The sequence below is a fragment of the Bartonella sp. AD24XZML genome (assembly GCF_042196485.1).
Classification (GTDB): domain Bacteria; phylum Pseudomonadota; class Alphaproteobacteria; order Rhizobiales; family Rhizobiaceae; genus Bartonella.
The window spans coordinates 57,672-115,342 of the sequence record NZ_JBHIQH010000052.1 but is presented as its reverse complement, the minus strand read 5'-3'; the positions used below and the strand labels follow the sequence as shown (position 1 = coordinate 115,342).

The 57,671-nt window shown below is 38.6% G+C and carries 46 protein-coding genes and 4 pseudogenes; 16 read left to right on the top strand and 34 right to left on the bottom strand.

All coding sequences use genetic code 11. The features are described from left to right. Positions 1–26 precede the first annotated feature (26 nt). The 11 genes and pseudogenes from ACFIMX_RS05065 to ACFIMX_RS05015 all read right to left on the bottom strand — a co-directional run bounded on the left by ACFIMX_RS05065 (position 27) and on the right by ACFIMX_RS05015 (position 10,652). Positions 27–1,310, bottom strand: a complete 1,284-nt coding sequence (locus ACFIMX_RS05065) for a cell envelope biogenesis protein TolA (RefSeq protein ID WP_375694114.1) — start codon at positions 1,308–1,310, stop codon at positions 27–29. Between the two features lie 108 nt (positions 1,311–1,418). Beyond that, positions 1,419–1,871, bottom strand: coding sequence for a protein TolR (tolR, locus tag ACFIMX_RS05060; RefSeq protein ID WP_375617874.1), 453 nt, complete (start codon positions 1,869–1,871; stop codon positions 1,419–1,421). Positions 1,872–1,886: 15 nt separating this feature from the next. Next, positions 1,887–2,600 carry a protein TolQ gene (gene tolQ / locus ACFIMX_RS05055; protein WP_375640353.1) on the bottom strand — a complete coding sequence of 238 codons (714 nt, stop codon included), beginning with the start codon at positions 2,598–2,600 and terminating at the stop codon, positions 1,887–1,889. 1,727 nt (positions 2,601–4,327) lie between these two features. After that, the gene (gene ybgC, locus ACFIMX_RS05050) at positions 4,328–4,768 is read right to left on the bottom strand and encodes a tol-pal system-associated acyl-CoA thioesterase (protein WP_375611759.1); all 441 of its coding nucleotides are present in this window, start codon (positions 4,766–4,768) and stop codon (positions 4,328–4,330) included. 211 nt (positions 4,769–4,979) lie between these two features. Then, complete coding sequence (gene ruvB, locus ACFIMX_RS05045) at positions 4,980–6,074, bottom strand: Holliday junction branch migration DNA helicase RuvB (RefSeq protein ID WP_375617872.1); 1,095 nt, start codon at positions 6,072–6,074, stop codon at positions 4,980–4,982. A 13-nt stretch (positions 6,075–6,087) separates the two neighbouring features. Beyond that, positions 6,088–6,702, bottom strand: coding sequence for a Holliday junction branch migration protein RuvA (gene ruvA / locus ACFIMX_RS05040; RefSeq protein WP_375617871.1), 615 nt, complete (start codon positions 6,700–6,702; stop codon positions 6,088–6,090). 13 nt (positions 6,703–6,715) lie between these two features. Further along, the gene (gene ruvC / locus ACFIMX_RS05035; RefSeq protein WP_375640355.1) at positions 6,716–7,231 is read right to left on the bottom strand and encodes a crossover junction endodeoxyribonuclease RuvC; all 516 of its coding nucleotides are present in this window, start codon (positions 7,229–7,231) and stop codon (positions 6,716–6,718) included. Between the two features lie 981 nt (positions 7,232–8,212). Continuing rightward, positions 8,213–8,335, bottom strand: a complete 123-nt coding sequence (locus ACFIMX_RS05030) for a hypothetical protein (RefSeq protein WP_375640356.1) — start codon at positions 8,333–8,335, stop codon at positions 8,213–8,215. Positions 8,336–8,546: 211 nt separating this feature from the next. Beyond that, positions 8,547–8,793 (bottom strand): annotated as a pseudogene (locus ACFIMX_RS05025) (DUF1465 domain-containing protein); the annotation flags it as partial. Between the two features lie 19 nt (positions 8,794–8,812). After that, positions 8,813–9,331 (bottom strand): DUF1465 family protein, encoded by a 519-nt coding sequence (locus tag ACFIMX_RS05020; protein WP_375617868.1) that lies wholly within the window; start codon positions 9,329–9,331, stop codon positions 8,813–8,815. A gap of 178 nt (positions 9,332–9,509) precedes the next feature. Then, positions 9,510–10,652 (bottom strand): OpgC family protein, encoded by a 1,143-nt coding sequence (locus ACFIMX_RS05015; RefSeq protein ID WP_375694113.1) that lies wholly within the window; start codon positions 10,650–10,652, stop codon positions 9,510–9,512. A gap of 365 nt (positions 10,653–11,017) precedes the next feature. On the opposite strand from ACFIMX_RS05015, the gene ACFIMX_RS05010 reads away from it, so the two are divergent. Next, entirely contained in the window at positions 11,018–11,680 is a 663-nt protein-coding gene (locus tag ACFIMX_RS05010; RefSeq protein WP_375694112.1) for a thiamine phosphate synthase, read from the top strand. A gap of 310 nt (positions 11,681–11,990) precedes the next feature. After that, positions 11,991–12,767 (top strand): TIR domain-containing protein, encoded by a 777-nt coding sequence (locus ACFIMX_RS05005; RefSeq protein ID WP_375694111.1) that lies wholly within the window; start codon positions 11,991–11,993, stop codon positions 12,765–12,767. Positions 12,768–13,051: 284 nt separating this feature from the next. Here the strand turns inward: ACFIMX_RS05005 and ACFIMX_RS05000 are convergent, their stop codons facing one another. Genes ACFIMX_RS05000 through ACFIMX_RS04990 form a run of 3 tightly spaced genes read right to left on the bottom strand, consistent with a single transcriptional unit; the run spans position 13,052 to position 13,528 of the window. Continuing rightward, complete coding sequence (locus ACFIMX_RS05000; protein WP_375694110.1) at positions 13,052–13,246, bottom strand: type II toxin-antitoxin system RelE/ParE family toxin; 195 nt, start codon at positions 13,244–13,246, stop codon at positions 13,052–13,054. Further along, positions 13,206–13,340, bottom strand: a complete 135-nt coding sequence (locus tag ACFIMX_RS04995; protein WP_375694109.1) for a hypothetical protein — start codon at positions 13,338–13,340, stop codon at positions 13,206–13,208. The genes ACFIMX_RS05000 and ACFIMX_RS04995 overlap by 41 nt, the downstream gene beginning before the upstream one ends. Continuing rightward, on the bottom strand, positions 13,340–13,528 hold the full coding sequence (locus ACFIMX_RS04990) for an antitoxin (RefSeq protein WP_375619989.1): 189 nt from the start codon (positions 13,526–13,528) through the stop codon (positions 13,340–13,342). Before ACFIMX_RS04990 ends, ACFIMX_RS04995 begins: the two co-directional genes overlap by 1 nt. Positions 13,529–14,023: 495 nt before the next feature. On the opposite strand from ACFIMX_RS04990, the gene ACFIMX_RS04985 reads away from it, so the two are divergent. The 5 genes from ACFIMX_RS04985 to ACFIMX_RS04965 all read left to right on the top strand — a co-directional run bounded on the left by ACFIMX_RS04985 (position 14,024) and on the right by ACFIMX_RS04965 (position 18,150). Next, a complete protein-coding gene (locus tag ACFIMX_RS04985; protein ID WP_375694151.1) occupies positions 14,024–14,389 on the top strand; it encodes a helix-turn-helix domain-containing protein in 366 nt (121 codons plus the stop codon). 342 nt (positions 14,390–14,731) lie between these two features. Then, positions 14,732–15,775, top strand: coding sequence for a tetratricopeptide repeat protein (locus ACFIMX_RS04980; protein ID WP_375694108.1), 1,044 nt, complete (start codon positions 14,732–14,734; stop codon positions 15,773–15,775). A 161-nt stretch (positions 15,776–15,936) separates the two neighbouring features. Further along, positions 15,937–16,350, top strand: a complete 414-nt coding sequence (locus ACFIMX_RS04975; RefSeq protein ID WP_375640366.1) for a helix-turn-helix domain-containing protein — start codon at positions 15,937–15,939, stop codon at positions 16,348–16,350. Between the two features lie 421 nt (positions 16,351–16,771). Further along, complete coding sequence (efp, locus tag ACFIMX_RS04970) at positions 16,772–17,347, top strand: elongation factor P (RefSeq protein WP_015856958.1); 576 nt, start codon at positions 16,772–16,774, stop codon at positions 17,345–17,347. Between the two features lie 11 nt (positions 17,348–17,358). Next, positions 17,359–18,150, top strand: a complete 792-nt coding sequence (locus ACFIMX_RS04965; protein ID WP_375694107.1) for an inositol monophosphatase family protein — start codon at positions 17,359–17,361, stop codon at positions 18,148–18,150. A gap of 764 nt (positions 18,151–18,914) precedes the next feature. Here the strand turns inward: ACFIMX_RS04965 and ACFIMX_RS04960 are convergent. The 5 genes and pseudogenes from ACFIMX_RS04960 to rpmE all read right to left on the bottom strand — a co-directional run bounded on the left by ACFIMX_RS04960 (position 18,915) and on the right by rpmE (position 22,195). Next, positions 18,915–19,355: a hypothetical protein gene (locus ACFIMX_RS04960; protein ID WP_375640368.1), complete on the bottom strand. Its 441-nt coding sequence runs from the start codon at positions 19,353–19,355 to the stop codon at positions 18,915–18,917. A 101-nt stretch (positions 19,356–19,456) separates the two neighbouring features. After that, positions 19,457–20,077, bottom strand: coding sequence for a hypothetical protein (locus tag ACFIMX_RS04955; protein WP_375617858.1), 621 nt, complete (start codon positions 20,075–20,077; stop codon positions 19,457–19,459). Between the two features lie 946 nt (positions 20,078–21,023). Further along, a pseudogene (locus ACFIMX_RS04950) lies at positions 21,024–21,274 on the bottom strand (ABC transporter); the annotation flags it as partial. A gap of 263 nt (positions 21,275–21,537) precedes the next feature. Next, positions 21,538–21,717, bottom strand: a pseudogene (locus ACFIMX_RS04945) (ABC transporter); the annotation flags it as partial. Between the two features lie 256 nt (positions 21,718–21,973). Beyond that, positions 21,974–22,195 (bottom strand): 50S ribosomal protein L31, encoded by a 222-nt coding sequence (rpmE, locus tag ACFIMX_RS04940; protein ID WP_005774581.1) that lies wholly within the window; start codon positions 22,193–22,195, stop codon positions 21,974–21,976. A 186-nt stretch (positions 22,196–22,381) separates the two neighbouring features. Between rpmE and ACFIMX_RS04935 the strand changes: the two genes are divergently transcribed. Next, entirely contained in the window at positions 22,382–24,172 is a 1,791-nt protein-coding gene (locus ACFIMX_RS04935; RefSeq protein ID WP_375694106.1) for an ABC transporter transmembrane domain-containing protein, read from the top strand. A gap of 3,010 nt (positions 24,173–27,182) precedes the next feature. On the opposite strand, the gene ACFIMX_RS04930 is transcribed toward ACFIMX_RS04935, so the two are convergent. The 4 genes from ACFIMX_RS04930 to tkt all read right to left on the bottom strand — a co-directional run bounded on the left by ACFIMX_RS04930 (position 27,183) and on the right by tkt (position 33,221). Next, entirely contained in the window at positions 27,183–28,214 is a 1,032-nt protein-coding gene (locus ACFIMX_RS04930; RefSeq protein WP_375694105.1) for a class I fructose-bisphosphate aldolase, read from the bottom strand. Between the two features lie 108 nt (positions 28,215–28,322). Beyond that, the gene (locus ACFIMX_RS04925; RefSeq protein WP_375694150.1) at positions 28,323–29,516 is read right to left on the bottom strand and encodes a phosphoglycerate kinase; all 1,194 of its coding nucleotides are present in this window, start codon (positions 29,514–29,516) and stop codon (positions 28,323–28,325) included. Positions 29,517–30,027: 511 nt separating this feature from the next. Next, entirely contained in the window at positions 30,028–31,035 is a 1,008-nt protein-coding gene (gap, locus tag ACFIMX_RS04920) for a type I glyceraldehyde-3-phosphate dehydrogenase (protein ID WP_375694104.1), read from the bottom strand. Positions 31,036–31,214: 179 nt separating this feature from the next. Then, positions 31,215–33,221 carry a transketolase gene (tkt, locus tag ACFIMX_RS04915; protein ID WP_375694103.1) on the bottom strand — a complete coding sequence of 669 codons (2,007 nt, stop codon included), beginning with the start codon at positions 33,219–33,221 and terminating at the stop codon, positions 31,215–31,217. A 334-nt stretch (positions 33,222–33,555) separates the two neighbouring features. On the opposite strand from tkt, the gene ACFIMX_RS04910 reads away from it, so the two are divergent. Further along, on the top strand, positions 33,556–33,831 hold the full coding sequence (locus tag ACFIMX_RS04910) for a DUF4164 domain-containing protein (RefSeq protein WP_375617852.1): 276 nt from the start codon (positions 33,556–33,558) through the stop codon (positions 33,829–33,831). Between the two features lie 12 nt (positions 33,832–33,843). Further along, positions 33,844–34,227: a cell division protein ZapA gene (locus ACFIMX_RS04905; protein WP_375606565.1), complete on the top strand. Its 384-nt coding sequence runs from the start codon at positions 33,844–33,846 to the stop codon at positions 34,225–34,227. Positions 34,228–35,716: 1,489 nt separating this feature from the next. On the opposite strand, the gene pyk is transcribed toward ACFIMX_RS04905, so the two are convergent. After that, complete coding sequence (gene pyk / locus ACFIMX_RS04900; protein ID WP_375694102.1) at positions 35,717–37,153, bottom strand: pyruvate kinase; 1,437 nt, start codon at positions 37,151–37,153, stop codon at positions 35,717–35,719. Then, a complete protein-coding gene (locus tag ACFIMX_RS04895) occupies positions 37,150–37,638 on the bottom strand; it encodes a DUF1036 domain-containing protein (RefSeq protein WP_375694101.1) in 489 nt (162 codons plus the stop codon). Before ACFIMX_RS04895 ends, pyk begins: the two co-directional genes overlap by 4 nt. A gap of 263 nt (positions 37,639–37,901) precedes the next feature. On the opposite strand from ACFIMX_RS04895, the gene ACFIMX_RS04890 reads away from it, so the two are divergent. Next, positions 37,902–38,162, top strand: a complete 261-nt coding sequence (locus tag ACFIMX_RS04890; protein WP_005774567.1) for a DUF2312 domain-containing protein — start codon at positions 37,902–37,904, stop codon at positions 38,160–38,162. Between the two features lie 532 nt (positions 38,163–38,694). Here ACFIMX_RS04890 and rimJ read toward each other — a convergent pair. From rimJ to ACFIMX_RS04870, 4 genes are all read right to left on the bottom strand, one after another. Next, positions 38,695–39,258 (bottom strand): ribosomal protein S5-alanine N-acetyltransferase, encoded by a 564-nt coding sequence (gene rimJ / locus ACFIMX_RS04885; RefSeq protein ID WP_375617897.1) that lies wholly within the window; start codon positions 39,256–39,258, stop codon positions 38,695–38,697. A 572-nt stretch (positions 39,259–39,830) separates the two neighbouring features. After that, positions 39,831–41,693 carry an ABC-F family ATP-binding cassette domain-containing protein gene (locus ACFIMX_RS04880; RefSeq protein WP_375694149.1) on the bottom strand — a complete coding sequence of 621 codons (1,863 nt, stop codon included), beginning with the start codon at positions 41,691–41,693 and terminating at the stop codon, positions 39,831–39,833. After that, positions 41,693–42,079, bottom strand: coding sequence for a hypothetical protein (locus ACFIMX_RS04875; protein ID WP_375613186.1), 387 nt, complete (start codon positions 42,077–42,079; stop codon positions 41,693–41,695). Before ACFIMX_RS04875 ends, ACFIMX_RS04880 begins: the two co-directional genes overlap by 1 nt. A 98-nt stretch (positions 42,080–42,177) precedes the next feature. Beyond that, positions 42,178–42,813, bottom strand: a complete 636-nt coding sequence (locus ACFIMX_RS04870) for a thiamine diphosphokinase (RefSeq protein ID WP_375617849.1) — start codon at positions 42,811–42,813, stop codon at positions 42,178–42,180. 147 nt (positions 42,814–42,960) lie between these two features. Here ACFIMX_RS04870 and ACFIMX_RS04865 point away from each other — a divergent pair, with 147 nt between their 5' ends. Further along, entirely contained in the window at positions 42,961–44,538 is a 1,578-nt protein-coding gene (locus ACFIMX_RS04865; RefSeq protein WP_375617848.1) for a M48 family metalloprotease, read from the top strand. A gap of 307 nt (positions 44,539–44,845) precedes the next feature. On the opposite strand, the gene ACFIMX_RS04860 is transcribed toward ACFIMX_RS04865, so the two are convergent. After that, complete coding sequence (locus tag ACFIMX_RS04860) at positions 44,846–45,757, bottom strand: RNA polymerase factor sigma-32 (protein ID WP_375694100.1); 912 nt, start codon at positions 45,755–45,757, stop codon at positions 44,846–44,848. 576 nt (positions 45,758–46,333) lie between these two features. Between ACFIMX_RS04860 and ACFIMX_RS04855 the strand changes: the two genes are divergently transcribed. From ACFIMX_RS04855 to ACFIMX_RS04845, 3 genes are all read left to right on the top strand, one after another. Beyond that, positions 46,334–47,914, top strand: coding sequence for a hypothetical protein (locus ACFIMX_RS04855; RefSeq protein ID WP_375694099.1), 1,581 nt, complete (start codon positions 46,334–46,336; stop codon positions 47,912–47,914). A 21-nt stretch (positions 47,915–47,935) separates the two neighbouring features. After that, positions 47,936–48,277, top strand: coding sequence for a ferredoxin FdxA (gene fdxA, locus ACFIMX_RS04850; protein WP_375617846.1), 342 nt, complete (start codon positions 47,936–47,938; stop codon positions 48,275–48,277). A gap of 302 nt (positions 48,278–48,579) precedes the next feature. After that, complete coding sequence (locus ACFIMX_RS04845; RefSeq protein ID WP_273790499.1) at positions 48,580–49,164, top strand: CarD family transcriptional regulator; 585 nt, start codon at positions 48,580–48,582, stop codon at positions 49,162–49,164. 901 nt (positions 49,165–50,065) lie between these two features. Here ACFIMX_RS04845 and ACFIMX_RS04840 read toward each other — a convergent pair. Together ACFIMX_RS04840 and rpmF are read right to left on the bottom strand one after the other, a co-directional pair. Then, positions 50,066–50,788, bottom strand: a pseudogene (locus ACFIMX_RS04840) (tyrosine-type recombinase/integrase); the annotation flags it as partial. A 1,420-nt stretch (positions 50,789–52,208) separates the two neighbouring features. After that, positions 52,209–52,388 (bottom strand): 50S ribosomal protein L32, encoded by a 180-nt coding sequence (gene rpmF / locus ACFIMX_RS04835; protein WP_005774555.1) that lies wholly within the window; start codon positions 52,386–52,388, stop codon positions 52,209–52,211. A 424-nt stretch (positions 52,389–52,812) separates the two neighbouring features. On the opposite strand from rpmF, the gene ACFIMX_RS04830 reads away from it, so the two are divergent. After that, entirely contained in the window at positions 52,813–53,715 is a 903-nt protein-coding gene (locus tag ACFIMX_RS04830; RefSeq protein WP_375694098.1) for a polyprenyl synthetase family protein, read from the top strand. Positions 53,716–54,950: 1,235 nt separating this feature from the next. Here ACFIMX_RS04830 and ACFIMX_RS04825 read toward each other — a convergent pair. Beyond that, positions 54,951–55,550 carry a hypothetical protein gene (locus ACFIMX_RS04825; protein ID WP_375617843.1) on the bottom strand — a complete coding sequence of 200 codons (600 nt, stop codon included), beginning with the start codon at positions 55,548–55,550 and terminating at the stop codon, positions 54,951–54,953. Positions 55,551–56,349: 799 nt separating this feature from the next. Beyond that, entirely contained in the window at positions 56,350–57,501 is a 1,152-nt protein-coding gene (locus tag ACFIMX_RS04820) for an MFS transporter (protein ID WP_375640378.1), read from the bottom strand. Positions 57,502–57,671: the final 170 nt, after the last annotated feature.

Sequence of the window (57,671 nt, the reverse complement as noted above, 5' to 3'; positions counted from 1 at the left end):
TTCGTTAAGCGCTTTTTTCTCGTTTATCATCTTATTTCTTGGAGGGGATCAACATTAAAGTCAAAACCTTGCCCCCATAGATCATATTGATCACGTGGGAGATCTGCATAAGGTTGGCATGAAAAGACAGCAGCATACACCTGCCTTATCATAATAGCTTGTTGACTCTCAAGTCCGCTTACGGGATCAATGATAGGATCGCCCACAACCATCCCTTCACGGTCTAAATAAAATCGCAACCGCACGACCGGACGATTTTTTAAATCGCCGCCAAGCGCCACAAGTTTAAGCTTCTGTTGAATACATCCCCCTACAATATTGACCAATGTTTGTGCCATTTTTGTGGTATCATTAATATTTTTTCTTGCACCCAAAGCTTCTGGTGTATGAGAACGTTTTGCTCCCCCTCCTTGCGACCGCGCACGATTGAGCAAATTATTTTCCTCCAGAGCTAAAATATCTTCAATGGTCTGTTTCTCTTGGTTTTTCTTATTAAGCTTTGGCGTCTTTTGATTCAATGCAGCCTCATTCTTCTTTGGAAATTCTCCGTCAAACTTTGGTTTAAACTGTGGAAGAAGAGATTTTTCTGGAAGTACAATTTTGGGCGCTTGATGAACAATCTGCTCTGCTGATACTTTTGGGACCGTTGGAGCCAATTCTTTTGGCGATATCATTTCTTCATTTTTGTGCGCAGGCTTGAGCGCAACCTTAGAGGCATCTTCCGGCACTCTCAAAGGCACCTCAGGCGCAACCTTGGGCGCATCCTCCGGCGCCTCCAAAGGCATCTCAGGTGCAACCTTGGGCGCATCCTCCGGCGCCTCCAAAGGCATCTCAGGTGCAACCTTGGGCGCATCCTCCGGTGCCTCCAAAGGCATCTCAGGTGCAACCTTGGGCGCATCCTCTGTTTTTGCTTCTAATAATTCTGGTTTTGTAAGTTCGGGTGCAAATGTTTCTGACGTGTTCTCGCTTGATGGTGGCGATGCTGTTTCAACGGGACGCGGCTTTTCCTTTGGTTGAAACGGTGCCAGACTATCTATTTGTCCCTCTCCAATATGGCGTGCATCTTCTTTCTCTTGTGATTGCATAGTTGGTTTGACGGCAGGGATTGCACGGATAGGAGCCTTCACGGCTCCTTGTTGAGAAGAAAACTCGTCCACTAAAGGAGCAAGAGTAATGGGAATTTCTTCCAATGGTTGTGGTAAAGAGACAGAGCTTGTAAACTGAATAGCTCCCCAACTGAGAAAAATGACATGGACCACAAGGGATAAAGCCAAGCCTCGTTTCATACTATGATAAGAGTCTTTGTTCATTCTTTATGCCTTACTTATGCCTTACATTTTTTCATTTTTAATCACTCTATGCTCTTTTTAAAAACATCTTAAAAACAACCGGTTACGCACAATTTTATTACTTATTATTTATTGTGCTAGACTTGCTAACGCAACTTGAGAAAACCCTGCTTTTTGAATATCCGCCAGCAGTTTTAATACTTGCTGATATTCAACAGTTTTAGCAACCCGCACAAAAACCCGTTGATCTTTTTGTGTAGCATCTGCTTCCAGAAGAGTTTTCAGGTGTGCAATCAGGGCCTGTGACGTTTCATAATAATCTTGATTAATGGCAAAGCGCCCTTGCGCATCAAGTGAAACCGTAAGAGGTGTTTTTTGAGCTCGTACGGGACCCGCTTGACTACGAGGCAAATCTAGAGGAACACCGTTCACTAAAAGGGGGGCAGAGACCATAAAAATAATCAACAAGACCAGCATGACATCCACAAAAGGAGTGACATTGATCTCACTCATCAGTTGGCTTTGTGAATGATGCCGCCTACGTGTATTTTTACGAGAAGAAGAAGCAACAGAAACGCCCATGGGATAAGATCCTTTTTATAAAGAGGAAGGTGCTGTGCGTGTTTCATCAATACGCCGCGATACAATTGTTGAAAATTCATCAGCAAAATTTTCTATTTGTGCAATGATGCGCGCACTTTCATGAGTCAACTTGTTATAAGCAATAACAGCTGGAATTGCTGCAAACAAACCAATAGCGGTTGCCAAAAGCGCTTCTGCAATCCCTGGCGCGACAATGGCAAGTGATGTATTTTGAGAAGCTGAAATAGAAAGAAAAGACTCCATAATACCAATAACTGTTCCAAAAAGTCCGATAAAAGGTCCCGCAGATCCCAGTGTCGCAAGAAAACTTAATTTTGATTCTATTTTTTCACTTTCACGTCCCAGCGTCAAATCCATAGCCTTATCAATTCTGCTCTGCAAACTTTTCGATGTATGGGTCCCTTTTTCAAGAGATTTTTTCCATTCAACCATTGCTGCTATAAAAACTGCGGATATACTATTGGTACGTTGACTTTTGCATGATGCATAAAGATCTTCTAGCGCTTTGCCAGACCAAAATGTGCGTTCAAACTGCTTTATTTCACGCCGTATTCTCCGATACGTAAAAATTTTATCAAAAATAATTGCCCAACTCCAGATAGAAGCGAGCAGCAACCCGATCATAACACCTTTCACGATCCAACTCGCTTGCATAAACAAATGCAACATTCCAATTGTTTCTGGATTCGTTAGTTCTAAATGCGGCATAATTTTTGTCCCTCTAAATGAAAGATGCATTTTTTTTAATTTTATAAAACAGATTATTTTATAGTTTCTAAATTTAAGTAAAGACTCTAGTTTCACATAAATCCATGCGCTAAAACAAGACTTGTTTCTTAAATTTCCTTAAAAAGTGATGACGAGAGACATCCCTCAATGCACGCCCCCCTCATTTCACAACAGCATTTATGAAAAATATAACGATAAGGACTTATCCATAAATACTATAAAAATAAAAGATATAAAAATGCATAATATTAAATCTATTATGCACCACCATCTTTACGTTTATAAAAAGAACGCTAAATCATCATACGCGTTTCCAGCTTAAAATACAGCGATAAGTCTTAGCACTTGAAAAGATTCGTAAGAGGTATTTTATTTCTTTCTTAAGTGTTTTTGTATCCACTCACCAACTCCGCTTGTGACATGTAAGAAAATGTTTTTTATTAATTCGCGGCAATAGAGCTTGAAAAGAAAAAATTTTACAAGTTTCAGAATTATCTGAAAGTGACAACGCAATGAATTATCATTGTAAATAAATATGTTATCATCATAAAAGATGACGCTTTGCCTCAGGCTATTATTTCTCTCATTTTCCATCGAATTGAATACGGGGTACACCATCGGGCACAAAAAACGACAATAAACCACCCTACAACACCTCACAACAATGCGCCTCACCCATGCACCCCTACGACGTCCTATGTAATCTAGTGTAAGTCTCATGTAATCTCACTGTATTGTGAATTAGCCCCTTTCAATGCCTATCATCTCTCTGGCACCATGGTATAACGTACAAGCTTCTGTGACATGAAAAAAGCCTTTTCACATTTTTACTTCATCAAAACCGGCTTCTTCGCTCTCTTTGCTCACTTGCGATATTTGATCGTTATTGCATTGAAAATGATCCATAAGGAACATTTTTACAATTTTTTCAATGATTTATATTGTTCTCTTATGATGTGTAAGCAAATGATTTTAATTGTTTCAACATGAACAGATTTGAAATGAAAGTATTTTATTCTATTCCTATTAGGGTTTGTGCCCATGATAAGTGATAATTTATCTTTCTAAGTCAATACATTATATAGAATAATATGCTGTTGAAACTTTAAATGCAAAAATGCATTTCTGCTTTGTATACATTGATCTCTCACTCATTCACTACGCTTAGAAGCGCACATAAAGTCATGCATGATGGATAGAAATGGATGAAACACGCGCTCTTGTGATGCCAAATGACAATCCAGTAAAAAAACAAATCAAATTGCTTAAAAACACCCTTTAGGTGTTTTGAGACAATTTTCGACCTAATAGCTTATTATCACTTTATTGCAATATTGTGCTGAGTATGTGCATTTTTATAAAAATAAATCTTAATCCATTTTTATTTTTTTATATTTTGTACTTTTTCGCTGCTTTCTGATGCCAACAAACCTTTCTTCAAAAGAAAGAAAATATCTTGAGTTTATAGCAGAAAATAGATGAGGCGACATTGATTTTGAATCATAACATGGATGAGGTATGTTTAATTTTGTGGGATATCATCTTCAATTTATTGTAGTTATTGTAGCAGAGGTGCTTTCTTTTGCTGTATCGTGTAACCTTGTTGGAAAACATTTAGGCTATGATAAATATGTATAATCTTAGATTGTAGATTACTTTATATCTGCTGATCTTTCCTGAAACTGCTAATTCAATGAAGAACACTTTTAACCAAGCATTTTTGCAAAAAGTTCTTTGGGTAAACGTCGCGGTTTTGCCTCCTCATTAATCAGAGCAATTTCAACTTTGGCTGTTACCAACGTGGTCATCTCATGCAAAATAGATTGCTCCATAAAAAAGCGGGCCCCTTGGATATGAGTAACACGTGTTTTAACGACTAAAAGATGATCAATTTTAGCTGGTCTTGAAAAATTAATTTCCATATGACGAACAACAAAAAACAGTTTTTCCCCCTCACCCCCTGCTGCTAACATCTTATTATTAAAACCGGTATCCCGTAAAAACTCTGAACGTCCTCGTTCAAAAAACTCAAGATAACGCGCATGATAAACTACACCGGAAAAATCTGTATCCGCAACATAAACGCGGACCTGAAAATTATGAAAAGCGTTTGTATGATTGCTCTTAAAAGGTGTTATTTCTGTCATCGACTTCATATCCCATAAAATCATCTAATATAGCAAATTATCTATCAATCAAAAGATTGAACACATTTTTGTGTTGAAGTTGTGAAAAGCAAAAAATTTTTAATAGTGCCAAACCTTTTTAGCCAGAATATGCTAAAAGAAGGCACGTCTCTTGTATTTTATGACCTTGCTATAAAATATTCACATAGTTTCTTTTAATAAAGAGAATGTCTTAATCATCTTCCCCATCCCATAAAGATGTCTGAAATGATGAATTCTCTTGAGCATCAGAAAGTTGAGAACGCCTTTGTATAGACGTTGTAGAGGCTGGAGCAGAAAGCCCTAAATGGCTCCAAGCCTTTTCAGTTAGAATGCGTCCACGAGCGGTTCTATGAATAAACCCTTGTTGGAGCAAATACGGTTCAACAATATCTTCAATGGCATCGCGTGGTTCTGATAAAGCAGCAGCAATTGTTTCAATCCCCACCGGTCCCCCTAAAAAAGTTTCCGCAATCAGGAGCAAGTAGCGACGATCAAGCGGATCAAGACCAAGATGATCAACCTCAAGGCGCGAAAGCGCTTCATCGGCGATTTTTTGGTCAATTTGTTTTGCTTGTTTAACCAAAGCAAAATCACAAACACGCCGTAAAAGCCGTCCGGCAATACGAGGGGTCCCCCGTGCTCGGCGTGCAATTTCATGAGCACCATCATCACTGATCTTGACGGCAAAAAGTCGTGCATTACGCTGCACAATATATTCCAATTCTTCTATAGTATAAAAATTGAGACGAATTGGGATGCCAAAACGGTCTCTCAGCGGCGTGGTCAAAAGCCCCAAACGTGTGGTTGCCGCTACCAAAGTAAATTTAGCCAGATCAATTTTCACCGAGCGTGCGGCCGGCCCCTCCCCAATGATCAAATCAAGTTGATAATCTTCCATGGCTGGATAAAGAATTTCCTCAATCGCCGGATTTAAGCGATGAATTTCATCAATAAACAAGACATCACGTTCTTCAAGATTGGTCAAGAGAGCGGCTAAATCCCCTGCTTTAGCAATGACCGGCCCTGAAGTAGAGCGAAAATTAACGCCTAATTCTTTTGCCATAATCTGTGAAAGCGTTGTTTTTCCTAACCCCGGTGGTCCTACAAACAAAACGTGATCCAGCGCTTCTTGCCGTGTTTTTGCTGCTTCAATAAATATTTTTAAATTAGCCCGTGCCGCTTCTTGACCAATAAAGTCATCGAGAACTTGTGGCCTCAAGGAACGATCTGGATCGTTAGGAAGGGGGGCGGAACCCAGAAGGCGTTTATCTTCATCTTTATGCATTGTTACCTTGATTTTAAGTAGGAGAAGAAAGCAATTTGAGACTATGGCGGATCAGCAGGGCAGAAGAAACAGTTTCCCCCTCAAGAGCATTCATCGCAAGAGCAAGAGCACGGGATGCATGTTCCCGTTCAAACCCTAGCTTCATCAACGCGGAAAGCGCATCATGCGCAGGTTGATTGGTCATCTCACGCTGAGGAACAGAAACAGTCTTGACCGCCTGTTCAAAGGGGAGTGTTTTACTTTTCAGTTCACCCACAATTCTTTCACTGACTTTTTTACCAACGCCCGGCGCTCGACTAATCATCGCAACATCATTTAAAGCAATAGCCTGTGCAAGTTCATCTGGCGATAAAGTACCCAAGATTGCCAAAGCAACCTTTGCCCCTACTCCAGGAACATTTTGTAGAAGACAAAACCACTCCTGTTCAGCTCTTGTAGCAAAACCAAAAAGGCGGATTGCATCTTCCCGAACATGCGTTTCAATAAAAAGGCTTAACGCCTCCCCAACCGAGGGTAAAGAAGGACGCAGACGATTTGACACAAAAACAACATACCCCACACCGTGAACATCAAGAAGGATATGATCATCAAAGATATGCTCAAGAGTGCCCTTTAATTTGCCAATCATGCTTTCACCCCAATCATATCGCCATCCTAGCCTGATAAGATCGGTCAATACTCTTACGATGCATACTATGACAAAGAGCAAGAGCAAGAGCATCAGCTGCATCACTGCTATCAAATTCAGCCCGTGGGAGGAGAACTTTGACCATCATATGGATTTGTTCTTTAGCCCCATGTCCAACACCAATAACCGATTTTTTCACTTTGTTGGGCGCATATTCAAAAACAGGAAGAGTTGCTTGCGCAGGAACCAGCAATGCAATTGCACGCGCTTGCCCAAGTTTTAAAGTTGCTGTAGCATCTTTGTTGACAAACACATGTTCTACAGCAGCTTCATGGGGCATAAATTGATGCACAACCTCTGAAAGACCTTTGTGGATCTGACATAGCCTGGAAGCCAGCTCACACTGTACATCAGAAGAAACCGTCCCTGCTGCAATAAACTGAAGACGATTACCCACAACATCGATAATGCCCCACCCTGTACGCCGTAATCCGGGATCAATGCCTATAATACGAATCGTCTCTGCCATAAACTACAGTCTATACACTTTTCCCCCTTGTGAATAAAGACAAGACCACAAAGAAAACAACAACCCAAGACAAAACCAGTAAAAAGATAATCATACCCCCAAATTTATACAATTATAACACACAACGAACAGCATCTTTATGGAACACACTTTATGAAGCATAACTGAAATCAATCAAAACCATTCACACATTACAAGCAAGCACCCTCTAAAGCATAAAAATTCCCTTTCTATATCATATCTAATGCCATAACGGTTAAACATCGCAAGCGAGCAAATAGAGAGTGCTGGATTGTACATTCATAAGTGTAAAGAGGCTATGCAATGGATGGTACACACTTTGCGAAAACTTTTTACATTATAGCATGACGCTACCATTATAAATCAACACATTGATTTATAATGGTAATTAATTATTTTGTATGTTGCATAAGAATCCCGAATATCCTAAGATTTTCTCATTACAAATCTGTTTATCTTGAATCAATCAAAACCATTCGCTTACATATGAAACGTGGGATTGCCGTATAGAGTGAAACTGTACAAGAAAGGACTAAAAATGCCTCTAATGAATTGTCTCAAGCGCCAAAGGCTGTTGCAACATTGGGGACTGGCAAAAGATGATGATAATGCCGGCTTTTTCCCTTGCAAGCGTAAAAATGAGAGAGGCTCAACGGATGTGAATAAGAACTGAGAGGTGTTTTTGAATATACTCATCACACCACAATGACATTATGTAAAGAGGAACATTGCATAGAGAGGGACATTGCATGGGGGCACAAGGAACCCATGGGATGTTCATTATATGGCACTTTATTTTGGATATTTTATTTTACGCGAGGGAAATAACTTCCATTCAAAACAAAAGAAGCCCCAAAACTGCAACAATGTGTATTATCCTCATTAACACACACTTTACAGCAACTTTATAGGCATAAATTATAGAGCATAAATAAATTAATGTACAAGCCCCTGCTCTATCTAGCGTCTAATCATTATCAGAGCCAAAACAAAATCACACGATAGATCAACAGAAAGTGTTCCAGCTGCAATCAACCAAAGTCGATTTCCCACAAAGACCAACCATACCCTATTCCATGCCATAATTCGAAATCAATACCTATCCCTCTCTCAGCTATAAACTCAAGATATTTCCTACGCTCAAATAGAAATTAGGCAGAAAAAAGCACTCTAGATTGGTTTTAGTTGTGAAATTTTGGTTGTAAAAAATGGATATACTGCTCTAAATATCGCAAGAAAGAAGCAAGAAGCTATTTTTCTCAGAACGCCCAAAAGCTGTTTTCAGTAATTCGATTTATTTTCCCACTGGATTATCATCGTTCAAGATACAGCCGCCGCTTATTGACCAAAGTGCTTAAACTACAGCCGCATCTCTAAATGAAACAAAATGCACGCTTCTAAACGTAATGAATGAGAACAAATTGACGGGAAGTTTCTGGCAATTCATGCCAATGAGGGGGTTCAAGTTCCAATGTCGGTGTATGAAGTGACACTTTTACAGTTTCTTTTTTTATTTGTTCTGATGATATTTCCCCTTCACGCAAAACAAGGGGAGTACCTCTAAGAACGCCCAAAGGCTGTTTTGAGCAATTCGATTTGTTTTCCCACTGGATTATCATCTTCTAGAGCACAGGAGTCCGCAGTTTCCCACCCAGCACGCATATAGGTTATCCGCGCTTCTAAACGCAATGAATGAGAAACAAATTGGCGAAAAATTTCTGGCAATTCATGCCAATGAGGGGTTTCAAGTTCCAATGTCGGTGTATGAAGTGACACTTTTACAATTTCTTTTTTTATTTGTTCTGATGACATTTCCCCTTCACGCTCTGCGCGAAGAAGAAGGAGTTGAGAAGCGATTTGCATAAGTCGTGTACTTAAATACATAGCCTCTTTCGCATAGACTGCAGAAACCTCTGCCGAAAGAGAGCGTGCCACTAATTTCCCTTCTGAGTCAATATACGCTGCGGTTTTTTCAATCAGCGCCATTGTTTCTTCGTAGAGACGATTAAAAGCATTTTCAAAAGCATTATGCTCAATCATGATAATAGGTTCATCATATGGACGTTTATGTACACTCACGCTTTTATACTCCAAGTATCAGCACAAAATCATACCCCTCAACGAACAGAGTATTAAAAAGTTTCTTTTGTTGCTGTATAGAACGCTTTTTTTAAACTGCTACCTCTTTTAATTTTTTTGCGCAACGCACTTTTTATACTAAGGTTAACGTGCCCAACAAACACTATAGGAATGTTTTTTATAAACGGATCATTTTCCTTGAAAAGGACCACTGCCAAGATTGCCGTTTCTCACAATAATAAGCGACTCCAAATTGCAAAGCAATACCCGTTATTATTAAGAAGGTATCGGAAAAAACCGTTTCTGTCATCACTGTTTTTATAATTTGTCCAAACATCGCAAAAATGGTTCCCGTTACAAAGACCGGTAAACTATGTTTTCCTAAAATTGCTAAAGGATGTTTCTGAGAAACATAAAACCATTTATTGATGCGCGGCAAAGAAAGAATGAGAAAGGCTAATGCAAGAACATGGAGTAAACGTGGCAAGCTTAAAAAGGTTTTATTAAAGTTCAACAATGGGGAAGACCAGCCAAGCCACCCCAAAATGCCCCACCAGTTTAAGCGAACCCATAACAGCGCCAACAAGAGATACGCTGCCGCACAAACAATCCAAAAAGACTGAAAAGCGATTTTTTTTCCTTGTTTAAGCGCTAAAGTACTGGTCAATCCTATGACAAATAAGAATTGCCAAGACAAAGGATTTAAAAACCACTTTCCCTCTAAAGGATAAGAAGGAGGAGCAATTTTATAAAATCCGCAGATAAGATACAGTGTAAAGGAGCCCAAAAGCAGCCATTTTGTCTGCTTACAACTCAAATAAAGGATAAAAGGCGCAAAAAACATCAAAACGATATAAAGAGGAAGAATATTATTATATCCCAATTGATGCCCAAAGCTTAAGGTACTCAAAAATGCGATACCAGGCTCTTTAAAAAAGAGTCCCACATTATTCATCGATAAAAGTTTTTCTGTTCGCCATAATAAAAAGGCAGCAAAAAAAAGGCTTAACATGACAAAAGTAGTAAAAAGATATGCGCCATAGAGCTGCAGAGCTCTGTACCACAGTTTTCGGATGATAAAAGCAAAGGATTTTTGCTGTAACCGCGCATGAAAGCTTAACCCCAGAGAAACCCCTGAAAGCAAAACAAATATTTCTGCACAATCAGAAAAACCGAAATTTCTATGAGTAAAAGACTCATAGATCGTTCTGGGAATATGGTTAATGAAAATCGTCAATAAGGCTAAAGAACGAAAAACATCAATACGTGTATCTCGATGAGAAGATTGTGTATTATACTCAAGAACACCTTGGTATTTCATCAGTGGACTCCCACACGTTGCAAACCCCTTGAAGTCCCATAAAAATGGTGCTTACCCTTATTGCCAACAAGCATGAACAGGATGAAATTTTAATTTTTAAGTGTCAAGTTTCATTTTAAGCGTTTATTTTTTAAAAGGCAAAAGTTTTTTAAAGGCAAAAGAACGAAAAGCGTCCATACGTGTATCACAGCAAAAAGGCGACATATTATGCTTAAAAACACTCTCATTTCTCATAAGCAGGCTTCCACACACCCACAAATCCTTTAAATTACGTGAAAATGGTGGTCACTTTCATCGCAAATAAGCATAATAGAATGAAACTTTAATTTTTAAGCGTTATTTTTTCTAAGAAACAGGGATTTGACATGACAGAACAAAAAAATAAACCAATTGATCCACCTCTTTTCCCTCAGTTGATTTTAACACTTGATGTTCGGCGCAACACCCCACAAACATTTTTGCAGCAAATTTTACAAACAAAGTCTTTTGCATGCGTCATCCTCTATGATTCTGAAAAGTTGAAAGATGATAGCTCTTTTTTACAACAACAAGCGCAAATTTACGCAGAAGATATTCAACATCATGACGCAGCCCTTCTCATCGCTGATGACAGCCGCATTGCTGGGCGCATAAAGGCTGATGGATTGCACATAGAAGATGATCTTAACGCTCTTGAAAGCTTCAAAAATCAGCAGAAGGAACAAAAAATCATAGGCTTTGGCAATCTACGCAATCGCCATAGTGCTATGCTTGCAGCGGAAACAGGTGTTGATTACCTGTTCTTTGGAAAACTCGGTGCTGATAAAAAACCCCATGCGCACCCCCGCAATCTCCAGTTAGCAACATGGTGGGCAGAGATTATGCAAACCCCCGCCATTATCCAAGCAGGAAGCGATTTTTCAACTTTTGATGAAGTCTTAAAGACTGGATGTGAATTCATTGCTGTAGAAGAAGTGATTTTTGGGAACGACAACCCCTTAATACTGCTTAAAACAATGCAAGAAAAATGTAAAAACACCCCCTTGTAATACAGGAGGAGAATTTATAAATAAAGCGTTAATAAAAATCCAAATACTCACCACTATATTACTTATATAGAACACACAATAACAGATAAAGAGGATACCTCGAAACTCAATAAAATTGCTTAATAATTCAATCAAATTGATGAAAAATCTATCGTCTTGTTTTCATATAATATATAGAAAAAAGGATCATAAAAACTTTCTCGTTCTATGTCTTATAAAGACAAAGCATTATGATTGGGGAAAATGGTCATTTTCAATATTGGTGCTGAATACCAATAGCTGACGATACGAATATGCAGGGGACATAAAAATGCAATATAGAGGAACACTTGAAGATCTTAAAAACATAATTTGCAAAGCTGGATATCAAATCATAGAAAGTAAATTACTAAAACATGATTCCCCTGAAATATATCAGATCAAAACCTACGAAGGAGGCATTATTAATTGGTATAAAAGCACAGGAAAACTTCAAGTTCAAGGCAAAGAAAACATAAAACAAAAGTTAATAGAAGATTTAGCAAAGCATCTAGAAGAAACATCAACGATTCCTTCCTCAAAAACTGCCTCTAATACCTCAAATAAAAAAATCTTTATCGTTCATGGTCATGATTGTTATGCCTTAACGGAGCTTGAAAATGCTCTTCTCAAGCTTGATCTCGAACCATACATTTTACAAAACACGAGTGGTAATGGTTTAACCATCATTCAAACTTTGAAAAAAGAAATTTGTAACGGTTCTATAAAATTTGGTATTGTACTCCTCACGCATGATGACATGGGTTATGCTATATCTCAAGATGAAGAAAAAATTCAACCCCGTGCACGACAAAAGGTTGAAGAAAAAATTCAACCCCGTGCACGACAAAACGTTATTTTCGAAATGGGTATGTTAGCTGCCGCGCTTCCTCTTGAGAGGATTGCTATTCTACAAAAAGAAGGCATTGAAATGCCTTCAGATGTTGGTGGAGTTTACTACCTTTCTTTTAAAGAGCAGGTAAAAGAAACATTTCCCAAACTTATTAAGCGCTTACAAGAAGCTGATTTCTCTTTTCATATAAATGAAATTACTCATGCATTAAATTAAATTTGAATAATGCTTATGTTTATTTTTTAAAGTGCACGCCTAAAACTACAAGGCACCCCACCCCACCACATGCCACAGACACACATCCTATAGCACAGAGAAACGATCATCCCCCCACCCTTCCTCAAACAGCAAGCAATTGTGTAAATTTAAATGAAGAGACCGCGTGTGAATTCATTACCGTAGAAGAAATCATTTTAGTCTCTTTGATAAACGCGGGGCTGTTGTCATGATTTTGGTAATTGTTCCAGAAAGGTTTAAGAGGCAGATAGCCTCTCATTAGATTAAAGAAAAATAGGAAATTCACGTCGGGCATGTACTACAGCTACAATTTCGATTTGATTTGCAGCTACTCGATACAATATAAGGTAATTTGGATGTGCTACAATTTCTCGTAATCCTAATACCTTCTCACTCTGTCTGTATAAATATGGATGTTCAGCCAATGGCAGTACGGATGCTTCCAAAAACCTTTTCATTCGGCGCGCCAGCAGATGGATTTTCGCGAGCAATATACGTTAAAATCTGACGCAAATCGTCGCGCGCCGAAGACAACCAAACAACCGGAAGCATCACTTTTCCTGTTCAGCTTCAAGCTGACTGATTATAACTTCCATTTCAGCCATAACCTCATCATGCGGAATAGGAGGATATGGATTTGCAAGACTTCTCGCTACCTTATCGCGCAGCCATGCAGTGTAGCTGCTTTCCTGTTCAACGGTTTCGAACTCTGAAATTAGCGGAGAAAGGGTGGTCTTCATAATATATGTCCTTTCTATTCCTGAATATTGAAGATAATTACTCTTGTCTATGTTGTCAATATTAGCGAATTGAAAATGTTTAACTTTTAAGCATCCAAAGTTCTTTTGATCTTAAAACTTAAGGCCTTCTAACCCTCTCAAAAAATACGGGGATGTTGTCATGATTTTGGTAATTGTTACAGAAAGGTTTAAGAGGCAGATAGCCTCTCATTAAAAAACAAATTTTGTAAGTAAAAAACTATTTTTATTGTAAATTTTCTGAAATTACTTTATGAATTAAAAGATGTTTTGGTCGCATACGCAACGACCAAGAGGGTCTTGAAAGCCCGAAAATCTAAACATGAATTTACCCCACTTTGTGGGTATCCCGGAATTCCGGGAGTTTTTGCTATGTCCAGGTGCTCTTAGCACTAAAAGCAAAAAAAGCTGATTAGATTTCAGTACTTTCAAGCTCCCGGAATACTCATGCGAGGGCGCTCGCAACCGGCGGGAAAAATGCAATCTCAAAATCTTAATATTGATATTTTCATTGGCAAAAAAATTCGTTTGAGACGAAAAATGCTAAAAATGTCTCAAAAAACATTGGGTCAACATTTAGGTGTTACTTTCCAACAAATCCAGAAATATGAAAACGGCTTAAATCGTGTCAGCGCAGGGCGATTAAAAGAAATTTCTGATATCTTGAATGTTCCACTTTCCTTTTTTTATGCGGATATCTTAACAAAACAACAGCCCCCATACCTTCATGATGAAATCGCATCAAGCACAGAAGAATATCTGCTACTCAAAAGATTTAGAGTTCTAACCTCGATAAAACAGAAAGCCATTTTACAGCTAATCTCTGATGAGAATGCAAGCTAACATCACACGGATAGCGCACTATTCATAAGCATTCATACGTATTTTAAAAAGCAACCTCCATTGTAAGCATTTTTTCATTTTAAGAGGAGAAGCCCTTGATATAATAGAAGATAAGCATCTTTACATACGATAACCCTTCATCATTATTATTTTTAACAGAACTGTTTTAAACAGTCTGTCTCTCGTCGACATTTATGCTACTTTTTTAACTTACCCAACCCTACCTTGAACCAAGACGAAAAACTGAGAGATAAAAAGTAATATAGAAATGAGATTCTTATACGGCTTGTAATGATGAAAAAAAAATGTGAAAATTCTGATCGGTAATGAGGAGAAAACACCATGATCAAGAGAAGTGTGAAGCTGCTTATCTTAGGCGTGATTGGGCTTACAAGTTCTGCTGTAAGTTCAGCGGGAAACACTGAAGAAATCTCAAATTCTGAAAGCTCTTTCAATACGATTCAAGAAGCTTCAAACACTCAAGAACCTTTTCAGCCCTTAAAAGCTGGAGACTATGACCAAGCCTATGACTATTACATCCAAGGTTATTATTTAAAAGCTTTTCGTGAAGCACTCCGACGTGCTGAAAAAAATGATCCTTTTGCACAAACTCTTCTTGCCCGAATTTATATGGAAGGATGTGCTGTTCCTATTGACGGTGCGCGTGCTGCTTTATGGTTTGAGCGCGCTGCAAAACAGGGGGAACCCCAAGCACAACTACGCTATGGACTTATGTTGTTTGATGGTCACTTTATAAAACAAAATCAAGAACTTGGTGAACAGTTCATTCAAAAAGCTGTCAATGCAGGCGTCAAGGAAGCCTATTTTTATTATGGACAACTGCTTCTTTATAAAGCCTCACAGGAAAAACAAGCTCTCCCTGGTGTTTCTTCCCAAAGTCGTGAAAATGAAGCAATAGAGCAAGCATTAAAATGGTACTTAAAAGGTGCTGCTCTTGGGGATGCTGAAGCGGCTTTTTCTGCTGCAAAAATTCTTTCCTTAGGCACATTAAAACGACCAAAGGATGATCGCAATGCCCGCAAGCTCATGGAAGTAGCAGCTCAAAACAACCACTTAAAAGCTCAACTTCATTTAGCACAATGGCTTGTACAGGGGCGTGGAGGAGAAACAGATTTTCAGCGTGCTTTTCATTTACTTCACAGAAATGCCATCAACATGGTAGCACCAGCACAGATTTCCCTTGCAAGGCTTTATCGAGATGGCACAGGAACAAAAGGCGATATAATAATGGCAGCGGCATGGTATATGCTCGCAAAGGAGGCAAAAATGCAAGCTCCTGATCTTGAAATAATGCTCCAAGGCATGGACAAGACACAACTAGAAAAAGCGCACAAAGAAGCAATAAAGCTCCTTCCTGTTTTTTAAAATACTCCTCTCTGCTTCAAAAAGATAAAATTTATAGAAATTCCGGGAGATTTTGCTCTGTCCAGGTGCTTTAAGCACTAAAAGCAAAATGCTGATTCGAGGTCAGTGTTTTTAGACTCCCGGAATACCAACGCGAGGGTGCTCGCAACCGGCGGGGAAAAATGCAATCTCAAAATCTTAATATTGATCTTTTTATTGGCAAAAAAATTCGTTTGAGACGAAAAATGCTAAAAATGTCTCAAACAACTTTAGGACACGCTTTAGGTGTCACTTTCCAACAAATTCAAAAATATGAAAACGGCTTAAATCGTGTCAGCGCAGGGCGTTTAATGGAAATTTCTGATATCTTGAATGTTCCACTTTCCTTTTTTTATGCCGATATCTTAACAAAACACCAGCCCCCATACCACCATGATGAAATTGCATCAAGCACAGAGGAATACCTTCTGCTCAAAAGATTTAGAGTTCTAACAACGGTAAAAAAGAAAGCCTTTTTACAGCTGATCTCTGATAAGAATACAAACGAACACCCTACGATAACACACACCACGCTCTATCCCATGAGACACTTATAATAAACTCCGTATTCACATATTCATCACATATTCTTAATTAAAAACACCTCATGGTTTTAGGGAACTTATATCATTGCCATCAATGATGATATTTTACGACACAACGGGATAAATTTCCCCAAAATCTCAAAAAGTTTTGTGCAAATTTTTAAAAAGCTTGCGTCTGAGCGCTTTTTATGGTCTTGCAAAGAACTGAAAAGCAAAAATACATAAAGGTCCTTTTTTACTTAAGCTTTTCTCTTTGCAAAAAGCAGGAGAAAGCCCATAAAGAGCACATAGGACCATGAGAGAGCAGCAAGGTTAATCAAAGGGATTTTAGCCCGAAAATAACAAAAGAGCTTGACTGTTAAAGGCAGCAAAGAAAAGCGCCATAAAGACAACAAGAGAGTTCTTTTTGCAAGAATAGAATTGGATAGAAACGATGAAAATTAATGGCAATGAAATTCGCCCTGGTAATGTGATCGAACATCAAGGAAGCTTATGGGTTGCTGTTAAATGCAACGCTGTAAAACCAGGAAAAGGTGGTGCATTTAACCAAGTTGAAATGAAAAATTTGATTGATGGTACAAAACTTAATGAGCGATTTCGCGCTGCTGAGACAGTTGAACGCGTGCGCCTTGAACAAAAAGATTTCACATTTCTTTATCAACAAGGGGATGCTTTGGTCTTTATGGATTCAGAATCTTATGAACAACTAGAACTTCAAAAGGATTTTGTTGGTGAACGTGCTGCTTTTCTCCAAGATGGGATGACTGTCACAGTTGAACTTTATCAAGAAAAGCCTATTGGCATCTCACTTCCTGATCAAGTTGCTGTCACGATTGCAGAAGCCGATCCTGCCATCAAAGGACAAACGGTTACCTCCTCTTATAAACCCGCCATTCTTGAAAACGGGATTCGTATTCTTGTTCCCCCCTTTATGAATGCTGGTGAACGTATCATTGTAGACACCAATGAGTTGATTTATTTGCGTCGTGCAAATGAAAAAGATAAATAAAGGAATAAAAAATGGCCCATTCTGCAGTCATGAATGTCATGGTGCAAGCTGCAATGAAAGCAGGACGCTCGTTGGTACGTGATTACGGTGAAGTGCAAAATTTGCAAGTGTCTTTGAAAGGACCAGCAGATTATGTCAGCCAAGCAGATCGCAAAGCGGAAAAAATTATTTTCAATGAATTAAGCAAAGCGCGCCCCAAATTTGGTTTTCTGATGGAAGAGTCTGAAGAAATCATTGGAGAAGATTCACAACACCGTTTTATTGTTGACCCTTTAGATGGTACTACAAATTTTCTCCATGGCATTCCTTTTTTTGCTGTTTCCATTGCCTTAGAAAGCCAAGGAAAAATCGTTGGTGGTGTCATTTACAATCCCGTAAGTGATGAACTCTTCACCGCAGAACGCGGGTGTGGTGCTTTTTTCAATGACCGCCGCTGTCGCGTTTCTGCTCGACGCAGACTAGAAGATTGTGTCATTGCCACAGGAATGCCTCATTTTGGACACCCAAATCATGGAACCTACCTTATTGAATTACGTAATGTGATGGCAGAGGTTGCCGGACTTCGCCGTTTTGGTGCTGCTGCTCTTGATTTAGCTTATGTGGCTGCTGGAAGAACCGATGGCTTTTGGGAAGATAACCTGCAAATTTGGGATATGGCTGCTGGAATACTGATGGTTCGTGAAGCCGGTGGTTTTGTCACCGATAAAGAAGGCGGCAACAATATATTTCGCAAAAAAAATATCATTGCCGGCAATGAACACATTCGCCTAAAATTAGAAAAAACCCTCAAAAAAGGCATTTAGTCCTCATAGTAAGCTCTCAAAAGGACATCTTTTTAAAAGACAATACGAGTCCCCCTCTGAATACTCCTCATCACGCAACCTATCTCATCAAATTACACAATATGATGAAAAAATTCGGAAAATTGTGATGAGAGAACTTATAAAACTTCGCTTGTCTTAGCACTGCCACTCTTGATTTAGCTTATCCGTTAGTCGAGCCGAGAGCTTTTGGAAAAACAATCTAAAAATTTGCAACAGAACACCCCGTATACAAAGGTTCACAAAACCATCACCAACGATCACGCCCCCAAAAAAACCTAAAAATACAATTACAGTCTAGCCAATATTATTGACACTGTTGTTTCCTCAATTCCTCTGCAAACAAACCAGAAAACAAAAAGAACCATAAAAACAAAACGCTCTCAAAAACAACAAATACACCTGCTGCAAAAACCTCCCCTACTCTTCTTAAGAAATCACCCTTACACAACGCAAAAAGATTGGCTACCAAAGCCTGCCCTCTCCTCTCCCATAAGAACTGTCACTATGCCTCTCAAGAGTTTTTACCACTGCATAGCAACAGAAATTTCAGCAAATCCACCGCACTCCACCCTCCCCCTTCATTTAATCGTTATCCAAAATGCCGATGAAATTCGCACGAGATTTGTAGTAACAAAAATCCTTTTTCTCAAAAATCGCCGCCTGCATTTCCCTCTTTAACTGTTCTTGATTATCTTTAACTACCTCTTCTAGGACATTTACCTTCTCCTCATCAAAGATAATCTTTAATTTTTTTGTGAATCTCCTATTCCAACGAGCTGCTCCCCAAAAATCAACCGATTATCACATTTCTCATTTGATGATTTCAACCATCTTCTAGCACCTGATGCGTAAGCCTTTTTAAACGTTAGAGTCCCTTCAACAATGGAAGAATCTGGTCCCATACTTGCATCATTATCTTTACACGTATTGATTGTATCTTTAACTATGGTATAAGAGCACCCCTTATCAAAAGCCATATAGCCCTTTTTTACTGTTTTAATGAGCTTCTTATAGTAAATAAAAGTCTCTCTCGCCTTTTTATAACCATCGGAAATATCACACAATAACAACAGCACATCCTTTTTACAACATAGTAACGGTGCACATTGATCAGACAAAAAATTCCTGTGCTCTAACATTTTCTCTATCTCTTTATGTCTGGGATTATAGATATATTGTCCCACAAAGTATCTGCAAATTTTTGCTTTTCATTCTTCTTTTTAGATAGTTTTTCTTTTTGCTGTTTGCATTCAGCTATAATCACATCATCAAGAACGTACAACAATCAATGAAGCAATAACATTGTAGGTTTATAATATTCTTTATTCGTATGAGTATTAACAAATCCTTTCAGAGAAATTCCATTCTCTTCCATGAATTTCCCTGCTTTTACATAATATTGCTCAAAAAGTGTTTTATTCAAAAGATTATATATTTTTTCAATCTGCTCATCAGTCAGTTCTGTTTCGAGTGCCTCCTTATACAATAAAGACAATTCTCTCTCCCCTTGCGCACAAATATTCTTTACCAATGAAGGTCTGTTCCCGTGAGCTTTCATGCCTGCTCTAGAATTTTTTATCTCTAGTATATCCCTTTCCCATTGCCTTACTCCCTCATCCCATTGCTCAACCCACTCCTTTGATATTTTTTGCGTTTTTTCAAAAAGCCTTTGTTCCCCTTCTGCAATAATCTTTTCATATATCTCGCACCCTCGAACTTTCTGTTCAAATTGTTCAGTTAATTGCTTGTTACGATAATTTACAAATGCCAGCATTACAGCCACCCCACAAAGCACTATTACCATTGCTACAATTAAAAAAGCCTCCTTTGAAAATCCCCCAAAAACCACAGCTGCTTCAAGGTGTATACAAGCATAAAGATGAATCCTACAATCTTCACCGCCCATTTAAAAATGAACTTGATGGTGACTATCATTCGGGAGTTATTAGTTTCTTCTTTTATCGGATTATCAATTACCTCTTTTATTTCTTCATCCATTATTTCCCTCTTTTTGTTTGTGCAACCTTCCCATCGACTTCTCGGTATTGTGTCATTATATGTATATGCGATTCACGGGATACTACATATTATGTTTTAACAAAATTAGTATACAAAATATAGATAGCTGTATTGATAAATGCAAACGATTTGTATTTTATTATACTGCTATTGTGTTTTATACGCTTTAAAGAAAAGCCTTTTAAAACCTCACAATGCATGATCTATGAAATATGGGAAAAAATACTAAAAATCTTAACACAGCAAAACATGGCTGCGTGCCCTCTTAGCTCTGTTTTGTAAAATCGATAAAAAAACATCTCTCAGCCCATTTATCGGCTCTTTTTCCATAAGCCGGCACCATCACACATTTTGCCACCCTCTAATATTGCTACAGCCCTTAAAACTTGAGAGGATTCATAAGAAACATTGTTCTTTCTCAAGTGTTTTACACCATACAGACTTCCCCGCTTGATATATGTAAGAGACATGATTTTATTGGTTCACCATACATAGGTTTGAAATAAGAAAATTTATAATTTTAGAAGCTCTCATCCAACATGCAAAACAATGAATTATCCTTATAAATCAACGTGACAGTGCTGTTATGAAGAGAACTCCTTGCTCATCTTAATAGTCCATAGCGATTTAACTGGGTATTATTTTATATTCTGTACACAGAAGTGTCTTTATAAAAATACTTCATCTCAGGCAAAAAAAAGAACAGCCCATTAAAAAAGAAAAACATCTCAATGCTTGCCTTTCTTTTTTCCATGAGAGTTTCAAATTAATAAGCCTGTCTGAAAAGAGTGCTGTTTATGCCCTTAAAGATACGGCTCTTGTATCATGATCACTTACTCAGGTGAAAATTGGAGTTTTGCGAGGTAAGCGTAAACGCCATTTTTTGCCACAAGTTCAGCATGGGTTCCTTCTTCCACAAAAGCGCCTTTATCCATCACGAGAATACGATCAGCTTTTAAAATTGTTGCCAAACGATGTGCAATGACCAGGATTTAGGATTTTGTATCAATCCTTCTAAGATATCTTGCACCAACTTTTCACTGTTTGCATCTAAAGCAAATGTTATTTCATCAAGTAGCAACATTTTGATTTATAATAATTCATTGTTTTGTATGTTGAATGAGTATCCCGAATACTGTAGGATTCTCTCATTTCAAACCATGTTCCATGGTGAAGCAACCAAAACCATGCCTTTTGCACTTTACAAGTGGGGAGAGCTCGCGTGAATAAAAAACTATTAAGAAAGAACTTAAAATGCCTATAATAAATCGTCTCAAATGCCAAGGGCTGTAGCAACATCCACGAGTTGGCAAATATAATGACGGTGCCGGCTTGCAACAAGAAGGATGCATTTCTTAAAATCGCCAGTGCAATACCAATGCGTTGTTTTTGCCCCCCAGAAAGCATGGTACCACGTTCCCCTACTTGCGTATCCAAGCCATCTGGTAAAGCGTGAATAAATTCAAATGCATTGGCAGCTTTAGAAGCGGAAAATACTTCCTCTCCATGGATATGTTCAGTTCCAAAAAAAGAAGAAAAGTTTGCAATTATTTTATTTCAAGTCTTTATACTCTAGGGAAGAAAGGATTTATGCGTATATTTCAAAATGATTTTTGAATTTAAAAAACGCAACCACAATGATTTATAAGTGTTTAAGACCCATCTGTTTATGTCGGATGCGTTTTTGAATTAATATTTAAAGTGCACTCTTTGATAGGATAAAAAATCCATCCATTTGCAATCGATTTGTTTAAAACCTTTGTACCCCATAAAAAGGAGGCTTTTACATGCCAATATTACCAAAGCGATTTTTGAATTTAGAAAGACGACCACCGCGATCTACGAGTGTTTGGGAGCCACCTGTCCATGCCGGATGCGTTCTTGGATCAATATCTAGATTAAGAGTATCGCCTTCTTTTCCCCAAGTAGAGCGCGTCGTATATTGGGTTCCATCCGTCATAACAACGGTAATTTTATGATAGTTGGGGTGAATATTCGCTTTCATGCGTCAAACCTTTTGCGTTTATAGAATGAAATAGCACTTGCTTGTTTTTTTAAGTGCACTTCCTTTGTCTTTTTGATACATTGATTAAAGTATTTATTCCTATAACTGAGCACGCATCAAAAAACAAGTGTTCAAGATACATCATTGTATCAAGTGTTACAAATCCAATACAGTGAGCAAAATTTTATGACATTACGTTATCGTTCAGAAAAATCGACAAAGTCTTCCCCTAAGAAATCTTCATTCTCTTCGCTTGCAATTTTTTTTCCTTATCTTTTGCGCTATCGTTGGTTGTTTATCTTTGCTTTTCTAGCATTATCTGTTGCTGCTCTTGTCACATTAGCTTTGCCTGTGGCTATCCGCCAAATGTTTGATCATGGGTTTTCTACTTCAAGCCATGGACATATTAATTTTTACTTTGGAATTTTGTTTATCTTAGCCTTGTTTCTCGCATTTGCTTCAGCAGCCCGTTATTACTGTGTTATCACCTTAGGAGAACGGATTGTTGCCGATTTACGGCGTGATGTGTTTGTCCATATTATGAAACTTTCTCCTGCTTTTTTTGATCGGTCACATTCAGGAGAGATTGTTTCAAGGCTTCTAACAGATACCACACAAATAAAATTAGCTGTGGGCTCTACCGCCTCTACCGCATTGCGTCAGCTGATTATCGTGATCGGAGCCGTCGTAATGATGGTGATCACCAATGCTAAATTGTCTTTGTTGGTTTTAGCTGCTATTCCTGTTGTGGCCATTCCCTTGGTGGTTTTTGGGCGTAAAGTTCGCTCTCGTACGCGTGCGGCGCAAGATCGTCTCGCAGATGCCAATGCTGTTGCTACAGAACAGGTCAGTGCTATTCGCACTGTGCAAGCTTTTACTGCAGAAAAACTCGTTACAACACGTTTTTCACAATTGATAGAACGTGCTTTTCAAACAGCACGTGCTTCTGTGATCCTGCGCTCCTTTTTTACGGGGTTTGCAATTTTTTTGGTTTTTAGCAGTGTGGTTGCTGTTTTATGGATTGGATCGCGTGATGTTTTGAATGGAACAATGACAGGGGGAACCTTAGGGCAATTTGTCCTTTATGCGGTTTTTGGAGCTTCTACTTTTGCGCAATTATCGGAACTGGGAGCAGAATTAATCCAAGCAGCAGGCGCTGCTGAACGGCTTGCCGAATTGTTACAAGAACAACCTACTATTGTAGCTCCTAAAAATGCTTTATCATTAGAGCAACCTGTTCGAGGTGAACTTGTTTTTGATCAGGTTGATTTTACCTATCCTTCTAGACCACAAGAGAAGGTTTTACGCTCACTTTCCTTTTCTGTAAAAGCAGGCGAAACGGTTGCTTTTGTTGGAGCTTCCGGAGCAGGAAAAAGCAGCATTTTTTCTTTGATCCTTCGTTTTTATGATCCAATAAGTGGAACAATTCGGTTGGATGGCATGGAAATTAATCGCCTTTCTTTACAAGATTTACGCAGTGCAATTTCCTATGTTCCACAAGATGTCGCCATTTTTGATGGAACATTGCGTGATAATATTATTTTTGGAACTGAAAATACCCATGAAGAGGAAATCCTTGTTGCCGCTAAAGCGGCTAATGCACTTGAATTTATTCAAGCTTTACCAGATGGCTTGAATACGCAAGTAGGAGAACGCGGTACCATGCTTTCTGGGGGACAAAAACAACGCATTGGTATTGCGCGGGCAATTTTAAGAAATGCACCCCTCTTGCTGCTTGATGAAGCAACATCGGCTTTGGATGCAAACAGTGAAAAGTTTGTGCAAGACGCTTTAGAAGGATTGATGCAAAATCGTACAACCTTGGTCATTGCACATCGTTTAGCAACAATTTTAAAAGCAGATCGTATTCTGGTGATGGATAAAGGGAATCTTGTGGAAGAAGGAACCCATGCTGAACTTGTGGCAAAAAATGGCGTTTACGCTTACCTCGCAAAACTCCAATTTTCACCTGAGTAAGTGATCATGATACAAGAGCCGTATCTTTAAGGGCATAAACAGCACTCTTTTCAGACAGGCTTATCAATTTAAATCTCTCATGGAAAAAAGAAAAGCAAGCATTGAGATGTTTTTCTTTTTTCTGCGCAAGATAGAGCCTTTTTATAAAGATACTTCTGTGTACAGAATGTAAAATGATACCAAGTTAATCTCTATGGACTATTAAGATGAGCAAGGAGTTCTCTTCATAACAGCGCCATAACGGTGATTTATAAGGATAATTCATTGTTTTTCATGAAAGATCATAAATACCATAGGATTTTCTCATGTCAAACCCTCATAGTAAGTCAAACAAAATCTCTTGGCTTGCACATCACAAGCAGAGTTGGCGTGTGGAGTGAAACAGTACAAGAAAGGAATAAAATACCTCTCTTTCCCCTTTACGTTCTAAGGGCTGTCAAAACATTGGGGCGCTGACAAAAGAGTATACGCTAGCAAAGAGTATAATGGTGCTCGCTTGCTGAAGCCCTTATGCGGCTCACTTGATAGGTTCTAGGGACGCAAGCACTACCCTAAAGACTGACCACACTCTTAAAAAAACTGAATATGAAAAACTTTCCATGCCCTCTCTCACCACTATAAATAATAGTGTTTGCCGAAAATCATGACAAATTGTAATTCACAAATACGCTTCTCTATTGCAAGAGTATCCTTTTATGCTCTTTCAAAAACACGAACACTTTTTGAATATTGTTTGCAGATCCGTCTTATTGAAAAAGAGCAAAGACTTTTTTAGCACTTTTGGGCTTCTTATAACTTTTGTGTGAGAGCACATGAGCAACAACTTTTATAATAAACTGGCTTTTGGCAAAATTGTAAAATTTTATCAAATTTATTGTTTGTAAATATCACCACGATCACTGTTCTGCTCTTGCAGACATGCAACCTCAAAACACCGTTCTCTTTGCTCATAAATTGTCTCTCCAGCTCTCTCTTTCAGGCATAGCCCATAAAAATAAGGATAGAGTACTTCGATTGAACACCATCTTCTCACCCCCTCCAAGCCCCATATATTTTACAGCTCTCAATTTTATAGCACCCCCTGTCATGCTTTAAGAAGGCACATTAACGATGATAAGAACATATACAAAGAAGATATATCTTTAGGGTATTTATGTTTAAAAGCTTGCACTAAATCATAATTTTTTGTATAGTGGGCTAAGTGTATGCAGAACGGACACCCTAACCATTTCAAACCATTCAGCTGTTTCAGGAACAGATAAGTCAAGTTTTACGATTATATCTTCAACCACGAATTCACCGAAGTACGGAGGATTTTCATCATTTTTTAGCGCTCTCTCTTCAGTGATCCTCTAGATAATTAACTCATTCAGCATCTATACCAGCAAAGCCAAATATTACGTGCTAATTTTCCTTTACATTCATTAGCCACCCCCCTCAAAATAACCTTTTAGTGAATAGAGCTAAAAGGATAAGTCTTCAAAACCATTTGGTGATATAGCTATATCAAGAGCACCTAAAATACGACTTAGTTGCTCAATATAGGCAACCTCCCCCTTTATTGTATCAGTCTTGTAGAAGACTTTAAGTCTTTTATGCTTAAATCAAAAAAAAATTATAATTGGATTATATTGCATAAAGATGCTTTTTCTCATTTTTCCATTTAACACACGATAAGTTACCATTTAGGCACGATGAGAAGCTTTCCCCTTATATCATACATGATAAAAACAAAATAAGCCGTTTGGGTGTCTTAAGGTCAAGGATGCCGTTAGACGCAACTTGTAAAGGGTTGCCTTGAGGCTTAAGGACCCAAAGCTTGTTAGTCCATTCATTAAACACGGGTCTGATGTCATTATTTTGGAGAGCGATTATTAAGAATTTGAGAGGCAGACAGCCTCTCATTTTGATTTGTATGCAAACGAATTGCACTCTATTTATTCAGGGAGAATAAGAACATACCCTGGAGGTGCTAAACGGAACAAGAGAGCGCGTAACCCCACGCAGCATAATGCAGCAAATAGAAAAAACGCCTTCACCAATTGCTAAGATTAATGTGAGCGATATACCGGCTTCATCTGCTGTTGCTTCGCGGCGTTGTAAGTAGTATCCGACAAAAAAGAAAAAGCACGCTAATCCACTCGTACCCGAAAAGAAGCTTAGTATGGCATGAACCGGTCCACGTATTCGGAACAGGATAAGAAAAATTATGAAAGTAAATACTGTAAAGATCCCTTCGAATACCCCACGCACCATATTGCACAATTTTCGCATCATAATTGCAGAAAAGCTCTGTTCTGCGTATCAATTTTTTCTTTTGATGCTTGTATTCTTAGAAGATATACTGTCCACAACTCCCCCCGTTTTAAGACAAGATGCTATAAAGTTAGTTACTTTTAATTATATCATCAAAAAATACAAGAAAAATTTATCCATTTTAACGAAAAATAGGTGTTTTATTGAGGTGCAAATCTATTTTCTTTCGCAAGAGTTATTCAATTCGTTCGCCAATAGAAAACTACCCCCATTGAAGAGGAAGCTATCCTGACGCAGAAAAGCTTCATAAGCTGTATTCCAATCCGCTCAGAAATCGCAACTCTCTAATCTACCCGCTTAATCCACCTTTGAAACTGCAATCAAATAAATTCTGCTGATGACAAGTAATGATAACATGAAAAAGAGAAAATATCACAATATCAAACTCTTCAATACAGTATGAGCTTTATGATTTTCACTCAAGAAGTAAGTGCCCACCCATGAACGACACCATACTAAAGTGCTGTGCATTCACAAATTTCCTAGCGTTATCTCCCCTTCTCGAAATTGCACCTCTCCCGCAATCTTATCTCTCGATAGCACCCATTAAAGACTTTTAAAAGGTCCAAGGAAAAAACTCTCTGAGAAAGCTTTCAAGCCTAAAATGCCCCCGCCATTCTTATCATGATGAAGGCGCAAAAAATCACGCAGAAACATGAAAAATCTCTCCGCATTTAAAAACAGAGCTTGTCCTTCAAGCGCACGCTTTTTCTTGTTCTTTTGTCCATTGTCCCAAAGCCGCAAGATGGTTCATCCAAGCCCGATGACGAAATGCCTTCTGTGCAACAGCAATATTTTCATCTTTTCCTGCCCATGCTTTTAAGGCAGCTGCTTGCAGTGCTCGCCCATAGGAAAAGGTCAATTTCCAAGGCAATACGCCCAAAGAATTCATAGCAGATAAATGCGCCGTTGCTTCCTGATCAGACTGCCCTCCAGAAAGAAAAGCAATTCCGGGAACAGCGGCAGGAACAGTCTGTTTAAGCACTTGGACGGTCTTTTCAGCAACTTCTTCAACAGAAGCCTTGCGAGCATCCTTTCCATCAATCACCATATTGGGCTTTAAAATCATCCCCTCCAAAAGAACACGAGCTTCAAACAATTCTTTAAAGACAGCCTGCAAAACAGTGCGTGTCACCTCAAAGCAGCGTGTAATTGAATGCCCACACGATGGTCCATCCATCAACACTTCCGGCTCAACAATGGGCACAATATTGAACTCCTGACATAAGGCAGCATAGCGCGCAAGAGCTTGTGCATTTTGTCTTATGGCGCCTCTTGTTGGCAAAGTGTGTTCATCAATAGCAATTACCGCACGCCATTTAGCAAAACGTGCTCCCAAAGCATAATAGTCTTTTAGCCGCTCACGAAGACCATCCAACCCTTCGGTAATTGTCTCTTGGGGAAAAGCAGCCAAGGGTTTTGCACCGGTATCAACTTTAATCCCTGGCAAAGCGCCTGAATCCCGAATAAGATCCGTCAACATTTTCCCAGTTGATGCTTTTTGCCGAATGGTTTCATCAAATAAAATAACCCCAGAGATGGCGTTTTCCATCGCTTCTTTTGTACTAAAAAGCATTTCACGATAAGCACGGCGCTTATCTTCATTGGATTCAACACCAATGCTTTCAAAACGCTTTCCAATGGTCGCCGTACTTTCATCTGCCGCCAAAATACCTTTACCCGCATGCACCAAAGCAAGTGCAATATCTTCAAGCCGTTCATTCATAAAAAAGTCCTCTTTATTTTGTCTTAATTTCTAAAAATGCGCAACACTATCAAAACACTCTACACGACCGTATAGTTTTTCTTTAACCTTCCCCTTCAAAGAAGCCCTTTAAGCCTGCATAAGGGCAAAAATACCAGGAAGGGTCTTTCCTTCCATCCATTCCAAAAAAGCCCCTCCAGCAGTCGAAAGATAAGTAAAATCATTGGCAACACCGGCATGATTAAGGGCAAAAACCGTATCGCCCCCTCCCGCAATTGAAACCAACTTTCCCGTCAAACTACGTTCTGCTGCATGGCGTGCAACGGCAATGGTCCCCTTATCAAAAGGAGACATTTCAAAAACACCAAGGGGTCCATTCCACACAAGAGTAACAGCTTCATCTATCGCAGCATTGATATGCGCAATAGAGCGTGTCCCAATATCCAATATCATGCCATCTTGTGGAATATCTTCAATGTCATAAAGACGATGCGGTGCATCTTTTTCAAAGCGAAATCCAACGACAGCATCCTGAGGAAGCAGAAGGGTACATTGACACTCTTGCGCTTTTTTGATGATTTTTTTTATCGTGTCCATCAGCGCATGTTCACACAGTGACTTACCAACAGACACACCTTGCGCAGCTAAAAAACTGTTAGCCATCCCCCCTCCAATAATTAAGGAGTCAACTTTTTCCACCAAATGATTGAGCACAAAAAGCTTACTAGAAACCTTTGCTCCTCCCACAAGGGCAACCACAGGACGTGCTGGATTGCCAAGTCCTTTTTCTAATGCCTGCAATTCACCTTGCAAAGAGCGTCCTGCATAAGAAGGCAACAAATGCGTTATTCCCTCCACCGAAGCATGGGCACGATGAGAAACTGAAAAAGCATCATTAACATAGAGATCTCCATTATGAGCCAACGCTTCTGCAAAAGAACAATCATTCTTTTCTTCACCAGCATAAAAACGAACATTTTCAAGCAGTAAAACACCACCATTTTGTAATGACTCAACTGCAACCTGCACCGCCGAACCGATACAGTCAGGAGCAAAAGCAACCGACTGATTAATGATCTTTTCCAGCACTTGCACAACAGGACGGAGTGAAAACTCTTGCTCTACCTTTCCTTTGGGGCGACCACAATGAGAAAGCAGAATAAGTTTAGCACCACACTTTTGCAGCTCAACGAGTGTCTCTTTATGCCGCTCTAAGCGTGTCGTATCACAGACCTTACCCTGCGCCATTGGCACATTAAAATCCACCCGCACAAGAACACGTTTTCCAGTGACATCAACATCATCAAGTGTACGAAACCCCATCACTGCTTCCTCTTCACTTTCCATTGTTTCAAATAAAAACGCATCCAACAACCCTGCCCACTTTTCTTTCCACTTATCCCCTCTTTGCTTTTACAAGAGATCCACGACAGCCTATCTCTCACCCTTTGTTTGAAAAGCCAAAGCTTTTATCGTCAAATGTACAAAAGCCCACCATTGCTCTTAATCTTCATATTCCATTGTGGCAAACAAATGCATTGGCTCAATTTGATCTCTATTAAAGCTTCCTTTTACTTCTAGGCAAAAGAGTTTACATCTCCTGTTTCCTAACATTTTCTCAAAAGGTATCTCGTTCAGATCTTACTTTTTCAAAGTTTACTCTTTCATTCATCTTTTAAAAGCACGTATTGACCCAGTATTAAAACAAAACACATCATCAATGTTTCAATAGCCTCTTCTCTCTAGCGCATGAGAACAACAGCCTCTATCTGTTTTTCTCAAAATTGCATAAAAATGAGACTTTTCCCTATAAAAAGAGGACCTCAGGGTCCTCTTATATTGTCTTAGCAAAAGCCACTGCCGTATCACTCATACGGTTAGAAAAGCCCCATTCATTATCATACCAAACCAGAACGCGACAGAGCTTACCATCAATCACTTTGGTTTGATCATTGTGGAAAATAGCTGAATGAGGATTATGATTAAAATCACAACTCACGAGTTTCTCTTCTGTAGTGTCCAAAACACCCTTCAAAGAACCTTGTGCAGCAGCAGCAATAGCTGTATTAATTTCTTCGATTGTTGTGGAACGCTTAGCGATAAATGTCAAATCAACCACAGAAACATTAGGGGTCGGAACACGAATCGACACACCGTCAAGCAGCCCCTTTAATTCTGGCAAGACCAATCCCACAGCTTTCGCTGCTCCTGTTGAGGTAGGAATCATAGAAAGAGCTGCCGCACGTGCACGATAAAGGTCCCGATGCATTGTATCCAACACAGGTTGATCACCCGTATAAGAATGGATTGTTGTCATAAAGCCCTTTTCAATGCCCACTGTGTTGTGTAAAACTTGTGCAACAGGCGCCAAACAATTGGTTGTACAAGAAGCATTTGAAACAACGCGATGCTCGCTGCTTAAAGATTGATGATTAACCCCATAGACGACCGTAAGATCTGCTCCTTCAGAAGGCGCAGAAATAAGAACACGCTTTGCCCCCGCATCTAAATGAGCACTTGCTTTATCACGCGCAGTAAAAATACCCGTACATTCCAAAGCAATATCGATATCCAAATCTTTCCAAGGCAATTGAGCAGGATCACGCTCTGCGCATACCTTTATTAAACTACCTCCCACATCAATAGCATCCCCTATCACCTTAACGATACCAGGAAAACGCCCATGAACTGAATCATAGCGTAATAAATGGGCATTTGTTTCCACCGATCCCAAATCATTAATTGCAACCACTTCAATATCTTGTCGTCCACTTTCCACAAGTGCACGTAAAATATTGCGACCAATACGACCAAACCCATTAATTGCAACACGAACTGTCATTTCACATGTTTCCTCATAATTTTTTAAGCACAACATTTAAAACACAATAAATGGGTATTTCACCAATCCCAAATCATTAATTCCCACATTGTCAATATCTTGATCACTCACTCACTTATCCACAATAATGCACAAAATATGATGCCCTAAAACCACCCCATTCATGACAACACAAGCTGTCACTTTGTCTTTTCTTCTTTGATCTTTTCCAGTTCTTTTTCAACGGTGGCAACGACATTTTCCCAAGTAATACCAAAATGCGCATAAAGGGCATCAATTGTTCCACTTGCCCCAAAGCCCTCCATACCAATAAACACACCATCACAGCCAATAAAACGGTCCCATCCTTGGGCGACGGCAGCCTCAATGGCAACTTTAATCGGTGCATCTCCAATGAGAGCACACTGATAGGAGAGAGATTGTTGAGAAAAAAGTTCAAAACAAGGCACAGAAACCACACGCGTTGGGATGCCTTTTTCTTCTAATACCGCATGTGCCTCCACTGCAATTTGCAATTCTGAACCAGAAGCAAACAGCGTCACTTGTGCATCATCGCTAGCTGTTAGGAATTCATAAGCACCAAGCATACAGAGATTTTCTTCTTCATATTCCTGACGCAAAAGCGGTAGATTTTGTCTACTTAAAGCCAAGGTAGAAGGTGTCCCGCGTGCTTTCAAAGCCAATTGCCAACACTCGACTGTCTCCATAGCATCGGCAGGACGGAACACAAAATGATTAGGCATTGCACGCAGGCAAGCCAAATGCTCCACGGGTTGATGGGTCGGACCATCCTCACCAAGACCAATAGAATCATGAGTCATGACATAAATCACCCGCAACCCCATGAGAGAAGACAAACGCATAGCAGGACGCATATAGTCAGAAAAGCATAAAAAGGTTCCCCCATAAGGAATAAAGCCGCCATAAAGGGCAAGACCATTCATCACAGCTCCCATTACATGTTCGCGAATTCCATAATGCAGATAGCGCCCTGAAAAATCTTCAGCAGAGATACTTTTCATCTGGCTGCTTTTTGTATTATTAGATCCGGTTAAATCAGCCGAACCACCAATAGTTTCAGTAACGACTTCATTAATCACTTCAAGAGCCATTTCCGAAGCTTTACGCGTAGCAACAACAGGGCGCTCTCCAACGAGTTTTTGTTTATAAGTATCAATAGCACCATCAAATCCGCCCACGAGATCGCCCCGCATCAATCTTTCGAACTCCACACGCTCTGAAACAGGAAGATCAGCAAATTTTTCTTCCCATTTTTGGCGTTTTTTAGCAGCATTGAGACTAGCCAAGCGCCAATTATCAAGAATATCGGCTGGAATAACGAAAGGCTCAGCATCCCACCCTAACGCGATACGGGTTTCAGTGATTTCTCGTGCGCCCAAAGGAGCTCCATGAACTTTATTGGTACCCGCTTTATTGGGTGCTCCAAAACCAATTGTTGTTTTACAAGCAATCAAAGTTGGTTTATCGGAGTTTTGTGCCGCCTCAATAGCCCGCGCAATTGCTGCTTGATCATGCCCATTGACTTTATGTGTCTCCCAACCAGATGCCTTAAAACGCGCAATCTGATCTGTACTGTCAGCAAGGGAAATCTCTCCATCGATAGAAATATTATTATCGTCCCACAATACAATAAGCTTATTGAGTTTCAAATGACCAGCAAGGGAAAGTGCTTCTTGAGATATCCCTTCCATAAGGCATCCATCGCCCACCAACGCATAAGTGTAATGGTTGATAAGATCACCAAAACGGGCATTTTGCAAACGCTCTCCAAGAGCCATCCCCACGGCATTAGCCAACCCTTGTCCAAGAGGACCAGTCGTTGTTTCGATTCCTGCCACATGCCCATATTCTGGATGCCCGGCAAGCTTTGCTCCTAATTGGCGAAAATTTTTGAGATCTTCAATGCCAATATCTTCATAACCAGAAAGATACAAGAGAGCATAAAGCAACATAGACCCATGTCCTGCTGATAACACAAAACGATCACGGTTAGGCCAGCGAGGTTTTTTGGGGTCGTGAGCAAGAAATTTTGTGTAAAGAACCGTAGCAATATCGGCTGCTCCCATTGGCAAGCCCGGATGACCAGAATTTGCTTTTTCAATCGCATCAATAGCAAGAAAACGGATAGCATTGGCCATCTGATTCTGTTGGTGGGTGTTTGTCATGAATAATCGACCATTTCGTTAAATACGTTATTCTGTTGCTTTTTCCGTATTCTCTTAAAATTCTCAAGAAATACTATTTTCTAACCATTAGCGTGAGACTTTTTGCCACCACTTCAATAATATTAATAACATTCCCCTCACGCGTTCTGTATATCCATGTCATTTATGCCAATACGCGCAAAAAATCCAGCTTTTAATTTATATCTATCCCCTGCTTTGCTTGCTAAAATATCCTACATACTTAAAAATAAAATGCACACAACACAAGAGTGAAAGTGATTCGTTTTTGCATAACACATTGATAAAGGATACAATTACCCAAAGGATAAAGGCAATGAACCAAGAGACTACAGTTCTACAAGATGCTTTAGAGCACCTAGAAAAGGCACTTAGAACTTTAGAGATTACCATAATAAACCGCAATGCCGTTATTAATAAAAATAACGAATGGGAAGAAGAAATCCAACGAATGAATGCTGACCGCAGCCATCTTGCCCAAGCGCTTGACAAAGCTGAAGCCCAAATTGAACGCTTAGAGTCCGTAAACAAAGAAGTTTCCAAACGTCTTATTAAAGCAATGGAAACAATTCGTGTTGTCATTGATAGATAAAGGTTTGAATGTATGGAAACTGTTTCCGTTACCATTGATGGTAAAATTTATCGCATGGCTTGTGACAAAGGACAAGAACGTCGTCTTATTGCGCTTGCTGCTCAATTAGATCAATATATCACACATTTAAAGAACAATTTTGGTGAAATTGGCGACCATCGTTTATCGGTTATGGCTGGCATAATGATTATTGATGAAATGGAAGAAATAAAACGAGAAAATAAAAAATTACAAGAAGACTACAATACTCTTTTACGACTCCACAACGAAAGAGACCGCACCATGGGGAAAATTATGCGTGACACCACACAACGCATTGAAAATCTCACCAACCAATTGCTCAAAGATGATCAAAACTGCACAAACATTCAAGAACAAGAACAGGAAGATTTCTAAAAAGTACATCAGCGCGTAATAAACCAGAGACTTGATTTGTCCGCCACATCTCACAGGATAAAAATTCTTAACCCCACACCAGTCTGTAAACAGTCTGTTTTTTTATAGGAAGGATTCCAGCTACTCACGACTTATGAGATTAACTTAAACCTCAACAAGAAAGTCCTACCCTGAATATTTGACCTCCGTACAAACGCTTCCTATATCAAGGAGGCTGTCTTATATCACCACATTTCAAATGAGATGTCTTTGAACAGCGCAATAAGATAACAAAACCAACATCCTTGTAAAAAAATCATATAAATGACAACAGCAACAAACAAATAAAGCATCCTTCGAAAAAAAGAGCTATATTCATGTTCCCTATGAATGCATGCCTAAAAATTCTTTCCCCTAGATAATATCAAGCATATTCAATATATATTAAAAAATAACCTTATCTATTATACCGTAAAACACCGCCACTTGATAATACAAGCACTATGGAGTCTTTGCACCTGAAATGTCCATCCGATGAAACCCACCGAAAAGAACCGTATCATTTATAAACCAGCGTGAATTAAGTATTTTCATCCTTTAGAGCAGGAAAAAAGTCAAACTCGAAGAGTATGTTAATCTCATACAAGCTCAAACATCATAAACAACAATAATAGCTCTTGAAAACATTCTCTACCGACATCTTTATCCTTATAACAAACAAACAATTCATCCATACCTCTCTCCCCACCCCTCAAAATCTCCAAGCTTAATAAAAGAAAGAGCAAATCGGCATCATCATTATAGTCAGCCCTCAATATTGCGATAGCCCCCCCCTTGGCTCGTAAAACGATTCATAAGAGGCATTTTTGTACACTTTTTACCCACATGCCCCACCCACTTGTGACGTGCAAACAAAGAGTTATGATTAACAAAACATAAATAAATTGAAGAGAATTTTACGGAATTCGGGGTTCTAATTCAAGTTTAATAACGATAAATTATCATTATAAATCAATATTTTGCAAATGCTTCGACAAAGCATATTTTAAAAACACATTCACCCATCACTTTTTCTCATAACATACCAGTACGATTTTTTAGGCACATAATTTTAACTTTATTCAATTCTGTTGGCAAAAGTTTAAAATGAGAACAATTTCAAGGCTCTTATCCAAAAAGAAAAAGAATAAATTCTCATTATCAATAAACATCTCGCTCGTATAAACATCAATAAAGCAATCCCCAATATGCCTCAATGAAATAAAAGGAGGAGCTCCCATTAAATGCCTACCGTAAAAGCAGCTTCCTCAGAACTAAAACAAAATTAACAGACAACATCACCGCATCTGCTCCCATCCCCAAACTGGACGACCTAACGCAATACCTTTCTATCTTACGATAGGAGATAAAAGAATAATGGGTCTATGGAGGCATTCACAAGAGGAGGCGCACACCCGTTGTTTTTAAAGCCTGTTCAAAGGCGCATAAAAAAACACCATGCGTAAACGGCTCAAATCCCTTTCGTTCCATCTTGGGAGACAGAGGCAATACGCAAGAGATTTGTCGCACCCGGCGTTCCAAGGGGAACACCAGCTGTCACAAGGAAGCGATCTCCCCCTTTGCAAAAACCTTCCTGAAATGCAATGGCTGCTGCACGATCAACCATATCCTCTAAACTCCGTGCATCTTGCGTGACCACACAATGAAGCCCCCAAACTAAAGCCAAACGCCGTGCTGTTTCCACAATGGGAGATAAAGCAATAATCGGTCTATTGGGACGTTCACGAGAGGCACGCACCCCCGTTGTTCCTGAAGCCGTATAAGCAATAATAGCGGATAGCGCAAGTGTTTCAGCAATCTGACGTGCAGCAAGAGAAATCGCATCCGTTCCTGTTGATTCTGGTGCTGGATGTTGTGCTCCAACCTGAGCGGCATAAGTATGATCTTGTTCGATTTGCCGCGCGATTCGATCCATCATAAGCACAGCTTCTTCAGGATAGCGACCAGAAGCAGATTCAGCAGACAACATCACCGCATCTGTTCCTGCATAAACTGCTGTAGCAACATCCGACACTTCTGCGCGTGTCGGAACAGGAGATGTAATCATTGATTCAAGCATCTGTGTTGCCACCACAACAGGCTTTCCCGCTAAACGACAAGCTTTTATGAGCTCCATCTGAAGTGCAGGGACCTTTTCCAAAGGCATTTCCACTCCGAGATCACCCCGTGCAATCATAATACCATCGGATACCTCAATAATTTTCTCTATATGCTCCAAGGCTTGAGGCTTTTCGATTTTAGCCATCAAAGACACCTTGCTTTTCGTCAACTGACGCACCGCTATAATATCTTCTGGACGTTGAATAAAAGACAGAGCAACCCAGTCAACAGGCTGCTGTAAAAGAGCCTGAAGATCCTCCTTATCTTTTGACGTCATCGAATCAAAAGGCAAAATTGTATCGGGAAAACTGACACCTTTTCGATCAGAAATACGGGTTCCAGCAACCACGCAACACTGTACAGAATGACCATCACAAACTTGCGCACGCAATTCCAGTTTTCCATCATCAATCAACAACCGATCCCCTGGTTTAACAGCCGAAAATACATCCTCATGAGGAAAAAAAACACGCTGTGAATCACCAAGAACATCGCGATTATCTAACGTAAAGCTTTGCCCAACACGCAAATCTTCTTTACCCTTAGTAAAACGACCCACACGCAGTTTTGGCCCCTGAAGATCCACTAAAATACCAATGGGTCGCCGAACTGTTTTTTCAACTTCTCGTATAGACTTAACCAAATCACCCATCATATCACGATCAGTATGGCTCATATTAAGACGAAAAACGTCTGCTCCTGCCCTAAAAAGCTTCTCAATCATCAAACGAGAAAAAGAAGAAGGACCAAGAGTCGCAATAATTTTCACTTTACGTGCACGTTTCACGGTGGAGAACTTCCTGAAAGAGAAGGTATAACTGAATTGTTTAACAAAGACTCATCCGTCAACTGGATCATCCAACTGGTTTGATTTCCGGTATCGATTTCTTTAAATTCAGCCTTTTGATATCCTCGAGGGAAACAATCATGAACGCCTTGAATGGTAAATTGGCTATCTTGCACACACATGGTTACAGAGCCTGCCCAGTTCCCCTTTTTTTGTGCCCCTTCCGCATAAAAATAATAAAACCGTGAAGCAAGAGGTCCCTCAATTAAGGTTTTACACTCCGTCACGGGTACCGTCCACCAACCTTCGCTCACCCATCCTGAAAATGTACGATATCCAAGAGCAACCCCTACAGACTGTTGGGTTGTATTACAAACCCTAAAGTCAGCTTTTGCAAAAACAACAAGGGGAAACAAGAACAAAATGCTCAAGAAAAAAACTTTTAATCCTTTCTGAAGCACCCAATATCGCTTTTTTAAAATCACAAAACTTCCTCTATAATGCCAAATTCTCAAAACAAATTACACATTTCTTTTTTTAAAGCTTTTCAAATCTAAAACGTATATTTTTATATTTTTCTTTTTATAGCCCTTTTATCAATGCATATATCTTAAAAATTTTACAAAATATTTAAAGTCAATTTGTAAAAAAGCTGTGTAGCTTGATTTACTTTATTGTTTTCAAGCTTTTTTAACATAAATTCGTCGTCGAAAAACAACTTAAAATATATAACTTGGAGAAAAATACAATGAACGATACAGTAACCGATCAAACACACGCTATATCCGTAAACCAATTACGCTCTTTTATCGAACGTATTGAACGACTAGAAGAAGAGAAAAAAACCATTTCTGATGATATTAAAGACGTTTACACTGAACTTAAAGGCTCTGGTTTTGATAGTAAAGCTGTTCGAAGCATTATACGGCTGCGTAAAAAAGAAGAGCATGAAAGAATGGAAGAAGAAGCAATCATTGAACTTTATAAAAATGCGCTTGGTATGAATTAAAACCATTGATAACATTGGAAATTTTCTTAAGAAAAGAAAATACAAAAAACAAATGAATGTATAAAAATTTCACCCAAACAATAAGCCGTTTGTGTAACTTGTAACGAGACTATCGATCACAGAATACACAATATTGCAACAGCCCTCACATTTAAAAGGATTTATACAGAGAATTTTTATTCTTGTTCTTCAATCATTTTTATCCACATAAACCCTCACTTGTATGCCAACCTATGCCAACCCAGTTTGTGATGTGCAAGAGAGGTGTTTTTATGATTAAACATCAATAAATTTGAAATGAGAAAGTCTTCCGATATTGAGGACTCTCTTCAAATTGAAAAAAATCAATTATGATGATAAATCAATTCATTATCTACGAAAAGAAACATATGAAAGCGGTCAGCAGTTGAAATCCGCTAAACGAGAGTCTGAACCGTTTACAAAAGAAGAGGTGGTTAAGGATCTTCGTCTTTTAGGATAGGGAAAAGTGCAACATATTTACACATTTGATAAAAAGACCCTTAACAAAACTTTATTCGAATCTATTAACGGACTCATAAAGATCATTGATTCGAGAGGTTAGAATGTGATCTCTCCATTTTCCAGAAATCATCAAATAGTCTTTGGCATAGCCTTCTTTTTCAAAATGAAGGCGTTTTAATAAACGTTCGCTTTTTATGTTCTCAGGTCTATAATTTGCCATCACTCTATGCAGATGATAAACATGAAAGATATGGCGTATTAGAGCCGATAAACTCTCAAACATAAGACCTTTACCTTGTTGTTTTTCATCAAGAGAAAAACCAAGATGACAGGCTTGAAAAACACCCCGAACCACATTTGTAAAATTCACAACACCAGTAATTGTGTTTTCATTTTTTAATCGTACAGTATATCGGTATGCTTGTCCCTTTGCACTTTCACAAGCAAATGCATTGGCTCGTGTTTCCCAAGCTGTTAGGCTGTGGTAACCATCAGATCTAACAGGTTCAAAAGGACGCAGATGATTCGCATTACGGAGGTAATAAGAAGACAGTTCAGCAGCATCTTCTAAACTGATCAATGTGGAAATTGTTCGCTTTGTTTTAATTGCCATCATTTTCTCCTCCTAGAAATGTTGCAATAACACGTTGATTTATCCTGGCAAATCATCATTTTTAAACTCAAATCATAACATCGAATACAGTAAGCTTTTCTCATCACAACACTTCTTACGTTAGAATCAATGAGAATCATTTGCTTTTCCGTCATAAGTGGGGGTGGTATGTTTAAAGCATAAGGTAAAGACAGGGGCATGTTTCTTACGAATGCTCTCAAATTCCAAGGGGCGCTGTAGCAACATTGGGGACTGGCAAGTGTATGCAATGGAATTGGCGTACTTCCATATACGAAATTTTGAAAAAACTTACGGCAAAGATAGTTTTGTTTCTTTGCCTTGTAAGCTCAGAGCATGCTTGTTTTGCGCTACCATATCACTGCTCCCCCGTATAGAAATCCCAATGACCATCGCCTTGAGATGCTATATGTTACAGTGCAATCTAAAAAGTCTCTGCCATAACTCGTCAACAACACTGTTCCCGCTAAATCAGCCACAAACTCTTGTAACAAATCAAAGAAAAACGATGATGCAATACGAATTAAAATGCTTAGATATTAATATCTGAAACATTACCGTGAACACGCTTCCATTTCTTCGCGTAAAATTTCAAGTTCTAACCATTCTTCTTCTTTTTGTGTGCAAGTATTTTTCTTTTTTTCCAACGTTGTTGATAAACGCTCAAAACGCTCTTTATCACTGCGATAAAGGGCTGGATCAGAGAGTTCTTGCTCAATTTTTTTGATTTCGTCCTGCAAAACAGCAATTTCTTCAGGCAATTTTTCCAATGCATAAACCTGCTTATAAGACAATTTACCTCGTGTTTTTTTCTCCCGCCCTATCAAGCTATCATCTGTTGATGTGTCCTGTTTTGAAAGCTCTCCCGCATGAGATTTTGAAGGTGGTTTACGCTGCGATAATTCTATTTTTTTGCGTTGTAAACGAAGAGCATGCTGGTTTTGCGCCATCATATCACTGTAGCCGCCCGCATACAAAACCCAATGACCATCACCTTGAGGTGCCAACATATGCGTTACAGTACGATCTAAAAAGTCTCTGTCATGGCTGACCAACAATACTGTTCCCGCAAAATCAGCAATAAATTCTTGCAACAAATCCAAAGTTTCCATATCCAAATCATTGGTCGGTTCATCAAGAATCAAAAAGTTTGCAGGACGAGAAAGAAGTCGTGCAAGCATGAGGCGTGCTCTTTCTCCCCCTGAAAATTCTTTAAGGAGAGTGCGTGCTTGTTCAGGCAAAAATAAAAAGTCTTTCATATAAGAAACTACATGCCGCTCCAGCCCATTAATCACAAGAGTATCACCTCTTCCTCCCGTTAAATAATGCGCTAAAGTTTCTTCTTCATTTAAAATACGTTGCTGATCAAGCAATGCCATGGAGAGGTTATAGCCATGCCTCACCGTTCCACTATCCACGGCTTCTTGCCCAATTAATGCAGAAAGGAGCGTTGTCTTTCCGATACCATTGGGTCCCACCAACCCGATTCGATCACCACGCTGAATGCGCAAAGAGAAATCTTTCACGATAATGCGATCACCATAGGATTTTGAAATTTTCTTTGCTTCAAGCACCAATTGCCCAGAATCATGACTTTTCGTTGCTGTCAAAAGTGCATTTCCCGGCTGCCCTTTATAGGTTTGATGACGCTGTCTTAAGTCTTTTAATTCGCCTAAGCGCCGTACATTACGCTTACGCCGTGCGCTCACTCCATAACGCAACCATTGCTCTTCACGAGCAATTTGGCGCCCCAATTTATGCTGTTCGATGGCTTCTTCTTCCAGTGCTTTATCACGCCAATTTTCAAATTCTGAAAAACGCTTTTCCAGCCTTTTGGTTGTGCCACGATCAAGCCATACCGTTGACCGCGTAACATTTTCTAAAAATCGCCGATCATGGGAAATCACCACAATTGCTGAACGCAAAGAAGCCAAAACAGCTTCCAGCCATTCAATGGTTGGTAAATCAAGATGATTGGTTGGTTCATCTAAGAACAAAATATCGGGCTTTGCAGCAATTGCCCGTAACAATGAAACACGCCGCTTTTCGCCTCCCGAAAGCGTTTCCAATTTTTCCGCCCCCGAAAACCCTAAATTTGTGCGAAGCGTATTGATCCACTGAACATCAGATATATCGTCTAGCCCCGCTTCCATATAAGCGTTAATATCTTCAAATCCTGAACAATCCGGATTTTGTGAAACATAACGGAGCGTCACTCGCGGGTGGCGAAAAATTTCTCCACCATGAGGCTCTAATATTCCTGCGGCAATTTTTAACAGAGTTGATTTTCCACAACCATTACGGCCAACCAAAGCAACACGCGCCCCCTGCTCAACCGATAAAGAAGCTTGATTGAGCAAAGGCTTTTTTCCAAAATTTAAAAAAATGCGGTCAAGCCGCAGAAGCGGCACCGCCATTAACGAACGCGGCGCGGACAAGGTGCTTTATACATCACCCCTCTTGCATCACGGTAAGCACACAATTGCCGTACAGGAACTCTCTGTCCACAAGGTGCTTGGTAAACATGCCCTCTACGACCGCGATACGTGCACAATTGTGATGCCTGTCTTTGTTGTTTTCTTTGATTTGCAGCTGCACCTGTTACTGTTCCAGCCAAAGCACCAAATGCTGCACCGGTAAGTGCTGCTCCAGGCGTACTTCCAGCAATAGCAGTTCCAGCCAAAGCACCGATTGCTGCTCCTCCTACGCCGTAACGTGCAACGCGTTCATCGTTTGTGGTACAAGCAACTGAACTGAAACCAATGGCTGAAACAACTGCCACTTTAAAAATTGATTTTAACATATCAAAACCTTTCCTTCTCAAGATCAATACATATATCGTTTATGTCGGCACTTCATCACTAGTCCCCCCTGCCTTATTCAAAATATATTGGAAGAGCTTTATGGAATAGGTACAGACGCTAACAATATAGCTTTTCCAGAACCTAAATGGCAAGAAAAGGTTCCACAAATACGGTTAGAAAGTGTTAAAGAAGAGCCAAATGACACATTTTTGTCACAAACTGGCCATTTTACCCCTTTAAGAGTTAAACCTTTTAAATCAGAAAAACCGATAATACTAAACAAACATCCCTTAGGCAAATCATACGAACAAGGTTTTGACAAAACCGGCCAGCCTTCTTCCAAACCACTTGTCAACAACACTGAAATGCCCCTTTCAGCCATCATCAATGCTTGCGTCATATGAGAAAGGCTATGATCACTTCGCTCCCCTCCTAAAGCACCGCACAAAATAAGCTTTTTAGCGCCATTTTGCAACGCTCTTTCACATGCCAGAGCACTATCTGTCATATCTTTATCAGAGGGAAAAACTTCACGCGGAACATGACTATATTGACGTATTAAGTTCTCATCTGATGAATCAAAGTCCCCTAACCACAACTCAGGCGTCACATTAAGCGCTGCCGCATGACGCATACCACCATCAGCAGCAATTACCCGACTGTTTTGAATTTGATTAAGCAAACGATCAGTGATATGAACATCCCCATTTAATAATATCGTAAATGTTGTCATGCCATACTTTGCCTTTCACAAAATTTTCTTTACAGTGCATCTTTTTATAAGTGAGAGTCATTTTTTATAAACAAAAAGCGTGATATAGCCAAACGAATCCTTATCCCTAATGCCTTTCTTAAAGAAACATACGATACAAAGATACAAATGCAATTTGCCAAATTACTCCGCAGAAATAATGTGCACCATGGTCCAACGCACCCCATTTTTCACCGCAATTTTCTTTTTCGCTCTTGCCTGTATAAAGCAACTTTCATAAGTTTAACGTTTCTCCTTTCAGCTTGTCATACACCCTTTTCTCAAAATGATAGGTTTTCTTCCACTTCTTCTAAAACGATCAAACGTACCAACAACCACAATATCTATGTCACATTAAGCGCTCTGCAACACCCACGTATTTTGCAAATGTATGGTGGCGCTTATCATGATGCAAAACTTGAACACCTTTTAGCAAAGATTGTCCGTAAACTGGCAGTTGCATCACATAGTTCTCATCAAAGCTATTCTGTAACAATTTTAAACTCAGAAACTATCAACGCTTTTGCGCTCCCCAACGGCTCGATCTACATCACTCGTGGTATGCTGGCATTAGCCAATGATTCTTCAGAAGTTGCAGCCATTTTAGCCCATGAGATAGCACATATCAGAGCCAATCATGGCATTTTACGCCTGCAAAAAGAAGCCCAATTAAAGATGACAAATCACATGTCTTCACGTCTTCTTTCTTCTATTGGCAAAAAACTTCATAACCCTATGCAAAACAAGCAACAACTCGCGCAATTTTCCCGCAATCAAGAGCTGGAAGCTGATTCCATTGCGCTCGAAATGCTCCAACAATCAGGATATGATCCTTTTGCTTCACCACGCTTTCTTCAAACAATGGAAGCCTATAGTGCTTTTCGTAATATCTCTGGCTCCCAAAATGCCTCTCTAGATTTTCTAGCCTCTCACCCAACTACCCCTCAACGCATTCGGCTTGCGATAAAAAAAGCGGGTAAAATCAGTAAAGGGAATAGTAAAATATCTGATCACGATTCTTTTCTCAAAAGCATTGATGGCATAATTTTTGGAGGAGGCTTTTATACAGGTTTTGTACGAGGCAACCAATTTATTCACCCACAATTGCGCATAGCTTTTTCTGTTCCAAACAATTTTACAATAGAACATTCAGCACATACTGTTTGGGCCAGTGGACCAGATAAAATTGCGATTCGTTTTGACGCTATTCCACATCCTGCTGAAATATCTGCGAGTGATTATTTGAAAAGTGGCTGGATTATCGGTCTAGACCAATCATCTATCCGCCCCATCACAATTCAAGGGCTCCCCAATCAAGAATTTATGCGTCAAGAATCCCAAAGCCAAAATTTACTTGGAGCAAGGGCCCATGCTACCAATGATCAATGGCAATTTGATGTGGTTGTCATTCCATTCAACAACCACATCTTTCGTTTTTTGACGGCCGCTCCACATAATGCTCGAAATTTTGCAGAGGTTGCCCAAAAAACGCTACAAAGCTTTCATTCTCTTTCATCTTCACAGTTAAAAAAATTGCAGCCCTTAAAAATCCGTGTTGTCCGTGTTAAACAAGGAGAAACCGTTGCAAATCTTGCAGATAAAATGCAATACACACCATATAAAGAAAAACTCTTTCGCATCCTCAACGCCCTCTCACCAACGCAAACTTTACCCGCAGGTACAAAAGTGAAAATTATTACAGAATAAGCCTTTCTTCTCATCTGTTACAGTTTTGATTCTTTTCTGTCTGTATCACGCCCTCCCCCTTAAAGCATATTCGAAAATAAAGAGGAACACTTTAAAATCCAACTTCATCATGCCTTTATAGTCCTCCGTTTGATATATATTTCCTCCAACTAACAGCCCCCTATCTTCCTCTGTTTATTAGTAGCACTTCCCAAGGAGGCATATTCCTAAACAAATTCGGCCATCCCCTAAAACTGACTTTATCATATTCTCATATGCCCCCACTTAATATATTCTCTTTCCTCCCCCCCCAAAAGCCTTTCACTGCTTATATATCGTAAGCATCTTCTGAATGAATCGTAAGGAGAGCAGAACGCAATTTTTGCAAAGCCCTAGCTTCAATTTGACGCACGCGCTCTTTCGAGATTCCTAACTTTTCACCCAAAACTTCGAGAGTCGCACCCTCTTCATTTAAGCGACGAAAACGAATAATTTCCAACTCCCGTTCGTTGAGAATTTGCAACGCATCGTAAAGCCATTGTGTACGCCGTTGACCATCAATGACTTGCTCAATTAAAGCATCAGGAAGAGGACTATCATCCACCAAAACATCCATCTTAGCAATGGGATTATCACTGTTCTCAGAAACAGAAACACTCAAGGAATTATCAGCACTGGAAAAACGAAAATCCATCGTTTCAACATCGCGCACGGAAACACCGAGTTTTTCAGCGATTGTGCGAAAAATATCCTGTTTTGACAAAGCACTATCATCTTGTATCAGTTTTGCACGCAAACGCCGGAGATTAAAGAAAAGTGCTTTTTGCGAAGAACTCGTTCCCCCTCGAACGATTGACCAATTTCGCAAAATATAATCTTGAATAGAAGCGCGTATCCACCACGTTGCATATGTTGAAAAACGCACTTCTCGATCAGGTTCAAAACGTGCAGCTGCTTCCAATAGTCCCACATACCCTTCTTGTACCAAATCCCCCAATGGCATTTTGAAACGTTTAAAGCGATTAGCAATAGCAATCACTAAACGCATATGAGCCGCTGCAATTTGATGCATGGCATCATCATCACGTTTGTCTTTCCACCGCAGAGCCAAATCATGCTCTTTTTGTCGTTCAAGATAAGGTGCTTGCATAGCAGAACGCATCATATTACGTCCTAAGCTTTTGTCTGCATCGCTATAATTTTTGCTGCTTTTATAAACAGCATTTGAAAGATTACCCATAATAACCCCTTGCGATTAAAATTATCAAAATTGATTTGGCAACGACATCATTGTTCTTCGCTTAAAAAGAACGCAAAAGTTGTTAACTTCTGTAACCACTACTTTAACGTGTAATTTTATAATCGCAATTGTTTTTTTTACTGTCATGGTAAAACTTCTTGTCATAAGACACAATTTCACCTGCAAAATGCCTTTACAATATGCCTTTTAGCCTATGAAATATTTGAAAAAACTTTCTCTTCACTTTTCATGACAAAACAGCAAAAAAATAAAGTGATCATGCAAAAGAAATGCCGTTTTTTGATAACCGGTTCCGTTTCCTTTTAAATCGAAGAATTTATTTATGCTTTTAGCTTTACAATACAACTAATAAGTGTAATTTGCAAATATAAAGCATCCAAACTGAATGAAAACTGAATGAAAAAAGAATCATTCAAGTTTTAAAGGCGCAAAGAAACAGCAAAAAATGACAAGAGTGATTGAAGCAAACGCAACAAACGTGTTAAAGAAAGAGCACCATTATGAAATTGTCGCAAAAAGCTTTTGACCAGTGTCACACTGAGAAAGAAAATGATCATGGATAGCAAGATTGTTCAACAGAATGAGATTCTTCAAGATGATATTCTCATTGAAAAACACGGAAGGGGTAAATTTGAAGGTTTTCGTTTTTATGCCAACAAAAACAGTACCGATCAAATAGCTGAGAAGCAAATTTCAACAGAGAATGAGAATTTGTTTCTTGCTTTTTCCAAACGCGCGACACGTTTTTGTGCTTCTGCAAATGGAGATTTTACCCTCAGTTCTGATGGAATTGTGCGCTGGATTGGTCAACCCGTAGGACAACTTGTAGCAACAGAAGATTTTTTCAAACCAAAACTGATTGTTTTAGCAGATGAACAACTCACGGGAGAATCCCGCAATAACGTTGTGAAACGATTAGAACGCTTTGTCACCTTTCATTTTGAAACGACTTTAAAACCCCTGTTTGATTTGCGCAATGCTGATAATTTAACAGATTCAACAAACAGTCTTGTTTTACAACTTTTTAACTCTTTAGGGATTTTACCACGCCGCGAAGTCTTAGACATTGTCAAAAACCTTGCGCAAGAATCACGTGCCGTTCTTCGGCGTCTAGGCGTGCGTTTTGGCGCTTTTCATATCTATGTTGCCGGAATGCTTAAACCTGCTCCAGTTCAAGCCATTACTCTCCTGTGGAATCTTCAAAATGCGGGACAAGATCAAACTGGTTTGGGTGAAATTTTTTCAGCATTATCTGCTGGTCGAACCTCTTTGATGGTTGACTCTACCTATAACCGCCAATTTTATCAATTAGCCGGCTACCGAATCTTAGGACAACGTGCTGTACGGATTGATATTTTAGAACGTCTTGCCAATCTCATCCGTCCCGCACTTCATTGGAAACAAGGAAGTGATCCCAAACCAGATGGCGCCTATGATGGAAAAAGTTTTTTTGTTACACCAGCCATGATGTCCATTCTTGGGGCCAATGGAAATGATATGGAAGAAATCCTCAAAGGACTTGGTTATCAATCGTACAGCATAAGCAATACTGTTTTTGAACAAAATCTCCTTGCACACCAAGCCTCTTCCCCTGTCAATGAGACAATGCAAGATGTTCCCGCAGCAGAATGCGTTGGAAGTCAATGGAAAACAATAAGCGATTTAGAAACAACACGAGAGGGAAAAAATATCTCATACCCAAACATTTCATCCTCTGGTATTGAAAAACATCTCCATAAAACCAATCGTTTACCAGAAGCTGAACCTATTGGGAATTTTGCCAAATCCCCTCGCTCTACAGAAGAAGATAAAGTTATTTTATTATGGCATTATAAGCATCAATTTCCCCACCATGCACAAAAAAAACGTGATAAATTAGGAAATAAATGGCAAAATAAATCGAAGAACGCTGTAAAAAAAGCGGAATACAAAAATGAAAATTCCCCTCAAGAAGCACCATCACAAGCAAAACGCTCTCATAAGTTCCACAAATCCCAAGGGAAACATGCAAATCATAAGCCCTTTCAAAAAGAAAAGCGCCTTAATCCTGATTCACCTTTTGCGAAACTAGCTGTACTACGCGAACAACTCACCAATCATAAAAACACGCACACACTTTCCTCTAAAGAGAATTAAAGTAACAAATGGAGTTCGATCTTGACCCACGTAGTAACCGACAACTGCATTCACTGCAAATATACGGATTGCGTTGAAGTCTGCCCAGTTGATTGTTTTTATGAAGGGGAAAATATGCTTGTTATTCACCCCGATGAATGCATCGATTGTGGTGTTTGCGTGCCAGAATGCCCAGCAGAAGCGATTTTACCTGATACAGAACCAGGGTTAGAAAAGTGGTTAGAACTCAATCTTCATTATGCAAACAAATGGCCTAATCTAACCACCCGAAAAGATCCTCTTCCTCAAGCAAAAGAAATGGATGGCGTTCCAAATAAATTAGAAAAGTATTTTTCAGAAAATCCAGGAAGTGGCGAAGAGTAATGATAAAGTGTACACTCTCCTCCTTCAATGATTGAAAGACTTCTCTTGTAAAAATAAAAAATCCTCAAGCGAAATGATTGATTCTTTTAAATTTTGATGTTAATGTTATTTTAACATGATCATCTTTCTAAGTATTTTTCTTTGCTTTTTATAGTAAAGCGGTGTATTTTTTTTGATTTAAAAGTACTCGGCTTTTATGCTCACTTAATTGGTACAATATACTTGGTTAAAGAAAACTCAACCCTCAGGTTTATAACCTGTTTTCCGATACATTTGTTGATCATAAGGGAGTAAACTAAAATATGGCATCCCAACATGGAACGTCTTCCAAGACCAAAGAATTTGCAACCTCTGAATATATCGTCTACCCTACGCATGGAGTAGGACAAATTATAGCGATTGAAGATCAAGAAGTTGCAGGACATAAATTAAAACTTTTTGTCATTCATTTCGCGAAAGATAAGATGGATGTCAAAGTCCCCATTGCAAAAGCCCTTTCCGTTGGAATGCGTAAATTATCTGCTAGTGATTCTGTCGAACGTGCCTTAAAAGTTTTACGCGGAAAAGCACGCGTTAAACGGACCATGTGGTCACGTCGTGCACAAGAATATGATGCTAAAATCAACTCAGGAGATCTTATTTGTATCGCCGAAGTGGTCCGTGATCTTTTCCGCTCTAATCTACAGCCTGAACAATCTTACTCTGAGCGCCAACTTTATACAGCTGCTCTTGAAAGAATGGCCCGCGAAATTGCGGTTATTAATAGTCTTTCTGAAACAGAAGCTATCAATCTCATAGAGATGCATCTCTCCAACAAGCCGGAACGCGAGTTTAAAACTGAGAGAGAAGAAACAGATGAAAACAGTAAAGCTGTCTACGCTGCATAATACACTCTTTCATCATAATGATGATATTTCGATAAAACCAGCGAAAAGCTGGTTTTATTTTTTAACATCCTCTCTACCCTTAAGGACAAAGTTTCTTAACCAGCGCCAATCTATAAACAATCTAACTTTTCGACAAATTCCTCCTCCTTATTTTCTTTCTTCATAGATAACAAACTGATTAATCATCATAATCTAGCATTATTCATATTAAATTAGAATCTTGAATATGGTAAGATTTCTCATTTCAAATTTCTCTCATGTTGAATTAATCAAATCACTTGCTTGTCAATCACAAGCGGAGCTGATCTGTGGGTAAAAACTGTACAAAAAGAGCGAGACACTGTCTCAAGCACCAAAGGATATACCAACATTGGAATCTGGCAAGATGTGTAAGGGCGGGGCTTGCTTTTTTATTTAAGCGTAAAGATCATAGTGCCGTTTATACACTACACCGAAACTTTACCATTTATCCCCTTCTACAAAACCATTGTAACATTCAAAAACACCGTCATAAAATGGATGCCACAAATATTGAAAAATATTGCTTAAAAAAAATGCGTGACGGTACAACATAAGATATTTTGTCTTGGGCGCTCTATTTTGCATGAGAAGCATTCCCCATTAAAGAACGCGATAAAAAAGCATGAACTAAAACCATCATCTCCATTCTGTAAAAGGCGTTCCAAATACTTTTGAAAACAGTAAAACTAACTTAAACAATAACAATAAAAATGAACGTTAGCATTGCCCTTTCAATTTCATATTTTTCCAAAATGAGGTTATATTCTTATTTCAGAGGAGATATACGCAATATTCTTATTCCAATCGGACACAAAAAATCTAGAACGATTCATAGAACTCTTAAAAGTCTTAATCTCTGTTTCAAACAGACCGCTAAAGATTGGATATTCTCAGCAGGAATTGTCCAGTTATCATCTTCAATCTGATCTTCACGAATATGACGCAAAGGATTGCTACGAACGCCTGTCAGGATAAGCAAACGCAAAGCCAGTTGTGTTATGTTTTGTGTTTTACAGAGTAACTGAATAAAGGCAGGAACATCTTTCCAATCCATGGCTGGTCTATTTTGCGTTTTATGACGTTGCTTACCTTAAGAGTGCGCGTGCTTTTTTGTTGCTTGTAAATCAACATCCAAACCCAAAGCAACCGCATGTTTGAGACAAATATTAAGACGCTTCAGTGCTTTATCTGCTGTTGCAGCTTTTGCATGCCAAATAGAGGCAAGGGTATTGCGTATCTCAATTTGCGTAATCTCTGAAACAGGCAGACAGCCTAATTTAGGGAGAATATAAAGGCGTAAGGGTAAAAACTAATCACAAGCTTTACCATCTCTTTTTAATTCAGCTTTACGACTTTCAAATGCATCTAAAGCAATGTTTTTTAAATAATGAAGATTACGCATTGCCTCACGCTTTTGTTCATCGCGTTCTTTAATGGAGTCACGCCCCTCACGTAACACAGAACGCCACCCAGTTGCCAATTCACGGGCTTGTTTTAAAGAAACATCTCTCAAGTCCCCCATGCCCATTTCACATCGCCGACTATGAATGGTATAACGATAAATCCATTGAGCACCTCCATCTTTACGTTTGTGAAGAAGCAAGCCGGCACCATCATTATATTTTCCAGCTCGTGGGTGTTACGACAGCCCTTGGCTCTTAAGACGATTTATAAGAACCATTTCTAGTCCTTTCTTATACAAATTTTATCCACACACTCATCCCACTTGTGACGTGCAAACGAGTGGTTTTGATTGATTCTAGATAGAGAGATTTGAAATAAGTGAATTATATATATAAATCAATATGTTGTCTAGTTATAAACAGATAACAAAAAAATCATAAACTTAGGTAAGCAACACCATAAAATCATTCATAAACCAGCTATGAACTGGAGAATCGTACCGGCTTTGATAAAATACTTTGCTCACCCCCACACATAACATATTTGGTTTTAAGTTTACTTATTTTTACAAGCTGTTCGCAACAAATCCCTTATATTCACAAAAATAAGAAAAATACATAGACAATTCTTAGTTCAAAAACATAAAAAGACAGCGTGATATTCATAGAAAAGTCTCATGCACCTTTATCATAAAAAGTACTAAAGATTATTGAATGTGTACACCTTCTGTCTTGTAACGGTTTTCTCTTTTCTGCTCATAAGAAAGCGCGCTGGCATCAGCATACATTTAACCCCAATGTTACAACAATCCTTACATTTGAAAATATTCATTATAAACATTTTTTCCTTTTTTATAGAGTTTTTACCCACATGCCAGCCCCACTTGTGACCGAAAAGCAAGTGATTATCATTGATTCAACATGGGGAAAAATTTGAAATGAGAAAATCCTACGATAGACCTTCCATTCAAGGCGCAAAACAACAAATGATCTTTATAAATCAATGTGATGTCGATCTCTATTTTTTAAGGAGAATCACATGTCACAATATAAGCCTATAGACAAACCATTGCCTTAAATATTCTCATAAAAAACACCGGTATGCTTAAATCCTTACATAGATCAACCGCCTTAAAGATGATATTTAACGGTCTAATAGGATTCTCTCTAGAGTCAATAAAGATTAAGTGCGATACAAAATGATTCTATTACTGAGCTAACTTATATCAATACCCAAGCTCTTAACGAAGTCGTCATAAAAGACACTGATACAAGCAATCTTTTATAGCCTCTCAAGAAAACAAGAAAATCATCTCCCACAATAGAATCATTTCTCTAAAGCAAAACTTTATCCCACACATGTTCTCAAGAAAAAATGAAAAACGCATCTTACCCTATGCATTCACTAATGAAACAAAAGAAGCTCACCACTGGAAAAGAAATAAAATGCTAAAGTTTTAACCACTAAAACAGAATGCCCATGATACATTCCCTTTTCCATATCAATAGAGGGCGACGAAAGGGAACCCCAACATTGATCTTAAAGCGAAAATGCACGCCCCAAGCGTGCATTGATCGACGAAATAAAAGAAGTTCACCACTGGAAAAGAAAGAAAACGCTCAGTCTTTAACCACTAAAACGGAACGCCCACGATACATTCCCGTTTTCAAATCAATGTGATGAGGACGACGTAATTCACCAGAATTTTTATCTTCAATATAAGTCGGCGCCTTCAGAGCATCAGCCGAACGGCGCATGCCCCTCTTCGCTGGAGAGGTTTTTCGTTTAGGTACAGCCATAAAAAGACACTCCAAATCCATTAAAACAGAAAAAGCAATGTCAAAAATGACAATGCTTCATTTAAAACACCATAAAATTTGAGGATATTATACACTGATAAAAAAGAAGAGGCAATGTCAAAATGATCCTCCTCTTACCAAAAATGACCTTCCTGTTATCAAAAATGGTGTCACAATAATCAAATGAATATCAAAAACACTGCAAAATTTAAGAATTTTATACACCAATGAAAGCTTTTTTATAAGCCCTTCATTCAATTTTTATTTGGTTTAAAAAGGGATTTGCGCATACAGTAGAGATACGGATAAAAAGAGAAGTTGATTTTTAATAAAAAACGACGCCAATTTATGAAAACAAGAAAAAGCGACAACCTTTCTCTTTAAACTTCATAATTTCATTTTTGTAAAAACAAAGGAAGCAAGAATGCACGAATTTACCACCCTTCTTGCAAAACATAGAGACACCGTTGAAAAACGGCTTGATACCCTGTTAAGTGATCAAATCCAAAATGGTGAAATTTCACGCCCTAAAAACTTAATCAAAGCCATGCGCTATGGTGTGCTGAACGGTGGAAAACGCTTGCGTTCTTTTCTTGTAATTCAAAGTGCTGCACTTTTTGACGTCCCTGTAGAACATTCTCTTGATGTTGCATGTGCCTTAGAATGTATCCATTGTTATTCGCTCATTCATGATGATCTTCCCGCTATGGATAACGATATACTCCGGCGTGGAAAACCCACTGTCCATGTAGCATTTGATGAAGCAACAGCAATTCTAGCAGGCAATGCCCTCTTAACATTTGCCTTTGAAATCATTGCCCATAAAGCTAGTAATCTATCTACAGATATTAGAATCAAGCTGATCACGTCTCTTGCACAATCGGCAGGACTTGGCGGTATGTTAGGTGGACAAATGCTGGACCTTGAAGCTGAAAAAAGACCGCAAGAAAGTACTGACATCATCACTCTACAACACATGAAAACAGCAGCCCTGATAAGCTTTGCTTGCCAAGCAGGTGCCATCATTGGCAATGCATCTAAAGAATTAACCGAAAAGCTTACTGATTTTGGTACCTATCTTGGTTTAGCCTTTCAATTAACCGATGACCTTCTTGATGTCACCGCCAACACGCAAACCCTAGGAAAAACGGCTGGGAAAGATGAAACGGCACAAAAAGCCACTTTTGTTCATCTTTACGGCATTAAAGAAACCCAAAAAAAGCGAGATATACTCATCAGTAAAGCAGAAGCATTCTTACATCCTTTTGGCGCTAAAGCACTCCCCCTCCAACAAGCAGCACACTTTAGTGCAATACGCCAAAATTAAACTTCATCCACCCTATTGTACATAGTGTACACCGTCATATTTATTGAATGCATAATAGACTTTTCCAAGAAACGTTACTATTAATCTCCATTATAGTCCTTATCATGAAATGGGTACGACAAATCTTGAGAGGAATTTCATTAAAACAAGCCGCGTGAATTTATAACACAAATGCATTCTGGGTATCCTATTTTGCATGAAAAATGCCTTCCATTAAAGACTAAAAGAAACAAAATGTGAAAATGCGTAATCATCATGTTTTAAAAGATATTACAGTGGATGCTTTAAAGCCGATTCCACACATGCGATTCACTTAAACTAAAGACGCGATAAGCAAGACTTAAGAATATTCACCATGTACTTCTTAAAATACTTAATGTATCAAACAGGATACCTTCACCACCCCTCAAATGACAGTATGTTACGGCATAACAGGATAAATAAAGCCATTAATTTCAATAGAACGAAAGACCAAAGCAGTATTATTACTGATCTCTCTTTTCTTAAGCTGGAAAGATATAACACATTGATTTATAATCATAATTCTCGGTTGTTCAACTTGAATAAGAACCCTGAATACCGTAAGATTCTTTCATTTCAAATCTGTGTATATTGAATCAATAAAAATCACTTGCTTGCACCTCAAAAACAGAGAGAGCCGCGTAGGGCAAAACATCAAAGAAAAGACTAAAAAAATGCCTCTTATGAACCGTCTTAAAAGCCAAGGGCTGTCGCAACATTAGGGGCTAGCAAAGTGAATGATTGTGTCGGCGTGCTCCTTCAAAAGCAGAAACATTTTTATTTACAAAAGTGTGTAATAACTTCAATTTAATAATAATCATGATCACTGTAGAACTTTAATTCATCACGCTCTTTATCTCGTTTATTCAATTCATCACACAAACAGAGAATTGATAAGATTAAACAGAGAATGATCTTTGCAACAGAAAGATAAAAAAGTCCTTATTATTATATATAATAGCGCAATCTAATTTGTGATAAGTCGTTTTTTCAATCCAAGTGCAAATTTCCTCCTTTAAGTGCAATTTTCTTATTAAGATGAAAAGCATCATTGTAAGTGAACCTATGCCTGTTGCCAAAGCTGGAAAATATGTCCACCTTTTGAAGCCATAATAAAAAAACAAGCAACATGGCCAAGAAAATGCCGCAATTATCAAGAGTATTATAGCCATTTAATACCCTTCGAGAGAATTTTTCTCATTACCCATTCAATATCATTTGTAAATTCCTCTTGGTTTCATCATATCATATATCGTGTGGAGTTCTCTGCAAAAACGCGCTATTTGTTTAGTATTGTCATCATGACCAGCTCTCATACTAGACACAAGGTCAATAATTTGTGTTGTTGGGCTAATACCATTTCCACTTGAAGAATTAAGAAATTTTTTCGCATAATCAATCATGGGGTCGGTAGAATTCATAGACATATTATAAGCCCAGATAAAATCGCTTTCTCTCCAATTATAGTCATAACGCAAACTGCTTATGACATTGGGTAGCATTGCCCATGACATCTCCTCATTATAATCACTGCGTAATAAATTAACAAAGCGTCCACATAAAACAATAAGTATGTGTCGATGCCATATAATATCAAATTTGGGCGCTATATTTTGATAACCACGGCTATAGACGAAATTTCTTGCTTGTTCCTGCTTTTGAAAATGTTCAAAAGCCTCGTATTTTTCACTTATATATTCTTCGTAAAGTTTATTGTACTGCTCTAAACTATCTACACGCGTACATCCCAACAATACCAATACAGAAAAAAGAGTTATAAATGTTACAACACACGTTATGGATAACGATTTCATCGCTTTACCTTTATAATAACCATAATTTGTACGGCTTAACAGATTCCTATCAAATATATCAATATGTGCTGGTTTCTTGTGGCTTATTTGTAGCAAATTGTACTCAACAATATTTCTGTACTTGGTTTTATTCCCTCTCAAAGAGGGGGGATGTCATTCAAAGTTTCCATAGATAAGTTTATTATCTGGATCAGAAATTTTCTAACATCAGAAAATACAGAGCTAACACCACAATCAAAGAGAAAATACTCAAAAATGAGAATGTACAACGTAAAAAATTATCTCAACAAGATAATTGATATTTTAAAGAAAACAGCAATAAAACGCGTTAAATATATCAACAATAAAATCAGTCATGAGGAAAGCCTATTTGAACAGGCTATAAATTGTCCGACTGCTTAAATTAGCTCTAATGAGATAAAGTGTTACCAGTAAGGAACCAATGAAAATGAGAAAACTGCTCCATCACCATTCCTTAATAAGTATATAATCCGGCACAATCATGTTCTTTATCAGCGTCCAATCTTGTCAGCAACCCTTTGTGTAATATTCATGAGCAGCATTTTTATTTCTTTTGTAATGATTGTTATGCCATTTTAATGATTATTATGCCAAGCCCACTTATAACGTACAAGCAGATGACTTTGATTGCTTCAACATACATAGATTTTAAATAAGAATAACTGACACTATTCAGCTTTCTCATTCAACATGCAAAAACAACGATGCGCCTTAATAAATCAAAGCTTTGCCCCACTATGAAACCCTATAAAACACGTATCGTAATAAGTTAATATTTTCACTGAACTTTTTTGAGAGTTCCTTCTAAAAAAAGTACTGCCAACAAGTAAATCAATAAATAAATAGCAAAAATATAAACGAGTGAGAAAAAGCCAAATATATTGACCATATACGCACTCATGTAAAAAAATACCAATAAGCTAAATCTCCCAACGGTTGACAAGAAAGATTCATATGTAGCCCTGAAATGATCACTAATACTATCATGCAAAACAACTTCTACACGAAGATATGTATATTTAATGAGATAAAAAATCATACAAACTAAAATGACAGCCATTTCTTTTCTTGGTTCAAAGAAAGCAACGGTAAAAATCAGTGAAGCAGAAAGAAACAACAGTAAAATAAAGTTCATTCTTTCACTTAGTTTTGTAAAGAGAAAACTAGCCAAAAGCTGAGAGAACAATATCAGCGAAAATGTCACACCAAGATCAAAATAAGTGACATTAATATGATGATCTTTAAATATCCACTGCCAATACTGCGAGAATATATTGAAAAAGATCAATGAAAAATAAAAGCATAAAGAAATATAAGGAACTTTAATAAAAATAGACAACATCTCCTTAGCTTCACAAATGAGAGAATTCGCTTTATTTGGTTTTTTCTCCCCCTTCAAGTCATCAAGAAAAAACAAACCAAAGAGTGCTGTCATCAACATTAAAAACGCCGCGATATACCATATATATTGGCTCGAATAATCAGCAAAATAAGCACCGATCAAACTGAATATAAACATGCCGATGTAATTATATTGAGAGCTCGCTCCCAGCACTTTTTTAGTCGATGTCACTTTTGCTTTTGCATATTGAACAAGTAAAGCATTATAAGCCCCCGCAATCAATGTCAGCGATAAGGCATTAAAAGATTCTGCCAAAAGAAAACCATAAAAGCTTGTAGAAAATCCCATGAGAAAGAGCCATGTAGCAGCAAAAGCCGCTGCCAAAACGATCGATATTTTATAACTTTTTCGATCAGCAAAATATCCCAGAGGAATATCTGTAACCATCATAATAAAAGCCTGAAACGACTTAATGATCCCAATATCAATAAGTGTTAAGCCTTTTTCAAGCATATAAAAGACAATAAAGGCGCCGGTTAAAATCCTTATACCGTTAAATAAAAAGCCAAACGCTAATATACTTGTCATGCACTCCCCCAATAACGCCAAAAAAGGCACCCGTATACATCATTTTATATCAATATAAAAGCTTACATTTTACGACAAATAGGGCTATAACCGCTATAAGGATCTTCAGTCCTATCAATTTTATAGCTGGAAAATACCGAAACAATGAATGAACAATGTTCTTTCTATAA

What these genes read in the sequence shown, in the direction of transcription:
- ACFIMX_RS05065 (WP_375694114.1), bottom strand. Translation starts at nt 1,310, where the DNA reads ATGAACAAAGACTCTTATCATAGTATGAAACGAGGCTTGGCTTTATCC.
- tolR (WP_375617874.1), bottom strand. Translation starts at nt 1,871, where the DNA reads ATGGGCGTTTCTGTTGCTTCTTCTTCTCGTAAAAATACACGTAGGCGG.
- tolQ (WP_375640353.1), bottom strand. Translation starts at nt 2,600, where the DNA reads ATGCCGCATTTAGAACTAACGAATCCAGAAACAATTGGAATGTTGCAT.
- ybgC (WP_375611759.1), bottom strand. Translation starts at nt 4,768, where the DNA reads ATGACAGAAATAACACCTTTTAAGAGCAATCATACAAACGCTTTTCAT.
- ruvB (WP_375617872.1), bottom strand. Translation starts at nt 6,074, where the DNA reads ATGCATAAAGATGAAGATAAACGCCTTCTGGGTTCCGCCCCCCTTCCT.
- ruvA (WP_375617871.1), bottom strand. Translation starts at nt 6,702, where the DNA reads ATGATTGGCAAATTAAAGGGCACTCTTGAGCATATCTTTGATGATCAT.
- ruvC (WP_375640355.1), bottom strand. Translation starts at nt 7,231, where the DNA reads ATGGCAGAGACGATTCGTATTATAGGCATTGATCCCGGATTACGGCGT.
- ACFIMX_RS05030 (WP_375640356.1), bottom strand. Translation starts at nt 8,335, where the DNA reads ATGGCATGGAATAGGGTATGGTTGGTCTTTGTGGGAAATCGACTTTGG.
- ACFIMX_RS05015 (WP_375694113.1), bottom strand. Translation starts at nt 10,652, where the DNA reads ATGAAATACCAAGGTGTTCTTGAGTATAATACACAATCTTCTCATCGA.
- ACFIMX_RS05010 (WP_375694112.1), top strand. Translation starts at nt 11,018, where the DNA reads ATGACAGAACAAAAAAATAAACCAATTGATCCACCTCTTTTCCCTCAG.
- ACFIMX_RS05005 (WP_375694111.1), top strand. Translation starts at nt 11,991, where the DNA reads ATGCAATATAGAGGAACACTTGAAGATCTTAAAAACATAATTTGCAAA.
- ACFIMX_RS05000 (WP_375694110.1), bottom strand. Translation starts at nt 13,246, where the DNA reads ATGAAAAGGTTTTTGGAAGCATCCGTACTGCCATTGGCTGAACATCCA.
- ACFIMX_RS04995 (WP_375694109.1), bottom strand. Translation starts at nt 13,340, where the DNA reads ATGCTTCCGGTTGTTTGGTTGTCTTCGGCGCGCGACGATTTGCGTCAG.
- ACFIMX_RS04990 (WP_375619989.1), bottom strand. Translation starts at nt 13,528, where the DNA reads ATGAAGACCACCCTTTCTCCGCTAATTTCAGAGTTCGAAACCGTTGAA.
- ACFIMX_RS04985 (WP_375694151.1), top strand. Translation starts at nt 14,024, where the DNA reads ATGCAATCTCAAAATCTTAATATTGATATTTTCATTGGCAAAAAAATT.
- ACFIMX_RS04980 (WP_375694108.1), top strand. Translation starts at nt 14,732, where the DNA reads ATGATCAAGAGAAGTGTGAAGCTGCTTATCTTAGGCGTGATTGGGCTT.
- ACFIMX_RS04975 (WP_375640366.1), top strand. Translation starts at nt 15,937, where the DNA reads ATGCAATCTCAAAATCTTAATATTGATCTTTTTATTGGCAAAAAAATT.
- efp (WP_015856958.1), top strand. Translation starts at nt 16,772, where the DNA reads ATGAAAATTAATGGCAATGAAATTCGCCCTGGTAATGTGATCGAACAT.
- ACFIMX_RS04965 (WP_375694107.1), top strand. Translation starts at nt 17,359, where the DNA reads ATGGCCCATTCTGCAGTCATGAATGTCATGGTGCAAGCTGCAATGAAA.
- ACFIMX_RS04955 (WP_375617858.1), bottom strand. Translation starts at nt 20,077, where the DNA reads ATGGGCGGTGAAGATTGTAGGATTCATCTTTATGCTTGTATACACCTT.
- rpmE (WP_005774581.1), bottom strand. Translation starts at nt 22,195, where the DNA reads ATGAAAGCGAATATTCACCCCAACTATCATAAAATTACCGTTGTTATG.
- ACFIMX_RS04935 (WP_375694106.1), top strand. Translation starts at nt 22,382, where the DNA reads ATGACATTACGTTATCGTTCAGAAAAATCGACAAAGTCTTCCCCTAAG.
- ACFIMX_RS04930 (WP_375694105.1), bottom strand. Translation starts at nt 28,214, where the DNA reads ATGAATGAACGGCTTGAAGATATTGCACTTGCTTTGGTGCATGCGGGT.
- ACFIMX_RS04925 (WP_375694150.1), bottom strand. Translation starts at nt 29,516, where the DNA reads ATGGGGTTTCGTACACTTGATGATGTTGATGTCACTGGAAAACGTGTT.
- gap (WP_375694104.1), bottom strand. Translation starts at nt 31,035, where the DNA reads ATGACAGTTCGTGTTGCAATTAATGGGTTTGGTCGTATTGGTCGCAAT.
- tkt (WP_375694103.1), bottom strand. Translation starts at nt 33,221, where the DNA reads ATGACAAACACCCACCAACAGAATCAGATGGCCAATGCTATCCGTTTT.
- ACFIMX_RS04910 (WP_375617852.1), top strand. Translation starts at nt 33,556, where the DNA reads ATGAACCAAGAGACTACAGTTCTACAAGATGCTTTAGAGCACCTAGAA.
- ACFIMX_RS04905 (WP_375606565.1), top strand. Translation starts at nt 33,844, where the DNA reads ATGGAAACTGTTTCCGTTACCATTGATGGTAAAATTTATCGCATGGCT.
- ACFIMX_RS04890 (WP_005774567.1), top strand. Translation starts at nt 37,902, where the DNA reads ATGAACGATACAGTAACCGATCAAACACACGCTATATCCGTAAACCAA.
- rimJ (WP_375617897.1), bottom strand. Translation starts at nt 39,258, where the DNA reads ATGGCAATTAAAACAAAGCGAACAATTTCCACATTGATCAGTTTAGAA.
- ACFIMX_RS04880 (WP_375694149.1), bottom strand. Translation starts at nt 41,693, where the DNA reads ATGGCGGTGCCGCTTCTGCGGCTTGACCGCATTTTTTTAAATTTTGGA.
- ACFIMX_RS04875 (WP_375613186.1), bottom strand. Translation starts at nt 42,079, where the DNA reads ATGTTAAAATCAATTTTTAAAGTGGCAGTTGTTTCAGCCATTGGTTTC.
- ACFIMX_RS04870 (WP_375617849.1), bottom strand. Translation starts at nt 42,813, where the DNA reads ATGACAACATTTACGATATTATTAAATGGGGATGTTCATATCACTGAT.
- ACFIMX_RS04865 (WP_375617848.1), top strand. Translation starts at nt 42,961, where the DNA reads ATGCAATTTGCCAAATTACTCCGCAGAAATAATGTGCACCATGGTCCA.
- ACFIMX_RS04860 (WP_375694100.1), bottom strand. Translation starts at nt 45,757, where the DNA reads ATGGGTAATCTTTCAAATGCTGTTTATAAAAGCAGCAAAAATTATAGC.
- ACFIMX_RS04855 (WP_375694099.1), top strand. Translation starts at nt 46,334, where the DNA reads ATGGATAGCAAGATTGTTCAACAGAATGAGATTCTTCAAGATGATATT.
- ACFIMX_RS04845 (WP_273790499.1), top strand. Translation starts at nt 48,580, where the DNA reads ATGGCATCCCAACATGGAACGTCTTCCAAGACCAAAGAATTTGCAACC.
- rpmF (WP_005774555.1), bottom strand. Translation starts at nt 52,388, where the DNA reads ATGGCTGTACCTAAACGAAAAACCTCTCCAGCGAAGAGGGGCATGCGC.
- ACFIMX_RS04830 (WP_375694098.1), top strand. Translation starts at nt 52,813, where the DNA reads ATGCACGAATTTACCACCCTTCTTGCAAAACATAGAGACACCGTTGAA.
- ACFIMX_RS04825 (WP_375617843.1), bottom strand. Translation starts at nt 55,550, where the DNA reads ATGAAATCGTTATCCATAACGTGTGTTGTAACATTTATAACTCTTTTT.
- ACFIMX_RS04820 (WP_375640378.1), bottom strand. Translation starts at nt 57,501, where the DNA reads ATGACAAGTATATTAGCGTTTGGCTTTTTATTTAACGGTATAAGGATT.